This window comes from Dulcicalothrix desertica PCC 7102, from assembly GCF_003991905.1.
Classification (GTDB): Bacteria; Cyanobacteriota; Cyanobacteriia; order Cyanobacteriales; family Nostocaceae; genus Dulcicalothrix; species Dulcicalothrix desertica.
Genome location: NZ_RSCL01000007.1, coordinates 334,817 through 392,487, shown reverse-complemented (window position 1 = coordinate 392,487; position 57,671 = coordinate 334,817). Strand labels below are relative to the sequence as shown.

The window sequence follows — 57,671 nt, the reverse complement described above, 5'->3', positions numbered from 1 at the left end:
TTGCTATTAATGGGTTTGACGCAATTTATAAAATTACATCCATCTTAATAATAATTAATAATCACATAAATAGTTTAAGTGTTTATACGGTAATAGCCACCACATTACCAACAATAACCAATATAGTTGAAGGTTTTATTAGAACTGGGTGAGATTAAGCTGAAATTAGAAGTATAAAACTTAAGCAAATTCTCAACTTATATTTGTTCCGTCATCTCCTAAAAGGTTTAAATTTTAGTTATGGGACAAAATCAAGCGGAATATGAAATATAAATTGGCTATTCTTGGCGCCGTTGCAGTATTAATGGCAAGTTGTACGACTTCCGTTAGTACTAACCAGACCGATACAGAAAAGGCGCCTTCGAGTGAAACAACATCAAAAACTGCGAGTGCGGCAATTGGAAGTTTTAGAGCAGCAGAACATCCAACTCAAGGAAATGCACGTATTGTGAATCAAAATGGAAAACGCTTTGTTGAATTTAACGAAGAGTTTAAAACTGATAATGGTCCAGATTTGTACGTTATTTTGCATCGGAATGCAACAGTACCCGACGGTATCAAAGAAAAAGATTATGTGCAGCTTGCTCGTTTACAAAGAACAAATGGTGTTCAGCGCTACGCAATACCCGAAAATGTTAAGTTAGCAGATTTTAAATCGGTTGCTATTTGGTGTCGTCAGTTTAATAAGACATTTGGATATGCTCCTTTAGGTAGTAGTAATTCCAGGCGCCAATAATTTATTTTTCTATGATTTCCACCCTAAAATCTCAGATACTTCTTTGTATAAAGTCATTGGGTCAAAGGGTTTGGCAATCACACCTGCAACACCAAGCTGAGAAAAAATTGCTTTGTCACTAGGCTGTACCTTAGCAGTTAAAAAAATCACAGGAATTGTTTGTGTAGCGGAATCATCCTGTAACTTTTTGAATGTTTCAATTCCGTCCATAATTGGCATTGAGACATCAAGCAAAATTACATCAGGAGATTGAGAAGCAGCAACAGTTAACCCTTCAGCACCTGAACTTGCTAGTAATACTTCCCAACCAACGATGTCTTCCAAACTGGCTTGGATAACTTCTTGTATCAACTCCTCGTCGTCAATTACTAAAACTCGTTTTGGCACCATAAATTAATGTATTGTTATATACTTTTTGGCTTATGTAATATCACGTTTCCTTAGCTAATGATAATGTAAAATAAAAGGTACTGCCTTCACCTAAAATACTTTCTGCCCAAATTTGACATCCATGTTGTTGGATAATACTGCGGCAAATGGCTAAACCCAAACCAGTTCCTCCCTTTTGACGAGAATCTGATGCATCGACTTGTTGAAACTGTCCAAATATCGTTTCTAGTTTATCAGGTGGAATGCCACGTCCTGTGTCTTTGACTGAAAAGAGGACATATTCTCCTTGCAGTTTTGCATCGACCCAAACTGTTGTTCCGGGTTCAGAAAATTTTACAGCATTACTTAACAAGTTTGTTATGATTTGGACGATGGCATCACAGGCAGCGTAAACTTCAACTTCTAGGGGAGTAACATTAAGGGTAATATTGTTTTGCTCGGCATCTCCCCGCATTAGTTCTACTGATTGCTGCATAATTGTTGCGGCATTGCAGCGTTCTTTAGTTAGTTCATATTTACCAGATTCTAAGCGCTCTAAGTCAAGGATATCACTAACAAGTCGCACTAAACGCGCAGCACTATCGGCGGCAACTTGTAACATTCGTTTAGCTTTTTCTGGCTTTTTGTCGTAAATGCCACTTTTAAGTAATTCCAAAGAACCACGTAGTGAAGTTAATGGTGTGCGAAGTTCATGGCTAACAATAGAAATAAATTGGTTTTTCATGATTGCTATTGCCCGACTTTCGGTAATGTCTTCTAATGTACCAACATGTCCCAGTAATTTTTCGTGACTATCAAAAACAGGAGCAGCTTGTACTTGACAGTAGCGAACAGAACCATCTTTCCGGACGTAGCGAATTTCGCTCTTTACATGTTTATACTTAGATACAGCATTTGTCCATTTCGCGATAACAGCAGCTTTATCTTCTAGATGTAAAAGGTTTAACCAACCATTTCCCAAGGTTTCTTCAAAAGTACAGTCACAAATATCGTGATAACGTGGATTTGTATAAGTGTATTCTCCATTTGCGTTGGTTCTAAAAATACCAACAGGAGAACTTTCGCTTAAAGACCGAAATTCTTGTTCGCTATGACGTAATGCTTCTTGGATATTTTTAATTGCGGTGATATCTTGAGTAACGACGAGAACAGATTCAACGCTACCATCGCGACCAAATTCTGGAACATAACGTGCCTGGTAGTATTTTTGTCCTTGAGGACTTTGATAGCGGTACTCAAGACGTCTTTCTTTGCCAGTTGCAAAAGTTTTGCGTAACTCAGCCTCAATACTAATATCAGTTTCAACAATTTTTATTTCCTCTCGATAAATTGTACCAATAATAGCCTGTGCTGGAATACCATGTTCCTTTTCGACGGCAGGGTTTATATAGAGATAGCGTAAATATTTATCAAAACGTGCAATTATATCTGGAGCATTTTCAACCAAGGCAATAAATTCTTGTTGACGTTGATAGAGAAGATTTTCTGCGCGTTTACGTTCGGTAATTTCAAACACAACGGTTCCAAGTCCGCTAACAGAACCATCTTCTAAAAATGTGGGAAAAAAGTTGATTAACCAATCTCGTGGTATACCAGGTTGACTAGCAGTTTCACCTTTAACTTCTAAGTTCAATATTGGTTGCCCTGTTGTTATTACTTGGTCAAAAAGTGAATCCACATTAGATGCTAACATTGATGGTAAGACATCGTATATCGTTTTACCTAAATGTTCATTAATCGCGGCGCCGTTAATATCAGCTAAAGCGTGGTTAACTGCTAAAAAACGTTTATGATGGTCGTGAATGCCTATACCAATACCAGCTGCTGCTGCTGCGTTTAAAAAATCGCTCAATATTTTTTCTTTGACAGTTAATTCAGCGGTTCGTTGTGCTACACGTTGTTCAAGTTCTGCTTTTGCTTGTTTTAGTTGTTCTTCTCTTTGCCGCAAGACATTTTCAGTTCGCTTACGCTCTATTAAGTCAATTTGTACTTGTTGAAACAAATTAGATTGTTGAATTGCAATTCCGACTTGTGTGGCTAGCTGTTGCAATAATTCGATTTCTGTATTTTGCCATAATCTCGGCGCCGTGCAGTGGTGAGCAATTAGTAATCCCCATAAATTATCAGCTTGTAAAATTGGAACTACAAGATTTGCACGGACTTGAAAGTTAGCTAGTAACTCTAGGTGACAAAAGTCAATATTAGCAGTATAAATATCAGATTTTGCTGCAACGAAACCCTGTTTAAAAGCTTCGACATTGGCGCCAAAACAAGAGTCATGAATTTGCTTATCTAATATAGATTTCCACTGTGGTGCTACAGATTCTACAACAACAGTTCCATTGCAGTTTTGATTAAACTCAAAAATTATTACACGATCAGTTTGAAGAAATTGCCGTACCTCTTCTACCGTGGTGTTAAGAATATCGTTTAATAAAAGTGATTTTTGAATGCGCTCTTGCATTTTTATTACCAAGCGCTGTTGTTCAAATTGCTGTTGGAGAGCAATTTCAGCTTGGTTCACTTGAGTAATATGATGATTTTGCCGTAAACAATTCACTTCCACTCTCAAAGCTTGTAATTCAGCAAGGAGTTCTTCTTTAGTTTTATCGCTGTCTAATTTGTGGCGAGCGTGGTTGTTCATGCACTTTTCTTATTTTCCTTTCCTCGTCACTAAATGCCTCAATATGCTGTGTGCTGTACAGTCTGGTTTCCGCTTCAGCACCCAAATTACTAAGATGATATTATAACTATTTTAGTACAAAAGTATTATCCACGAGTTGGAGACGGGCACCATAAGTAAATTGCTTTTTATTCAATGTGTTAATTATAGCGCCAAAAAGTAAATTGATGGTCTGTCGAAGTTAGTCTTGGAAAGATTATTGCCAGTACTTGTACCAAAGGGTATGAAATCAGGATTTAAAGCTTCTTCTAAATCTTCACCCTCAGTATAGTAAGAAGGACTATAGCTATTGATATACGTCAAACCAATTCTAGAATTATCGCTCGGACTAATAATTACTTGAGCCAAAGCAGCATAAACACCGTTAAATAAACCGTGCTTGGGTGTCGGTTTTCCAGCATTGTTTCCTAAACTCAAATAGCCCCAATTCAGTTCCAGATTATCATTAAACACGTGCCTTAATCCGGCGCTGGCGCCACCACTGTAATTGTCAATGGGGTTACGTAGGGCAAAAAGTGATACCGCTCCACTATCAAAGTTGGGATTTAATTGAGCTGAAGCATCAAGGTCAACAAAACCATTACCTGTTCCAGCGAGGTAAAAATTAGTGTTAGGACTAAGAGGAAAACGATAACGTAGTCAGGGCAAACGCATCTAAATTCTGTAAGCCTTACGTAGCGAGAGTTTCAGATTTTAGTTACAAAACTAAATAATGGCTAATAAAGATAATTTATATGTAAATTGTAAAACATTGTAAACTTTACAAAATATTTTAACCCTAGCGAATAAAACTGAGTCAATATTAAAAAAATCTAATTTTATATACCTTTAGATAGAGCAAGTAAATATCATTTATCCTTAAAACCAAAAGAAGTAGCAGTCGAATAATCTTTTTGATACTGAAATTATGCTAAAATCTAATGATACAAAAATTGATAAATCAGCTAACAGTCAGTATCCCATTCATGAGTTTGTTTTTTCTGGTAGTTGGAATCAAGCTTCATCATTAGTAGAACAATAAATTAAGTAGAAAAGTATTATGCAGTATAGACGACTTGGTAATAGTGATCTTAATGTTTCGGAAATCAGTTTAGGGTCATGGTTGACTTATGGGGGTGGTGTTGAGCGGCAACAGGCAGAAGCTTGCATTCACAAAGCCTTTGATGTTGGTATTAATTTTATTGATACTGCTAATGTATACGGTCGAGGCGCCGCAGAATCATTTTTGGGTGAAGTTTTACAGGGTATTGACCGCAAATCCTATGTACTAGCCACTAAAGTATATTTCCCCATGTCTCCTACTGACCAAGGATTATCTGGCGCCCAAATACATAAACAAATCGATGCATCATTACAAAGATTACGCACAGATTACGTAGATTTGTATCAGTGTCATCGCTATGACGCAAATACCCCGTTAGAAGAAACAATGGAAGCGTTGACCAATGTTGTAAGACAAGGTAAAGCTCGCTACATTGGGTTTAGTGAGTGGAATCCGTCACAGATTCAAGCGGCATTGAATATGAATAATGTGGAGCGATTTGTATCAAGTCAACCGCAGTACTCAATGTTATGGCGCAAACCTGAAGCTGAAGTATTTCCATTATGTGCAGCGAATGGTATTGGTCAAATAGTTTGGTCTCCACTTGCTCAAGGTGTTCTCACCGGAAAATATAAACCAGGAGAAGTTCCACCTCAAGATTCCCGCGCGGCAAATAGCCAAATGAATGCTTTTATGGGTGATATTACTAGTGAGCGCGTACTTAGTGCAGTTCAAAGTCTTAAGCCAATTGCTCAGGGTTTAAATATTTCGATGGCTCAACTTGCTTTGGCATGGGTGTTAAGAGATTCGCGCGTATCTTGTGCTATTATTGGCGCCAGTCGTCCTGAACAAGTTGCAGATAACGCGGTTGCATCAGGTGTAAAGTTGAACGATGATGTGTTGCGAAAAATTGACGAAGTGCTGGCGCCTGCCTTACTTCATGCAACAGCAGCTTGATTGGTTGTCTTGTGGGGTGGGCATCCTTGCCCGCCTCAAATAATGAGAGTTCAATTAAACACCCACTAAGTCTAAGTATTTACTCGATATATAGCACAAAGACGGCTAGGCTTAGATATTTTTGCCTTGAACATAAAATTGGGTGGCACATTAATAATAAAATGATTATCAGAATTATGATACTTTTCAAATTCCGCAGGCATTCCCTTGGGTGTAGCTGTGGTATAGGGAACTGGTTGGAATAATAGTTCTGTAAATTCGACGCGATTGCCATTTAATTTATCTGCAATTGCACTAGATATTTGACTCAAAAAGCTTTCATTTTTTAGTAGTTCAAATAATACTAGCTTTGCATCTGGTTCTAATGAAAAGCTGCTGTCAAAGTTATCAATAATTTTTAGCGTCATTGTAATCTTACATAAACAATATACTCATAAAATATTACAACAAACTCTCCAACTCATTTAGATACTTTTGATTGTTTCCGTAATTACCAGGCGCACGCTGTAGATAATAGTATCAAATTCAACCACACTCTCCGTAATAAATATTACTTTAATATTGCACCTTATAAGGGGATGTATATCATACAACCCCCTTTTTACTGTCAACCAAGCAAATTTAATGACATGAACTACTAGTGACATCTCCTACACCAACCTTGCGGTATGGAGTAGGCTTCATTGAGTCTTTTTCAAGATATCAATGATTTCCTTCCTAAATATGTTATTCAGGGGGCAAATTATTGGGGTCAATGCCTTGAGATAACAAATAAGCCATCAGTCGTTCTTTTTGCTGACGTTCCTGTTCGGCACGTAAACGTTCCTGTTCGGCACGCTGGCTTTCTTGTTCAGCACGTAAACGTTCCTGTTCGGCACGTTGGCTTTCTTGTTCGGCACGTAAACGTTCTTGTTCAGCACGCTGATTTTCGAGTTCAACTCGTTCAACAGCCCACAGTAATAAATTACCGTCTGCGTCCCACCAGCGTAACCAGTAACCTGTTCTCTGTTCTTTTGTTCCTTGCCAAGTTCCCAAAAATAGATTTAATGAGTCAATCCAATGGCGCCCATTTTCATCGGGTTGTTTTAGCTCATAGTGTCCATTTTCAAGTTGGTAAAATTCTAACAAACCCCCATCTTGGTCAAAAATCACATAAATAGGGACTTGTAAAATTTGTTCGTAAAAGAACCATTTACCTGGTGGGTGAGTTCGTTTAAAAGAATATTGTTCGTCATCTTTGTCTGATAAAAATTCCATTACAATCGCAGGAACATCACCTTCCAAGTTAGGTGTGTAGCTTTTGCGGTCGCTTAGAATCTCGTTAACTGATGGAACGTATAGCCAGTCAGGCGCCTTTATAACTAGTTGCCCGTTTACATTTGCACACAAAGCAAAGTTAGAGGCTATTAGCATCTGTGCTAAAATTAAACCATAAATTTCTAAACTCTCACGTAAGGCACCAGCCACAAGTGGGTGACCTGTACTCTCCACTGGTTCATCCTCCAACTGATAATCGTCGGGCAACGCTTCCCAAGTTATTACCAGTCCAGTTGAAGATTTGGCTTCACGAAGTTGGGTTGCCATAGGTAGTGTATATAAACTAGTTTTTATTATTCTAATCTTAATTGCAAATTTTACTTTATATTTATAAAACAGTTCGTATGCCTGTTCCACATTATTATTCCACATTGTGATTTAATGTGCGACGGCGCCACCTGTTGCTTTAACTTTTTTAAAGAATAAAATAGCAATACCGCTAACTAATAAAGCGATACCAATAAAATAGAAGCAGTCATTGAAAGCCATTACAAACGCTTCGCGACGAACTAGATTGTCGATGGCTTTGATTGCTTGGTCTTGGGCTGTACTTAAATCGGCGCCGCGACTAGTAAAATATTGTGTAAGTTGATTGATTCTTTCTTGGGTTTGTGAATCATATAATGAGATAGAATCACTAAGTCTATTTGAATGAAATTGTTCGCGGGTTGTTAATAAAGTTGCTAATGCGGCAATTCCAATTGAACCACCTAAGTTACGCATCATATTAAATAAACCACTCGCAGAACCTGCATCTTTTGGGGTTAAACCTGCTGTGGCAATTGAAGTTAATGGTACTATAATTAATGGTTGTCCCATTGCTCTAACTATCTGTAACCAGATTAATTGCTCGTACCCTGTTTGATAAGTTAAGCGCGCGTTCATAAAAGCGCTGACTGAAAATAAAGCAACTCCAAGCGCAACCATAAAGCGTACATCGATACGCTGCATGAGTTTGGGAAGAAATGGAATAATAAATAATTGTGGTACACCTGCCCAAATTAAGACTTGACCGATTTGTAGAGCATTATATTTCTGGATTTGAGCAAGATATAAAGATAATATATATATAGAACCGTATAAGCCAACGCCAAGAAAAAGATTAACGATACTTGCTAAACCAAAGTTTCTATTCTTCAATAATCGCAGGTTAATAAATGGTTGTTTGCGCGTTAACTCAATGACAAAAAATAATGCTAAGAATATAACAGCAACTATTGTTAAATATACAATCAACTGCGAACTAAACCAATCTTTACGACTACCTTCTTCTAAAACAATTTGTAAACAACCTAAACCAATTGCCATTGAAGCAATTCCAAACCAGTCACCTTGTTTTAATAATTCATACTGAGGTTTTTGCTGATAAATTCCATACCAAACCCCAGCAAGCATTAAGGCGCCAGGAAAGATATTAATATAAAAACTACAGTGCCAACTCAGATTTTCAGTTAACCAACCTCCTAAAGCTGGACTAATTGAAGGTGCAAATACGGCTGTTATCCCGAATGCTGCTAATCCAACAGATTGCTTAGAAGCTGGTAAAGTAGTTAGTACAACTGTCATGGCACTAGGTATTAACACACCTCCGGTAAGACCCTGCAAAGCGCGGAATAATATCATTGAATTTAAATCCCACGCAAAAGCACAGCATACAGAGAATAGTATAAATAAAGCTGTGTTAACTAATAAATATCTTCGCAATGTAAAAATGCGCGATAACCACCCAGTTAAAGGAATAACAACAATTGCGGCAACTAAATATGATGTGGAAATCCAAGAATGTTCGTCTAATGATGCTCCTAAACTAGCTTGTATTTCTTGTAGGGATGCGTAGGTAATTTGGATATCGAGTACTGCCATGAATGCTCCCAACATGCTCGCTAAGACACCTATCCAGGTTCGTAGGGGTACTTCGGAAGGGGAATTAGGTTTGCTTGCCACACTCATGTTTGCCACTGAAGGACTCCTTTTTATGAGACGCGATTAATCGCGTCTCTACATTGTTTTGATAATTCCTTTTTTTTCGTAGATAGGGATGACTAGGCGCCTGAGTGATGGTAACTGTTTGGCTAAGAATATTGAGGCTATAATACAAATAATACCGTCGATAACCAATGTAGTCGGCGCCCCAATTCGTTCTGCTAATGCTCCTCCTAATAAGTTACCAAATGGTGTCATTCCTAAAAAGGACATTGTAAATAAACTCATGACTCGACCCCGCTTGTCTTCATCTACAATTGTTTGTAGTACCGTATTACTAGAGGCAACTTGTAAAATTGTGCCGAGTCCAACGAATAACATTGTGAGCAATGATAGCGGTAAATGGCGAGAAATAGAAAATGCTATTAGTCCTAGTCCAAGAATACTTGCTGCTAAAACAATTACTTTACCTAGTCCAGCTACGGTTTTTCTTGTAGCTAAATATATACCACCTGCTAAGGCGCCTATTCCCGATGCAGCCATTAAAAAGCCTAGAGTTTCGGCGCCACCTCCAAGAATTTTCTCAGCATAAATAGGTACAAGCACGGTATATTGAATACCAAATAAACTAATTATGGCAGCATGTAATAATATAGTCCGAATAGGTGGAAAACCAAAGGCGTAAATAAAACCTTCTTTGATTCTTTGTATTGGGCTAACATCAGATTTGGGAATCCGTTTTTCTTGAATTCGCATTGCCAGTAACCCAATAATCACAGCAATGTAGCTAACACCATCTATCAAAAAGCAATAACCAGCACCAACGCGCGCCAATATTAAACCACCAATTGCAGGCCCTATCAAGCGGGCGCCGTTGAACATGGTGGAATTAACAGCAATAGCATTTGCTAAATCTTCCCGCTTTTCAATTAATTCGGGTACAAACGCTTGACGTGCGGGAGCATCAAAAGCATTAATAAAACCTTGAACCAAGCTCAAAGCAATTATTTGCCAAATTTGAATTGCTCCCGTCAATGCTAGTGCAGCTAATGCTAGCGACTGCAACATTGCTAAAACTTGAGTACCAATTAAAGTTTTGTGACGAGAAAATCTATCAGCAAATACACCACCAAAAGGTGATAGAAAAAAACTAGGTATCTGGCTTGTAAATGCGACGACTCCCAGCATTAAAGGGGAATCAGTCAGACTATAAACTAACCAAACAGTCGCAAGTTGAGTCATCCACGACCCAATCAGCGAGATACCTTGTCCGGTAAAAAATAAGCGGTAGTTACGTGAACGAAAAGCTGGTAATAGCACCATAGTTAAGTTGAAAGTGCTGAGTGCTGAGTGCTGAGTAAGAGGTAGGAGTTAGGAGTTGGGAGTTGGGAGTTGGGAGTTAGGAGTTGGGAGTTAGGAGTTATAAGTTATTTCCTCCACTCAGCACTCATTACTCAGCATTTATTACACTAAATACATTTTAATTTATCTAAAAACAAATATACGTCAATTCATTTCGTATACGTAATATTTTTACAAAAGACTTATAGGGTTTACATCACCCAATTAGTAGAAGTTACCGTATATACATTTCGGTTTAACAGCAGTCAATGGATTTACGCACAACCACACTAAGATAGATTAGCTATAGCTTTATTGAGGATTTGGGAAAACATTTCGCGCTCCGATGGAGAAATACCTTGCATGACTTGTTCGCGCAGTTCGACTCCAAGGGGAGGTAAAATCGTCTCAAACTCGCGTCCAGCGTCGGTTAGCCAAATGCGCCAAATGCGACGGTCTTTTGGGTCACGTTCGCGTCGCACTAAACCGCGCTCCTCCATCCGGTCGAGTACACCAGTTAAAGTCCCACCGACCTGCTGTAACTTATCACCAATACTAGAAGTCGGCAAACCATCCTCTTGCCATAAACAACATAAAACTAACCAGTGAAAAGGAGTAAGCCCATACGGCTCCAACTTTTCGGTAAACTTCCGCGTTAGTAATTGTGAAAGCAGCTTAATACGATAACCGAGACCATGCGGCGCCAGTACAGAAAGCCACGATGCAATTGCTTGCCCACTACCTGATGTCATTACCATGTGTGATTACTTAGCATACGTAATATCATCATAGCATAGTCTTCATTATTGAAGCGAAAGAGTATCTTCTGCTATCAATTTAGTACTAAATAATACATTCGCCTTGACAGGTAAATAAAATCTAATCCGTAAATTTGAAGACAGGAGATTGATGACATAGAATAAGTATTCCAATAACTGAAATTAAAAGCTTTGTATTAAACTTCATTTTTGTTATTATTTTAACTATTGTATTATCTATAGATATATCATTATCAGATATCTTCTAGCTAACTCTCGAATCGTAAGCAGACTTTGCAGTAATCAAACTCTGCTTATTCATTACTTATTCAATTTCGTCAATCCAACTTTGAATGACACTAAGTAAATTGTGCTGATTAGACGGAAAAGCTCTTAATGGCGCCTCTAAAGACTGGTCAGCGATAAAGGCAATATAAATTCCTAAAGTGATTTTTTCACTCAACTTCAAAGCAATGAGAAGAAAAAAGGGATAAAAGCTAGAGGCAAAGGTCATGGTTTGACTACTTTTACTGAAATACTTATGAGTGACTGGTAAAAAATATCTTTAAAAATTTAATTTTAATATATCCTGGTACCAAGCCAGATTTTTTTTTTAATTAATTTTGAGAAGTTGATATTCTCTTACTCTCCTCTCTTTGTGTACTCTGTGTCTCTGTGGTAAGTTAACCATTAAGACACATCTGGGACTTTGTGCCACAACCTCTTAAAATTAGCGATATAGACTAGTAGGACTTATATCAAAGAGTGAGATGAACATGTATCTCTTGTGGGATGAGCATCCCGGAGCGTCCCAGAAATTCTATAGAAATTATTTTTAGATTGACAGCTATAAGGCGCCAATGACTCGCTTAATTAATGCATTTTGCTTCTCGGTTTTGTCATCGAACGTCTGAAACTAACACACTTTTACAGAAATTAGCCAAACGCTTCCAATTTATGTAGTACATTAATAATTAATTTACCCGAGGTCAGACTAAGAGCATTTATGCTGACACAACGCCACTATACAATCCTCATTGTTGATGATTCGCAAGATAATCAGGAAATGTATCGGTGCTATCTAACGACCGATTCAGATATCGCTTATACGCTCTTGGAAGCAAAATCGACAAAGGATGCATTAACGCTGTGTCGTACTATGGTAACTGGAAGCGACCGAAGTACACTTGACGCAATTCTGTTAAAATCTAATCTTAGCGATGGAGATGGATTAGAAATTTTAACGACGCTTAAAGCACAACTAGAAGAAAGCTGTCCTCCTGTAATAATTATTGATGGTGATAATATTGCACTGGCAGTGAAAGCAATCAAAGAAGGCGCCGAAGATTATTTGGTTCATGCTCAAATTACACCTGAGCAGTTGCAGTTTGCAATAAAAAGCGCTATCGAGAATGGCGAACGGCGGAGGATACTGCACAACGAAGAACGCACGGCTGAACTAGAAGCAACGTTACAGAGTTACTACGACAACGCGCCGATGATGATGGGCGTAGTGGAGTTAACTGAGAATGATATTATTCACATTTATGATAACGGCGCCACCTGTCGCTTCTTTGGAACTGCACTTAATAGTACCACCGGGAAACTAGCGAGCGAGTTAGGAGTGGCGCCTGCTGTTATCCAAAAGTGGCTAGGTTACTATCGAGAATCTCAAGAAAGGCAAAAACCCGTGCAATTTGAGTATGTTCATAGCGATGGAAGCAAAAATTTACGTTCTTTATGGGTGACAGTATTTCCCATCGAGCCAGTCTTATTTGCGTCTCCCCGATTTTGCTATGTCGCAGAAGATATTACTGAACGTAAACTAACTGAGGAAGATTTACTACAAAGCAAGGCACAACTTCAACAACAACTAGCTGAGATTGAGTTAATTTACCAATCAGCTCCCATTGGACTAAATATAATCGACACCGACCTACGCTTTGTGCGAATTAACGAACGGTTGGCAGAAATCAATGGATTTTCTGTGGAAGAGCATATAGGTCGCACGGTACGAGAGTTACTGCCACATATAGCCTCAGAAACCGAACCTCTGTTACGGCGAGTATTGGCAGGGGAGTCACTTTTAAATGTGGAAATTGTTGGAGAAACTCCGGCTCAACCTGGTGTGCAACGCACTTGGTTAGAGCATTTTTTGCCGTTAAAGATTGGTGATAACATTATTGGCATTAATACAGTTTGCGAAGAAATTACCACTCGTAAGCAGCATGAAGCCGAGTTACGGCATTTGCTGCAAAAGCTGAACTTCCACGTCGAAAACTCTCCCCTAGCAGTAATTGAGTGGGATAGCAACTTGCGCGTCATGCGTTGGTCAAAAGAAGCTGAACGCATTTTCGGTTGGCAAGCTTCGGAAATAATGGGCAAGGGACTAGATGAATGGAACCTCGTTTTTAAGGAAGATGCCGGACGAGTGGCAAATATGGTAATGCGATTAATCAACGGCTTAGAACCACGAGTAGTAATGCATAACCGGAATTACGCTAAAGACGGGACGGTTATTGATTGTGAGTGGTATAACTCTGCTTTAATAGATGAGTCTGGTAAATTAGTTTCGGTACTGTCGCTAGTGCTGAACGTGAGCGAGCGTGTACGGTTATTATCAGACCGCGAGCGTGCTTTGCAACAAGAGCAAGTTGCGCGCGAGCAAGCAGAACGTGCTAACCGCGTTAAAGATGAATTTTTGGCCATTCTCTCCCACGAACTGCGTACTCCACTTAACCCCATCCTTGGTTGGATTAGATTATTGAAAGGCGGTAAGTTAAGCCCAGTAAAGGTGACTGAAGCCGTAGGCATTATTGAGCGCAATGCTAAATTACAGGTTAACCTAATTGAGGATTTGCTGGATGTATCCCGTATTCTTCGAGGTAAGCTCACCCTAAATGTTTCTACGGTTAATTTAGAATCCATAATAGAGGCAGCTATAGAAACAGTGCGTTTAGCGGCTCAAACTAAAGCAATTCAAATTCAAACGATACTTGAACCAAATATTGGGCAAGTTTTAGGTGATTCTACACGTTTACAACAAATTGTTTGGAATCTTCTCTCCAATGCTGTCAAATTTACTCCCCAAGGTGGGCAAGTAGAACTCAGACTTTTGAGCGTTAATTCCTATGCTCAAATCTCCGTCACTGACACGGGTAAAGGCATAAACTCCACATTTTTACCACACATATTTGAACACTTTCGTCAAGAGGATACCTCAATTACAAGAGAATTTGGCGGACTAGGGCTGGGACTAGCGATAGTTAGTAAATTAGTAGAACTGCATGGTGGCACTATCGAAGCTAATAGTCCAGGCTTAGGGCAGGGAGCTACTTTTATTGTTAAGCTGCCGTTAATAACTTCTAACTCAGAGTAGACTTAGACGCTATCTTTTGGCGCCGTTATTCCTGAACGTTCTAAATCAGTATTAAATCGCTGATTGTAATAATTATGTAATCATTAATACAGGATTTATATACATTTAAATTAAAGAGTATATTACTTAAGTCTGACTGCAAATACTCTTAAAGAATGAAGGTTTCGTTTCTATAACCCTAGATAATAAAGTCGTGCGTATGCTTTTATTTATTAATATCTTGATATTAAGTAAGTTGAGAAAAAATGATAAGAGACAAGCAACAATAAAATTATAACTTTGCATATGAAGAAGGACGGTTGTCAGTACGACCCTCGCAACCAAAAAAATTACCAGTATCGTATGGTTTACAACCTCTGGGAATGGATGCTGAACGTGACGCACTTCTTTACATACCCAAAAGCTACAAGCTTAACAAACCTGCGCCGTTAGTACTAATGCTACATGGTGCTGGTGGTGATGCATATTCCGGTTTGGCGCCATTTCTACAATTTGCAGATGCTGCTAGAATAGTTTTACTGGCAACTTCTTCACGCCAAAAAACCTGGGATATGCTTTACAGTGAGTATGGCGCCGATATCGCATTTATCGATGAAGCATTAGCACAAACATTTAACCGTGTAGCAATTGACCCCACACGTATTGCAGTTGAAGGCTTTTCTGATGGCGCCTCTTATGCACTTAGTATTGGTATTACAAATGGTGACTCGTTTAACCATATTATGGCATTTTCACCTGGATTTATGGCGCCAGCTTCACAGCATGGGCAACCGCGCATTTTTATCACTAAAGATTAAACAAGTTATAGTTTTGTGCATATTCTTATACTTACTCGTAACTATCACTGTGATTGTAGTTAAATTGGAAATACCGCTAGAGTCAGATTTTATCAATTTGAGCAACAAAAGCGCTCCGGAGGTAATTATGCGAGAAATGAGCTTTACAACGTTAACTGAAGAAGACCGGAAGAGTTAATCCTAGAAGTTACAAAACAAGGACATAGTAGTAAAAAGCAGTACATATCATAATATAGTGAGATGTAGTTAATTTTTATGGAAATGTCCAAATATGTACCACCAAGAGTGGCTGCTACCCAATTGGGAGTTTGCACCAAAACGCTCGAACGCTGGGAAAAAGAGGGAAAAATCAAAGCCTACCGAACTCAAGGGGGTCAAAGAAGATACGATGTCAATTCAGTTGTCGCTACTAGACCTATTGACAAACCCACCATCCTCTACGCTAGAGTTTCCAGCCATAGTCAAAAAGCTGACTTGCTTCGACAAATTGAGTTTCTTATCTCTCGTTACCCCAGTTGTGAAGTTGTCCGAGACATCGGCAGTGGACTCAACTTCAAAAGAAAAGGTTTACTTGCCTTACTGGAACGAATTTTGTCAGGCGATGTCGGAATGGTTGTCGTTGCCAACAAAGACAGACTTTGTAGATTCGGGTTCGACCTTATCTCATGGCTCGCAGACCGCAGCGGGTGTAAAATTTTGGTTCTCAACAACAACTTACTTAGCCCAGAGCGAGAGATGCTGGAAGATGTTCTTGCCATCATCCATGTCTTCTCTTGCAAATTATATGGACTCAGAAAATACAAGCAAAAAATTAAAGAAGACCCTGACTTACCGAGTTTATCCAAAGGGGAAAACAAAGAGAATTTGGATGCTGAGGATACATGCATACCGCAAAGTTTATAACAACGCAATTGCATATTTGAATAAGCATCAAGGTTTTGAATATTTTAATAAGGAGGGTAAGAAAACGGGAGGTAAAACAGCGTTTAGAAGTTTTTGTAAAACACTGGGAGAGGAAATCATTCCTGCTTGGTGTAAAGAATTAAAAGTTGCTCATGCTTTGGACAACGCATTGTTTGAAGCGTATACAGCATGGTCAAAAACCAAGCGGATGCCGAAATTCATTTTTCAGGGCAACAACAAAAAGCCTAATCCTCAAGGTGGATTAAAAATTGCTAAGTTCCGCAGTACACGCGACCAAAAACAAACAATTCAATTTGACCCAGGTAATTATGACGATGGTCATTTTATGTCTGTTGCGTCAAAAGGGTTGTCCAAGCCAGATTATTGGGGTCAAGATTATTGTCTGATTAATTTTGAGGGAGCGACTGAACTGACTTACAACAAGGGAAGATGGTATGTAAATTTTCCTGTTGATGTTGAAAGAGAACTAATAGATAAGGGACAAAAAATAATCGCTCTTGACCCAGGTTTACGTTGTTTTATGACTGGTTTTGATGGTAACAACTTTAAAGAGTTTGCGAGTGGGGATTTTGCTAGAATAGTTAAACTGTGCCAGCATTTAGACAAGTTAAAGTCAAAGCACGATAAATCCAAGGGAGGTAAATTTAAACGCTTTCGACATCAATTAAAAGCAGCAATGGAACGGGTAAGAACAAAGATTAAAAACCTTCGTACTGAAGTGCATAAACAAGTTGCTTCGTACCTTGCTCGCAACTACGACACAATCTATCTACCGACATTTGAAACCTCGCAAATGGTTGCTAAGAAAAAGCGCAAACTTAAAAGTAAGTCTGCGCGTGCCATGATGACTTGGGCTTTTTATGAATTTAGTCAAACGCTTCAACATCTCTGTAATCGTTACGGTTCGAGATTAGTTCGAGTGACTGAAGAGTACACATCGAAAACATGCACTTCGTGCGGGCAAGTCCATCACAAATTAGGTGGAAACAAAAAATTCAAATGCCCGAACTGTGGCTATGAAATTAAACGAGATTTTAATGGAGCCTTGGGGATTTTCCTTAAGGCGTTGTGGGATACCACCTTTATTCACGACTTGTTCGAGAATAATGTTGTATTCAGGCTGTCCGAGGATGTCTTAAATGTTCAAGGTTGTCTGGATTAAAAGTATCAGAAACGAGTATTTAGATAAAATCAATCATGCTCCTTACTTTACAATTGTAATGATAGGTATGGGAATAGTGTCGTTATTTACCATGTTTGTATTGCTAGGCGCCTTTTGAAATATGTCTGTAATATTACAATTTTAATTTTTGAAGCTCTCTTCTAAATGCTAGGAGAGAGTTTTATGTTTTTAGTATTGTAGTGTTGGTTGCCACAAGTGTTTACGCAAGTTGATTTTTCCTTTGGGACTAAATTCTACTCCTTCTTGTTCTAAAAGGACTTTTTGCGTGTGGTCTCCACCTTGACGCAGTGGGGAGTAAGATATTTCACCTTTGGCGTTTACTACTCGATGCCAAGGAATGTCAGATGATATGTCTACGCGGTAAAGTGCGTATCCGACTAAACGAGGTTTACCACAAAGGTTTGCTAGTTCTGCGACTTGCCCGTATGTGGCTACTTTTCCTTGGGGTATTTGTCGTACTACTTTATATATGTTTTCGTAACTCGACATTTGAGAATTTTGTTATTGGGTTAGGGTGTTGGGTTACGGCTGGCGCCTAACCCAACCTACAATTATCTCATCCGTTACATCCGTTACATCCGTTGCAAAGCTTTCCACCCGTTTAACAAATGTGGATACTTCATTGGTGTAGAAAACATACTTTGAAAACCAGCTTGACGCTGTTGCGTTGGTTCATTACTCATATTCCATAGGGTTTCGTAGAAAAAGAATGAAACTCCTGCAAATTTACGCGCGCGCACGTTTTGCACTTGGGTTTGAATTTGTTGCATTGGAACATATTTATTTTTCAAGCCGCTAATAATGCCAATGCTGACGGGGATATGGCTTCTTGCTGCTTTGACTTCTGGACGGTCTAATTCGCTGTTAAATACTTTTAAGTCATTGCGATATATCTGTATAATTAATTCTTCGATTAGTCCCATGCGTTCCCAACGTTGCCAGTCTGCGAGGAAGAAGTCATAAGAAAAGCGCTGTGGGTTTGGAGATACTGATACCAGGCAATTTTTGTTGGCTGCTTTTATGGCTGTAAATACCCGTTTCATATAGTTTGTAATTTTATTGGCACGCCAACGTAACCATTCTGGGTCTTGGGGATTTTTTGGAGGTAGTTTTCCGCGATTTTCTTTTTTATACAACGCTACTGTGTAGGAATCATAGCCTAGTTCGGCAGGTAATCCAAAATGGTCGTCAAATTGAATACCATCTACATCGTAGTTTTTAACTATTTCTACAATTAAATCCAACATAAATTGCTGGACATCTGGGCGAAATGGATTTAACCATACTCTCTCGTGTGTGCCTTCTTTGACAATTTTAGTACCGTCTCGACGACTAGTCAGCCATTGCGGGCGCCGTTTTGCTAGTTCTGAGTCAGCAGGCGCCATAAAGCCAAACTCAAACCAGGGTATTACCTTCAAACCTTTAGCATGTCCTAATTCTACGGCTTCTTTGAGCATATCGCGTCCTTGTAGTCCTGGTTCGGGGTCAAGGTTACGTCCAATGACTCTTTGGGCAACTTTACTTGGATATAATGTCCACCCCCAGTTCCATACGGTCGGATATACGATATTAAAATTTAATTCTTTGAGACGGTTTAGAGCATTATCTAAACGCTGTTTATTGAACAGGACGTTACTATCTATATTAGTTAGCCAAACTCCCCGTAACTCACTTGCTGGTGAGCGCGAAGGTATTTGTGCGGTAGTTGGTAAAGATACGAACATTGTTACCGCTAAACTCAAAGCCACCAGTGCAGCAAAGTAACGCTGTTTAATGGGGCGCCTCACACTCCACTTCAAATTTATCATTGTGTATTCGTGTAACTCTTTGAACGCATGATACAGGTATGACCACCAATTTTGCTGATAAGTTGCTTGCAACGGATAAAACGGATGCAACGGATAGATAAGTATGAAATAGTATACTTTTATTAAAAAATAATTTAGTCTTCTCTAAAACTCGATTTTTGACCGTTGTTGATGGATTATTAAGAATGATTAAGAAAAAAAAAGAGATATACTTAGCACGATATGGAGATTTTAACTCGTTTGGACGTAATAGAAGCAATTCAGGAAAACTGGGCACCTGTAGTAGTCACTTGCATTCAATTTACAATTTGGGCTTTGCTATCGCTGTTGCTTGCTGAGGTGTTGAGAGACAGCTATCACGCTTTGTGCCACCAAGTTAGTTGGTTAGCGAAATGGCATAACAAGCACCATATGGCGTATAAACGAGATTTTTCGGTGGTTTCGCTCAAAGCTTATCAAGATTCGCAGTTATACCATGATATTTTAGAATCGGGTTTACTTGTGGCAGTCGTTACACCACTTGCTTTTGTTGTGCATCAAGCGGGGTTTTGGTTGGGAGTCGTTTATGCTTGGGGTTTTCTGTATGGTGCGGGTTTAAGGTATTTTCAGGGAAGTATTGAGACTGACTATACACATTTACCTGGACCATTGGAAGAAGTTCCTTCTGTATGGCTGGTAAATAGAACCTACCACTGGCGCCATCATTTTGATAATGTAAATGCATACTATAGTGGTGTTTTTCCTCTGGTGGATAAAGTGCTTGGAACAGGATTATCGCTTCAAGGTAAAACAGTAGCTATAACTGGAGCATCTGGTGCTTTAGGACAAGCGTTAACAGCAGAGCTTGTACTGCACAGAGCTAAGGTTGTTGCTCTCACAACTCGTCCAGACCAAATATCGCTTCCGGGGATAAAAGTACTTACCTGGCAGATGGGTGACGAAGCTGCACTTAAAGACAGTTTACAGAAAGTCGATATTTTAATTATCAACCACGGAATTAACGTATATGGCGCCCGCACAACAGAAGCAATAAATTCTTCTTATGAAGTAAATACTTTTAGTGCGTTGCGGTTAATGGATATATTTATGACTACTATAACTGGGGTTTCGGACAAAGCCACAAAGGAAATTTGGGTTAACACCTCCGAAGCAGAAGTATCTCCAGCACTTAGTCCGCTTTACGAACTTAGCAAACGTGCTCTAGGAGAAATTATCACCCTCAAACGCTTAGATAAGGTTTGCACCATACGCAAATTAATTCTTGGCCCGTTTAAAAGCCAGCTTAATCCTTATGGTGTTATGTCGGCGCCTTTTGTAGCTAAAGGAATATTATTTTTAGCAAAGCGAGATTTTCGTAACATCATCGTCACCGTCAACCCTTTGACCTATATATTGTTTCCCATCAAGGAATTTAGCACATTTTTGTACTACCTCCTTTTTAGTAAACAGTTGTAAAGACGTGACATGTCACGTCTCTACATTAAATGTGGGGTCAACCACCCCACCCTCGATTTGAAAACCGTGAATAAAATCGATTCAAGGTTATCCCAATAGATGTCAACAAAATTACTCAATAACCTGCTTTTAGGAAGATTTTTCTGGGTAATTTTGCTGATATTTTCTTTATTGTGCATCAAATTATAGTCAGGGCGTGAAATGATAGGTCTACTTAAAACACAACGAGAACCAAAACGAGATACAGCTAGCTCAACTGCTGCCATAAAAACACTAGCAAGGTCAATAATGGTAGCAAGCGGTGATTTTTCGTTACTTTTAGCTTGCTGCAATTCTCCACAGCGACAACAGGATATAGTTAGTTTGCTGTATGAGTTTTCATCTGTGGATATTAAAGAGATAGTTTTACCTCCAACGGCTGATACACTGTATACGACTATTGCAACTACATTGGGTTCTACTCAACCTGAAGCTTTGATGGTTAGGGGTTTGGAGTCAGTCATTTCTATTAATCAATTAATTGTTTCTACGAACCTCATGCGCGATGAGTTACGTAAACAGTTTCATTTCCCTTTGGTACTTTGGGTCAATGATGATATTGTACGCCGTTTGGTATGGCTGGCGCCTGATTTAAAAGACTGGGCTGCATGTACAATTCGTTTTGATGCTACAGCGTCGTTTAATCAACGGTCTTTGTCAGCGTAAAGACGCTCCGGTTCCTCGCGTCTCTACACTAATCTACATATCTACATATAAATACATAGCCTCACTCGCCCTTTTTAAAGTTTCTGTGAAAACAAAGGAACAAAGGGCGAGTAAGTTTGCGTCTATTTTTGTATATCAGGGCAACAATACTATATTTATTTTGTTTAATATTTCGTCCCGAACAGTATAAGTTTAGGATGAAGAATTTGTTGTCGTTGACAATTAATCATCTACCAGAAATTAATGACTAACGATTAATTACTGCTCCTCCAGGTTTGACTATGAAAAGCAATATCACTAAAAATTCTATCATGAATCAGCGGCAAAAAGTTACTGCTTTGGTATTAAGCGGTATTTTGTCAGTTAGTAGCAGCGTCACATTAATTAAGACTGCTACAGCGGCACCTATAAATTCTGCATCAAACGTTACTAAAGAAGCTATAAAAGTCAGCGCTACTCGTAATTTACCTCGTTCGGTCAGAAATGCCGTTATTAGAGACTTATCTCGGCGCCAAGGTATTTTACCAGCAAATATAAGTATAGTTGAATCTACTGAAAGAACTTGGCGTAATGGTTGTTTAGAGATAGCAGGTCCCGGTGAACTTTGTACACAAGCGCTGGTTCCAGGATGGCAAGTTTTAGCATCTGACGGTCGCAACAATTTTGTTTATCATACTAATAACAATGGTCGTGTTTTACGTGTTACTAATCGAAATATTGCTGATAATCGCAATAACACTCGTTTACCCAATAGAGTTCGTGATGCTGTAATTAGAGATGCATCATCTCGTTTAAGAGTGCTACCCAGACAGCTTAACATTACTCAAGCACAATCACGAGATTGGAGAGATGGATGTTTGGAACTCGCTGAACCTAACCGAGCATGTAGTCAAGTAATAGTTTCTGGTTGGCGTGTTGTTGTTGGTATTAAAAACGTAAGTTTGGTTTACCATACTAATGAAAGTGGTTCTACTGTTAGATTAAATAGAACTGAAAGCGATGTTAATAACAAAGGTTTATCTGATAAAGCTGAACGCGCAGTTTTAAGAGCTGCTGTTAGCAATACAGGTTTACCAGTTTCTCAATTAGAAATTGCAAGTGTTCAACAAATAACCGTTGATGGTTGTTTGGGTTTAGCAAGACCAAATGAAGCTTGCACTAAAATAGCACAACCTGCATTTCGTGTCACAGTAGAAGCAGGTCAACGGCGCCTGGTGTACCATGTTTTACCAGATGGTTCACAAGTAAGATTAAACTTAGCTGCAAGTAATATCAAGCTGCCCCAAGTTGCCAGTGATAGAATATTACGGCGCGTTTCTGAAGGTACAGGAATACCTGTAGCAGCATTATCGGTTGTTAATATCGAAAGTGGAAAATGGGAACAAGGACGTAATTCATCATATATATGGAAAGTAACTGTAGGTAACGAGCAAGACCGTTGGGTTTATTTGAGTAATGAGAACGGTGAGTCTTTACAGTTATTGGCAGAAGGTTTACCAAAAGCTGCAAGAAATGCAGTTTTATCTAAAGCTGCCCAAACTGCGGAGTTACCACAAAAAGATTTTGAGCTTGTTTCGTATAAGCGCAAGCAGTGGTTCTTTGGTTGTGAAGACCCAGGAACTTTACCTGCTTGTACACCGATACCAGTATCTGGTTGGGAAGTTAGCGTTAAACCAAACAACGTTCGTGATGCATGGGTTTATTTGGTTAGTGATAATGGGTCACAACTCAAACTAGTGCAAGGTGGTAGACAAGACCAGGTAGGTAGTAATGTAAATATACCGATAAATATTGCTGATGCTGTATTGCGTGATGCTTCTAAATGGTCGGGACGTTCAGAAGATACATTCAGAATTACTTCTTCACAAAAAGTAACTTTCCCTAACCCTTGTAATTTAACTTTCAACCCCATATGCGACAGGTCATATCGTCCTACTCCAGGTTGGAATGTTACAGTTGATAGTGGACTTGGCGCCTGGACTTATTTAGTAAGTGCAGATGCTAAGATTGTAAATCAAGACCAGACACCAGCTTTGGCGCCAAGGCTTGCAGAAGTAATTAAACGCGATGCGTTAAGACGTTCTTCGGGTAATGAACTAGCAGACCTTCGTGTAACAAACATCAAGTTAGGAAATTCTGAGAGATTTGATGCAGAAGTAACTGTATCGGATGGAATGCAAAATTGGGTATACGCTGTTGATAAAGAAAGTACTCGTTTTGAATATCTACCTGTAGCTAGCATACCAAGAGCGATAGTAAATAGCGTATTAGCAGATGCTCAAAAACGCGCAGTTGCGAAAGTTAATGTATCGACTAAAAACATTACAGGCGCCGAACAAGTAACTTGGAAGAATGGTAATCTTGGTTTGAATGGAAGCTCAACTACCTCTTCATCAGTAAAAGGATGGCGTATCACCGTAGCAGTTGGTAGAGAACGTTTTGTTTACCACACCAATAATTTTGTTGGCAGTGCAAATAATAAAATTGCATTTCAATTAAATGAAGATGCTAGCAGAATTGCAGATGGAGTAGCAAACGGTGGTGTACCAATACCTACACGTGAATTACCACCAGCATTAACAAATGGTGTAATATTCCGATATGCAACAACAGGTGGTATTGTTGGCAGAACCTACGAAACAGTTTTACTCGAAGATGGGCGCCTTATTCAAACCCGTTTAGATGATACAAATGATTCGGAGCGCAGAGTCTTCCGACTTTCTATTGAAGAAACAAAACGCTTTGAACAGTTATTAAAACGGCAGGCAGAACTATTCCAAAATGTTACTTACCCTGCACCAAGCGGCGCCGCAGATTATATCACTTATACTCTTACCAGTGAAGATGGCACAGTTCAGTATAATGATACATCGAGCCAAAAAGTACCAGACAACTTAAAGGTTGTATTAAAAGCTTGGAATGACTTAACAGCAACAACACTCAGCAATAGATAACCTCATCTTAAATCAAATTATCTTGTGGGATAGGCATCCTTGCCTGTCCCATTATTTATGCTATTCACAAAAAAACATTCAGGATACTTAAAACGATGTTAAAATAATACCAGTAGTCGCATTTATATAGAAATAGGTGAATAATTTGGGTAGCTTGGAATCACAGCATAGTGAAGAATCAACATTTTACTATTTTGCATATGGTTCGTGTATGTGTCCAGTGGACTTAAAACGGTCACTAGGTGAAAAAACTCATCTTTACGTTGTAGGTACTGGAACACTAAAAGGTTATCGACTAGGTTTTTATCGCTATTCACAAACTCGTAAATGTGGTGTATTGGATGTAGTACCAGACCCAAAAGCGAGTGTTAAAGGTGTATTGTACAAGTTACCTTGGCGCCTGAGCGAACAGTTAGACAAACGTGAAGATGTACCAAGAGGTGGTTATCGTCAAGAAATAATTGAAGTTCGCGCTCACGGTAAAATTTATAAAAATGTGCGAACTTATGTAGTTGTTAATAAACTTGCTACTGAAGTGGCGCCGAACGATTGGTATTTTGATATAGTTTTACGAGGCGCCGTTACTTGTGGGTTGCCAGAAGAATACTGTTGGAAATTGTTTAACCATATGCACCAGTTACAGCAACAGCAGCAAAGGCAAGTAATAGAGTCCAGATTGATCCCTCCAACAGAGCTTGATAAGGGGGGCTTTAACTTTTCTTGTTCCCCCCTTATTAAGGGGGGTTAGGGGGGATTTTAATTTAAATACTATCTACCAACTCTTCAATCCTTGCACATACTCCTTCAAAACTCTTCAAAACTTCATCATTTGTAAACCTTATAACTTTCAACCCATACCCTTCTAAAATTTGTGTTCTTTCTAAATCATAAGCTATGGCATCGTCTGTAAAGTGGCTATCACCATCAACTTCTATTACTAATTTTAAAGCTGCACAGTAGAAATCAACGATAAAATAATCAATTGGTCGTTGTCTGACCACTCTATATTTAAATGTTTTTAAGTAATTGTTCCATAGTTTCTTTTCTGCTGGTGTCTGGTTTTTTCTTAGCTCTCTTGCTGTTTGTTTTAATTCTGGGTTATATGGTAAGTAATAACGTGTTTCAAGTAGATGTTTTTGCTTTGGCATTTTTAAGTAAAGCGCTCGTTGTATGTTGAGTCTATGTTGGGAAGGATATGGTTAGTAACTGTGGTTATATCTAATTTTGTTTGAAGTTAATGTTTACTTTGTTTAGCTTTTGATAAAAAGATGGGAGAATTTTACTAGGTTTGTAGCTGATGTCAGTAGATTTATGAAAGTTGATTTGATTATTATTATCTTTTTATTTGCCTTTTTATCGTTAAAATCCCCCCTAGCCCCCCTTAATAAGGGGGGGACAAGAGGGGTTGTTTATTGATATTGGTAGGGATAAATACGACAATTTGCAAAAAAAGCCCCCCCTTATTAAGGGGGGGTTGGGGGGGATCATTAACGATAATCAGGGCTTTGAATTTGGCGTAAGCGTGCGGCGTCTCGCATTCCATATTCAGGACGGCAGAAGCGACCTATTTGCATTTCAAAGAATTCGCGGTTTGCTTGTAAGTGTTTGGGGTTGGGGTCGTCTAATGGGTATAACAAGGCTGTTCGCAATGCTTGAATTACTGCTGACGTTACGTTATACATTGACCGTTGGAAGGTAATACCTAATTGAATTAAGATGTCCTCGTCACCACGGCAATGTTCTAGGTAATAGTCTTTAAGATATTTGGGTAAGAAATGCAACATGTCTTGCATTAATAATGTTGGTGGAATACCAGCGGTACCTACTGGGAATACATCGGCGTAAAGGATTCCGTAGTGGAAGTCTGTTTGTTTGTCGGGTACTTGTCCGGCTTGGGCGTTGTATGATTTTGTACCACGGAATGGTGCAGTACGATAGAATACGGCTTCTACGTAAGGTAGTGCTGCTTCGTATAGCCAGGTAAAACCTTTTGATTTGGGAATGACTTCGTAGCATTCACCGTCTACGTATACGTGGTGATAAATTGGGCGCCCAGCAATAGCGAAAATTCCATTTACCAAGAAGTTCATTGCGTCGGGTACACCTTTGAAACCACCTTCATCATAAATATCTGACATTTCAAAGAACACAGGCGCCATTACTTCCCAGAATAAACCTAGGTTCGAGTAATATGACATTTGGCGGCATTGTTCAATGAACATTTCTGGGAATAATTTGTACATTCCCATCATTAAAGGATTGCGTTTGAAGTATGCTTTAATAGCACGGTCAGCGTTAGCGCGGTATTCGTCAGAGTCTAGATACGCATCAAATTGGTTGACAGGAGCGTACATGTGACGATGCCATAACATCGCACGCATACAAGCTTCGGCAAACTCCATATTTACCCGGTCATGCAAAAGGTGATGGAGTAGCTTTGGCATTTTGGTTGTTTCACCTTTTTCCATGAACTCTAAAAGTTCAGGGTGCGCTGTTGCAGGACCACGCCAAATTCTTAAGTCAGCATCATCACCAGCATAATGGTTGTGACGCTGTAAGTATTCATCTGAAATAAAGTATTTGAAAAATGGGAATGGGTCTAAGAATACTTGTTCGGCAATATAAAGTAAGTCACGCCAGTAAAAATCCATTGGCACAGCGTAAGCTTTATATATACCAATGATTTGCATCAAGTTTTCTGGTGTATCTGGCAGCATTGAACCACCCGCTTCTAAACGATGAATGACATCGGCAAACTCGTGAGTTGAAGGTGGTAGTTTAGTAGTTTGTTTTTCAGGAGTTAATACCATCGAGATTCCTTTATTTTAGATTTTAATGGGGGCGGGTTTACGATATCCTCGTTATAAAAGAAAGATATTGGTTGACCCGCCCTTACTTTACGTAGTTTCTAAGTATGAAAAGTCTCTACAATTTTTTATTTCATTGCTACTTGTGGGGTGACTGTTTTTTCTATGGCTGGAATTGCAGCAACCATTGCGGTGGTGGTTGGTTCACTCCAACGTACTAGGTTATTGGGCTGGAAACCTAGGTATATAATTAATCCTGCCAAGATTAAACCGGGAATTTTCTCTGACCACAATGTGCGAGGGTAATATGCTAAGTTGTTGTCTAATTTACCGAAGCAGGTGCGGTTGAGCAAAATTACAAAATATACTGCTGTTAAACCTGTGGCTACTACACACATTAGTGTGGGGATGGGGAACACAGCAAAACTACCTTGGAAAACAATAAACTCTGCTACAAACCCTGTCATTCCAGGAATACCCGCGCTTGCCATTCCACCAAGTACTAATAAAGCACTTGTTAAAGGTAAACCACGAATTGGACTCATTAAACCGTTGAGTTGGTCTAGTTCTCGTGTACCAGCTTTAGCTTCAACGACTCCAACAAGGTGGAATAGCATTGCTAAAATTAAACCGTGACTTACCATTTGGGCAACGGCGCCAACGAGTGCAAGAGGTGTACTAGCAGCAGCAGCGAGTAAAATGTAACCCATGTGACCAACCGAACTGTAAGCGACCATGCGCTTAATGTCCTTTTGAGCAACAGCTGTGACTGTTCCGTAAACGGCACTAGCGGCGCCCCAAATTGCTAAAGTTGGTGCAATAACGCTCCATGCCGAAGGGAACAGACCTAAACCAAATCTTAGTAAACCGTAAGTTCCAAGTTTTGCTAATACACCACCAAGAAGAATTGCTATTGGTGCAGATGCTTCAACATAAGCATCTGGCAACCAAGTATGGAATGGAACTAAAGGTATTTTTATACCAAAACCAATTACAACTCCAACCAAAAGGAGCAATTGTAGTCCACTTGACAAACCTTGAACCGAAATAGTGTCCATTGCAAAGCTTTTAGCGCCTGTCAACCATACTATTCCTAAGAAGCTTGCCAAAATCAAGGCGCCTGAAACCGCAGTATAAATTAAGAATTTAATTCCTGCGTAAGCACGTCTTTCACCACCCCAAATTGAAATTAGCAGGTAGAAAGGAATTAATTCAAATTCGTAGAACAAGAAGAATAGTAGTAGATTTTGTGCAGCAAACGCTCCTGCAACACCACCACTAATAAGTAGAATTAGTGAGTAAAAAAGTCTGGGACGCTCTGTTTGTTTACTACTGCTGTAAATGGCAATCCAAGTAAGAAAGCTATTTAATACCAACATCAGAATAGATAAACCATCTGCTCCCAGTTGATAGTTCAAACCAAGAGTTTCATTCCAAGGTAGATACTCAGTTAACTGCATCCCTGGATTGGTAACATCAAATTTGAGTAAAATAAACAGGTTCCAAAGACAAACTAGTCCTGCAATAAACAAGCTTACAAACCGAACATTACCCGCAGGTAGCTTTTTCGGAAGTAAGGCTACTACTAACGCACCTAAAATTGGTGCCCAAATTAAAACACTTAACATAAATTCATTTATTGATGGTCTATGGTAGAGACGTTACATGTAACGTCTCTACATGGTTTATTGAGGAAGTAAAGAAACAGAAGCGGACATTAAATGCATAAATTCGTCTCCCCAGAATTGCCAGGTAACGAAGGCGCCTAAAAGACTAACTCCAAGCAAAATGGTTAATGCGTAGAATTGTGTTTGCCCAGAGTTACTGTATTTGAGTCCTTCACCACCACCAAGGGAAATTAAACCAAATAGATTGACGATACCATCAACGACGAAGCGGTCAACAATATCGGTAAGTTTTGATATTAAATCGACACCCAACACTATGCTCGCACGGTACAGCTTGGGAGTGTAAAAATCGTAAGCTAGCAAGTTTTGTAGAGGTTGCAGCGGAAGTTTAACTGGTTTGGGAATGAAGTCACCTAAGTAAATCACACCACCAATGCTCACACCAAATATACTCGACCATATCAGCAATAAAGCTACATCTTTATTGAGTACTGCCCAAGAAGGTAGTAAAGAGAAGCTTTCTAGTATCAATGGTAAGTGCAATACAAATCCAGCTAAAATAACCATTGGTAATATCATTGGCCAGAAAACTTCAGGAGAGCGTTCACTCATTTGTTTAGCTTTACCACCCCAAATTAAACCAAATTCACGGGTTAAGCTAAATGCCGTCAAAGCATTAACTAAAATAATGACTCCAACTAAAAGAGGATTCGTTGTCCAAAGTGCGTCTGCGAGTTTGAGTAGTGCCCAAAAAGAACCCAATGGTGGGAAACCAATCAATCCGAGGGCGCCTACAATAAAAGCTAGACCAGAAATTGGACGACGCGACCACAAACCACCGAGTTGGGTGACATCTTGAGTAATGCTATTCCAAACAATTCCACCAGTAGACATTACTAACAATGCTGCTGATAAAGCATGGCTAAGTACCAGTAACAATGCAGCTTCATTTTGTTGAGTTCCTACAGCAATGAATATTAAACCCATGTAAGCACTTACTGAATATGACTGACAGCGCTTAACATCGATTTGTGCTATGGCAATAAGTGAAGCTCCTATTGCTGTTACAGAACCAACAGCTACCATTGCACTTGATACAAATGGCGATAAGCTAAATACTGGTTGTAACTCTACTAAAACCCAGGCGCCGGAAGCAACAACAACCGAGTTCCGCAAAATCGTACTGGGTACGGGTCCTTCCATCGCTTCATCTAACCATAAGTGCAATGGAAATTGCGCGCACTTACCCATTGGACCTGCGATTAATGCTAAACAAACTAAAGAAATTATTGTAGGGTTAACATTAGCAGTTTGTACCCACTGCGCTAAATCTGTATAGTTCCAAGTTTGTGCTAGAGGATATATACCCAATACACCCATTAACAAAATTAAATCACCTATCCGTTTTGTCAGGAATGCATCGCGCGCTCCTGTCACCACTAGAGGTTGGCTAAACCATAGTCCAACTAATAAATAAGTTCCTAGCGTTAATATTTCTAACACTACATAACTACAGAACAAACTATTAGAAAGAGCTAAACAACATAACCCCCCTTCAAACAAACCCAACAAAGAGAAGAAACGTCCCCAACCCCAGTCCATTTCCATGTAGCCGATGGCGTAAATCTGTGCTAAGAAATTTAATCCACACACTACAGTCATCGCAGCAACGTTGACGGATGTTACCTCTATATCTATTGATATATTTAACCCAGCCGTTGAAAGCCAAGGAATAAATATTTCTTGCGGTGGATGGTTCCAAGTCCCAGTTAGTGCTAAAGCGCTATGAATAAACGACGTAAACGTCATAACTAGGTTGGCATAACCAGCTGGTCTTGGGCCTGTGAGACGATTCACCCCAGGCGACCAAAGTAAGGCTATAAGCCCGCCCAGAAGGGCATAGCATGGCACCAACCAAATGGTGTCAAGCAAGTACTGTATCATTAACTTACCTCTAGAGAAAGCAGCATTAACTTAGGGGCACATCCCATCAACCTAAATTCAGGCACCCCAAAAATTGCAACTTATGCAAATTTATATTTAATTAATCTTATTAGTTATAGGGTAACTTTATATCGCTCAAAATGGAATTATTATTTGAAAAAAATCAACGATAGATGCTCTAACTTTTTCTTATATCAAGCATCATCAGTATATCTAATATTTACTATCGTATCTCGTCTATGGATTTATTTAACTCTATCCATCATGGTTCGCGCGTCAATCCAGCGTATTCGTTATCTATATCCTGACTATTAGGCTTTATTTATCATTTAGAAACACATTTTCTCTAGAAAAAGTATTTAGTTGTTTTAAACGCTTAATCGGAGATTTTTGTAAATAAGCAAATGTACTTTTATTAATATAACTTAACTTTTTCTAAAATCATATAAATAAAAATTAAATTTAATTATCATTATCATTATCATTAGTAACCTTGTGGAGTGGGCATCCTTGCCCGCTCTAATATAAAAACGTTAGGACAGGCAAGATGCCTATCCTACAAGATATAACAAGATATAAAAATTTATAGCTTGATGAATGAAGGTGTAAACTTTAAACCAGTGGTCTGAGTATATGTTACTAGTGGCTGATTGAGCATACCGACAGGCGCCGGTTTCATTTCTCCTCTATAATCAAGAAACTGGACGATGATTAAATAAGCGACAGCTAAAATAATAGAGATGGCGCCAGTAAGTACAGCAACTATTTTTGAGCGGTTCATTTCGATTTCCAATTTGAGCAATGATATTAATTTTACGTTGCATCCCCTAAGTTGGTGCTTTTGAGTCCTGCAAGTGTATCTATAATTGAATTTAGATGTTTTTTGGCAATTAGCAGACAGCAAACTATTTGTTCAGTACGTCGGAAACCGATAATAGCTCTCAGACGCCGATAAATACCATTTTTGCTGTTACCTTGAAAATCTGGGCAACGTTTGAGTGCAGCATCTAATAATTTTAAATATAGCGAGTAGTCTTCAAACAGCGAGTATCGTGCCATATCGAAGTAACCAGCAGCTAACGCACGTCGGTAATTACTCGAAAGTCGTTTATTTTGTATTAGTTTACGTTCTGCTTTTTCTAAGACAACACAGTGACCCATTACCCAGTGTGGTCGAGAAACTGTTGAGACAGTGACATTACCATAACGTCTATATATAGAATAGCAGCCAGGTTGATACATAACTTTGGCGCCACGCATGACAACAGAGATCAAAAAGTCCCTATCTTGTGCAGTGCTAAGTGTTTCATCCCATCCATCGCTACGTTCAATAGTTTTACGTGTGTAAAGTAAAGCTGCTACAGCAACCCACCATGTACCAAGTAAAGATTCAAGAATATCAGTTTGCTGTCCAGTAATTTTGATATCTCCAAGTGTGTAGCTACCGTTATTGTAATGATATTGATGGCGCCAATCTCCGTAAACAACATCGGCGCCTGTTGATTTTAAGAAATCAACTTGATGTTGTATTTTTTCTGGTAGAATACAATCATCCGCGTCTAAAAATTGTATGTATTCGCCTTTTGATAAAGAGAGACCAACGTTGCGAGCGTGGTTTCCTCCTGTGTGGGGAATACGGCGCCAGATAATGTTTTTATATTGTTTAGCGTAACTTTTGATTATTTCTAGAGAATTGTCTTTAGAACCATCATCGATAATGATAATCTCAATATTTGGATAAGTTTGCCATAAACAACTTACGATGGCTTCGGCTATCCAGTGACTGGCGTTGTAACAAGGTATGATAATTGAAACAAGTTTAGACATAATAATATAGTTGTATAATGAGTTGTAAGCACTGTAAGCACTGAAGTGCTTATTACGATGAGGTGTTTGTCACTTTCCAGGTGTGGGGTTGGTAGAATAGAGATTGACTAATAACTTGATTTGCTTTTACCGCAAATCTAAATGATTGGACGATATCTAATGATTGCACCCCCTGTTTAATATAAAGTTTGGCGTTGTATAAACCTGGCAGCAAGCAACAATATGGCATTTGCATTTGAATTTCAACGGCGCCACGATTAATTTGAATTAAGTTGTTATCACTCGCAGATGTAATATATAAAATACGTTCGTTTTGTCCAGATAAAGCCGAAATTATTACACCAATATTTAAATTATCGATATTTTGATTAGCTTGGCAATTAATAGCTAAGTTTGCAGGTTGACCGGATATTAATATTGGAATTATTTCACCTTGATTATCTTTAAAGCATAATGAAGTAATATCAACACCCATACTTTCGGATTCAGGTTTAGCTGGTAAATACATAATGCTCTCTGACTCAGAGTAAGTTACCATGTTTAAATCGTCTTCATATGCGCGAATTACATCAACGGTGTTACCAGATGTGATAATATTACCCTTTGCTAAATAAATCGAAGATTCACATACATTTAGTACAACATGTGGATTGTGAGCTACTAAAATAAAAGCTGTTCCCTGTTCCCGTAGCTGTGCTAACTTTTGATAGCACTTCATGCGAAATTTTATATCACCAACAGCTAATACTTCGTCGATCAATAGTACATCTGGTTCGATATGAACAGCGCAAGCAAACCCTAAACGTGCTGCCATTCCTGAACTATAAGTTTGTACAGGTGCATCAATGGCAGTATCAATTTCGGCAAAATCAATTACGTCTTTTAAGCGTTTGGTTATTTGTTGTGTCGATAATCCTAATATCGACATATTGGCATAAATATTTTCACGTCCTGTAAGGATGGGATTAAAGCCGGCGCCTAATGCAATGAGTGGCGCCACTCTACCACGCACTTTAATACATCCGGTGTCAGGTTTCATTAAACCGCTAATCAAACGTAATAAAGTAGTTTTACCCGCTCCATTGGCGCCTACTAAACCAAGTGCTTCACCTGGTCGTAGTTGTAAACTAATATTTTGTAATGCCCAAAATTCTCCATTACGTAGTTTATCGCTGTTTCTATTCGTACCTGTTATTTCTGTAATAATATCTTGAACACCATATTTTAAAGACTGTTTGAGATTACGACAGAATTTTTTGGATACATTCTCAACAATTAAATACGTCATATTTGCTAACCTACCCGCTCAACAACAAATGGCATCGCAAGACGAAAGGCAATCCATGTTAGAATTAACCCAATAAAAGTAATAATACTAACAATCCAAAATGCTGTAGATTGCGATAAGTTCCCGGTAGTGGCTAACTCGCGCGCTGTAACTAATAATGGTGTGACAGGGTTAAAATTTACTAAAGCTGCAAAAATACCTGTTTTGGGAACTGGATATATAACAGGTGTGAGAAATAACCAAAACCCTGTTATTAAACTTAGTCCTCTGGAAATATCTTGGTATAATAGACCGAGTGGCGCCAGTAATACACCAATTAATGTACCAAGTAAGATTAAATGAATAATTGCGACTGGGGCTAATATAATTGTCCAGGTGACTGGTATTTGAAACCAAATAAATAAGGCAATAATTAGAATAATTTTTATAGCGAAATTAAATAAGGTTTCTCCGAGTTTGGCTATAATTAAAGCCTCGCGCGGAAAGTTGACTTTTGCGAGTATTGGTCTTGCTTGTGTTACTGCTTGTAATGGTGCATTTAACGCTTCGACGAATGTTTGCCACAGTGCAGTGCTGAAGGTGACGTATGCTGGGTAGGGTATATCTGTTTTTCCTACTTGAATAACGTTTGCTTGGTTTGCTAGGGTAAATCCTGTTGCCATGACTATGGGTGGTAGAAATGCCCAAGTTATGCCAAGTAAAGATTGACGGTATTGTGAGTTGATATCACGTACCATTAGTCTCCATGCTAGTTCACGTGATGCGAGGAGGTCTTGCCACATTTCGCGAAGTAGTTTTTTAGGATGTCGGAGACTGCTTTGTGGTGTGTAAATAATTTCTTTCATTTTTGGAAGAGGTTATGTGTGTTGATATTTTTTTGTGTAATAGTTCGTTAGGAGTTTGTTTATTGGTTTGTCGAGGAGACGTAAGAGTTTGTTGGTGATTCTTCTGCCGATACGTGAGGGTATTTTACTGGTGATTGGGTTGATAATGGTCATGTGACGGCGCCATCCTAAGCTAACAAGTTAATTTAATCCGCTCGAATTCGCATTCTTGTTTGAGGATCAATTTTTGATATATTTCAACAAGTTCATCGTTGAGCTTGTTAATTTCATAATGTTCTTCTACAAAGCTTCTTGCTGCTTTTCCGATTTCTAACCAAGCATCCTGCTGTTCGATAAGATACATTATTTTTTCTGCAATAGCATCTGCATCTCGTTCAGGTACAAGAAAACCCGAAATACCATCTTGAACTAATTCGGGAATACCTCCGTGGTGGGTTGCGATAACTGGTAGTCCCATTGCCATTGCCTCTTTCAAGGTGTTTACAGGTGCGTCTTGGTTGCCATCTTTTGCAGTAACGCTAGGTGCTATAAATATGTGGGAGTTATTTAAAATTTCAATAATTTCTTGCTGGTTTTTTCTTCCGAGCAATTTAATCTTACCACTCATATTGAGCGAGTGTATCAATTCTTGTAGATAATTTTGTAAACATCCGGCGCCTATAATGTTATATTCAATATCTACATGTGGGTATTGTTCTATCACTTTGGCAACACCGCGTATTCCGTACTCAATACCTTTTTTCTCAATCAAACGACCTGTAGTAACAATTTTGATTTGACCGTTGTCATTTGTATAACGTGGTTCAAAAGCAAATCGGTTACAATCAATTCCAGAACCATGCACAACTATTTTATTTGGATCACAGCCTAGTTTTATCGCGCGGTTGCGAAAGAATTGGCAGTTACTTAGAAAAAAGTCACCTTCACGGAACAATTTTTTATAAACATCGTCTCCATATTCTTTAACATACCAGCTAATATCATACCCACGGAGCGAAGTAATTAACTTACCTTGAATGGCGCCTATCTCACATAATATGACACCTTCAATACCGAACATTCCAAATTGACAGTGAATAATATCGTATGCTCGTGATGGTAGTAGGGGTATAACTAAATAGAATAACCTCAACGAAGCTGCACGCCTACCGTATTTCAATAAATTCAGCGACCGCAATATTATTTTATATGAGGAGCGGAACTCAAACGCCAATTTTATCGCCAATAGCAGGCGCCATACATAATTCTTAGGAACAGACGGAGCATAATATGTATGTTCTAATAAGTTGTAATTTAGAACATCAGGATGAATTTTGGGTGTATCATCCGTTTCACGTGCGTAAATATCAACTTGATGTCCACGCATGATTAAACCAACAGCTTGATTTAAAACAAAAGTTTCGGTTAATACAGGAAATTTTTCAACTATAAAAGCAATTTTCATAGCTTAACTAACAGCTTACTTGCTGTTTATATGCTGTTTATTAAGGCATGTATCGCGGTCATTAATAGGGGTACTCAGTAAATATTGGCTCCGAGAGAATATTTACATATAGTATATCTTTGTCGTTTCTTTATACTAGCTTAAAAGAAACTAAAAATTTAGTCAGTGATTTTACTCACACGTAGGCACCATATTGTAATTGTAGAGACGTGATATATCACATCTGGTTTCGCGTCTGGTTTCACGTTTCTACATTGTTCCCCGCGCGCAAAGACGTGATATATCACATCTCTACAGGTATTAATCCTTGTTACGATTACTAGTACTAGTTGTAATACTTTATTTACCATGTCTCTAACAGAAAAAGTTTTTGCGCGTCTACCAGGTAACGTATGGGGTGGTTTGCAACGTGCTGACGCATTACTTGAAAAATTGCGTGAAGGTAATATTCCTATACCCACAGTAGTTACAGAAAATTCCGAGTGTATTGGTGATATTGAATCGGATGTGGTAATTTGTGGCGGTACACTAGGAATATTGATAGGCGCCGCTTTGGCACTTCGAGGCGCCTCAGTCGTACTATTAGAAAGAGGTATTTTAAAGGGAAGAGAACAAGAGTGGAATATCTCACGCCATGAGTTACAGGTATTTGTAGAGTTAGGACTGCTTACAGAACAAGAATTACAAAAAGCAATAGTTACAGAATATAATCCCGCACGAGTAGCGTTTCACGAGGGTGTCGAAGTTTGGGTCAAAGACGTACTCAATATAGGAGTAGACCCAGTATACCTACTAGAGACACTCAAACAAAAATTTCTAGAGAAAGGCGGTAAGTTATATGAAAATACCCCATTCCAAGAAGCCGTCGTACATCCCGACGGTGTAATTATCAATAAGCAATATAAAACCAGACTTTTGATAGATGCTATGGGACACTTTTCACCCATTGTCCAACAAGCGCGCCAAGGAAAAAAACCCGATGCACTTTGTTTAGTAGTTGGAACATGTGCCCAAGGTTTTCCGGAAAACCGAACCGGCGACTTGTTGTTATCTAACACACCCTTGCACAACCAGTGTCAGTACTTTTGGGAAGCATTCCCAGCTAGAGACGGAAGAACAACATACATGTTCACTTACATGGATGCAAATTTGCGGCGCCTTAATTTAGCAGCACTCTTTGAGGACTATCTCCAATTAATGCCTCAATACCAAGGTGTGGAATTAAAACAGCTTGATATTAAGCGTGCATTATTCGGTTATTTTCCCTCTTATCGTGAAAGTCCTCTGCAAACTCCTTTCCATCGCATCTTACCAGTTGGAGACAGTAGTGGCAGTCAATCGCCGTTAAGTTTTGGTGGTTTCGGGGCAATGGTGCGACATCTACGCAGGTTGACACAAGGTGTAGAAGAAGCACTTGCAAGTGATGAGTTATCAAAGCAAGCTTTATCATTACTTCAACCATATCAACCGAACTTAACAGTTACATGGTTATTTCAGAAAGCCATGAGTGTAGGTATAGAGCAAAAAATAGGCGCCAACCAAATAAATAATTTGTTATCAGCAGTATTTATAGAAATGCAAAAACTAGGAGAACCAATACTCAAACCATTTTTGCAAGATGTAATTGAATTCTCAGGGTTAACGCAAACGCTATTAAAAACAGGTTTACTGCATCCCCTACTAGTAATGAAAATAATACCTCAAGTAGGAATTATGGCATTGCTTGATTGGACAGTGCATTATATCAACCTTGGCATTTACTCAATCTTATATTCATTAAATCAACACATAGAACCGTGGGTAAAAAGATTATCATTACAACAACAATATTATTGGCGCCGTCGCATAGACGCATGGAAATATGGTTCAGGAGGAGATTATTTTGATTGAAAAGTACGCTCGTTGTAAGCACTTTAGTGCTTTCCTATACAAGCACTAAAGTGCTTACAACAAATCTTTATAAAACCCTTTTATAAAAACATGCTTGAAAAAAGAACCACAGGAAACAAAAACTTTACAACCCTAATAACCCTCCTAAGAGAACGACAATCATTCCTAGAAGAAATTCGGCAAGGAACAAAACTACCAAGTAAAATCATCTCATTACTAGTGTGCAGTTCCATATTCCTAGCAATATACGGAGGAATAATAGGCGCCTATCACAGTTGGATGCAAGCAATATCATCAGCAGTTAAATTACCCGCATTATACTTAATCACCCTACTAATATGCTTACCAACACTGTATTTTGCCAACATCATATTTGGTTCCAAACGCTCATTTCCTCAGTACTTTACCTTAGTCCTAACAGCAGTCTCAGTAATCAGCGTCTTATTATTTAGCTTCGCACCAATAACACTCTTCTTCCTAATAACCACCAACAACTACCAATTCTTAATCCTATTAAACGTCATCATTTTTTCTCTAACGGGATTTATTGGTATATCCTCACTACACCAAGCAGCAAAAATAGTATTAGAACAAGACGGAGAAGGAAGCGACGTGCGACGTAAAATCATCCGCTCCTGGTTACTACTATACGCATTCGTAGGAAGCCAACTAGGATGGACATTACGACCATTCTTTGGCACACCCGACTCAGCATTTCAACTCTTTAGAGAACGAGAAGGTAACTTCTACCTAAGCGTACTTCAATCAATCATGTACCTCCTAGGTGTTCGCTAATTATATTCCTAGGGTTTCAACCCTAGGCTACACGTAAAAAAATCATGCTTCAAAAAAAGACAAACAACATCCAACACTTCACAGTACTACTTAGCTTACTAAGAGACCGTCAAAACTTCCTAGAAGAAATCAAACAAAGCATACGTTTACAAAGCAAAGCAACATCATTATTCGTATCCAGTTCCCTATTCTTTGCAATATACGGCGCCATTATCGGTTCATCGCACAGCTTTGCCCAAGCATTATCAGGCGCCATCAAACTACCAGCATTCTACCTACTCACATTAATAATCTGTTTCCCCACCTTATTCTTCTTCAACGTACTGTTTGGTTCCCGCAGCAGCGTTCAACAGCACTTTGTAGTACTAATGACAGCAATCTCAGTAATCAGCGTCTTATTATTCAGCTTCGCACCAGTAACACTATTCTTTTTAATTACCGCTCCCAAAGCATACCAATTTTTCAAACTACTAAACGTCGCCATCTTTGGCATCACAGGCTTCTTCGGCGTCAAATTTCTATACGAAGGGATGCAGCTATTATCAGAGCTAGATGAAGTCGGCAAAAAAACCCGCACCACTATATTAAGGTCATGGTTATTATTATATGGCTTCATTGGAATGCAACTAGGTTGGTTCCTACGACCATTCTTTGGTTCACCAGATACTAAATTTGAGATGTTTAGAGCCGTACAAGGTAACTTCTACCTCGACATAATATCAGCCATATCCGAAATTCTAGGCTACCGCTAACATTTAAGAAGTTGTGGCACAGGCATCCCTGCCTGTGCAGTAATATATTTTTATTTACCACAGAGACTTCTAGGGCACAGAGGTAAGAGAAATGAACCACAAAGACACAAAGGTCACAAAGGAAGAATGAAGAAGAGACCTTACCTTACATCTTGCACCAGCCTAGATAGTTGTAACAATCAAAACTTGTATATTTGTAGATTATTAGCTTTGTTTCTACCCGCATAGGGTTGAAAACCCATATGCTAATAGCTCAAGTCCTCTAAAAGAGGACTAATAAATCATTGTTATTTTAGCTACTATTATATTATTTATACTGCTGTTTTTACGGTTCTATCGTACATAGCGTGCTAAATTTTAATTAATATCTATAAATATGCTTTATTTACAAGGCTTACAGACGCTTATAGTTTTAATTTTAGACAATAATAATATTCTGAAGGTAATAATGACTGTAATCTAACTATAGTAAGGGTTTTAAGCTGATTTTTTCACTAAATTAGCACGCTAAATACGCAAGAGCCGTAATTGCACTGCTTGAAGAATCAGAAAAACTTACTTATGCAACTGCGAACTACTATTCTCCAGCTATCCAACGTACATAAGGACGAAAACCACCTATTCCTTTATATGTAATTTCTGTCTTTAGTGTTTCTTTACTTAAATCTAGGCGAAAGTAAACTTTTCCATTTCGGAACTGGAAGTTATACACGTCAGGTCTTTCCGATTTAGCACTGCCAACACACGATTTATAAGATTGTCGTAATTCTGCTTCGTATTCTACAAATTTATTGCCTGATGCTACAACGCGCGTATTTATTGGAATATCAGCAACAGCAGTATGTTCGGCGCCTCCTTCAAAAGGTAGCATAAAAGTCCAAATTCCTACTGTTTGAGGACAAACTCCTGACTGACGTTTAACATTGATTATAATATTTGGTTTTTCTGGGGATGAATTACTATTAATGCTTGTGATTCGCGCTTCTGCTACGGTTTCACTTTTATTTTTAACACAGCCAGTAAATATAGATAAACTTACTATTGGTAAAATTAAAGTTAAATACTTAAGATTTGTTAAAAACACGTTTCTAGCTCCATTGGTTAATTTACCTTTTGAGTAGCAGGAATTTATATAACTGTTGCTCAAAAACGATTTTTTATGATATATATCCTTGATGACTAATTTGAGTATTAAAAAGTTGCAAGCCTTTTAAATTATCTTGTTAAATGATATTTTGTTGTGTTTATCACAAAGTTGGGTATCTTTATATATGGCAAATTAATGAGAGCAGGTGCAGGTTGGCAAGAATTAGAAATTTTACTTTCCGTGGAGACTCAAGACCTCCTGAAGAAATCTTTAATACAGGTTTTCAACCGTGGAACCCAAGCGGAAACCTAACATTACAACAACATGTAGACTTATTCGATGAAACAACTGGCGCCCCGATAGATATACGAGACAGCCAATGGATATCAACAAGCTATAGTGCAAGTGTAGCTAAAGGGTTTGCAAATCAAAATTTTGAAGGAGGGTATGTTTACAGTTTACGCCCAGAAGTCGGATTAGATGTTAATCTAACTTTGGTTAGAAATTCCCCAGAAAGCGAGTTTGCTGTACTTGGTGGTATACAGTCAAAAAATATTCTTGGTGCAAGGAAAGTAGATGAGTATGATAAGTTCGTAGGAGATTTTATTCTCAATCCTAATTTTGTAAGATAAGAAGTAATATGTAAGTAATAACCTAAACACTAAATAGTCATAAATTATGTTAACTCAACCTTTACAAAGCTTAACATTAGAGCAAGAAACAATAATTAAAAAATATGAAGCAAAATGGTTAAAGTTGATAGCTGCTAATAACGCATTTGATAAAAATGCGGCGGCAGAAGCAATTAACACAGCATATACTATTTTTGAAAAACCAAAACCTACTATAATCTTCTGCGACAGTCAATATCATGCTTTTAAAATTGTTCTTGAGCAAGGTATATGCAATCTAGAATCTGGCGTAGAATACGACTTAATCAATAAACTATGGAATGGCATAAAGAATCAACTTAATCCACAAATAGCACGATTAATTTGTCAAAGCAATGAACCAATTAAACAGATAATTAGTCAATACAAAAGTAACACTATCAATCAAATTAGGAGACAGTTAGATAGTGAAGCTAACGAGCAGCAAAAAAAGATATTAATACGTTCCAATACTTACATTCAACCAGAAATATTGGCAAGTTATGGAAGCCAGTGTGACTTCTGCATATCAGAACTTAGTTGTGAATATGATGACAAAATTTGGCTAGTGTTTCAATCAATACTACAAAATTGTGGTTGGATTATTACTCTAGAAAAATTAGTAAATAGTGAGAATGGTTCTCTGAATAGAGAAAAGATAGTAATTATTTGCGAAAAACCTATAGCAGTATTATCTGATTAAAAAAAATTATCCACGTAGAGACGCGATTTAATCGCGTCTATAAGTATGAATATTGCGATTGTATCGTTACGGTTTGCAGCAAAATGGCATTACTCAGTTCTTTCCTATTTTGCGTCTTCCTGTACCTGTTAACCCGCAACCGCAACCTGTCACCTATACAGATGCTCGAAATATTTTGCAAAACTTGTTGAATGATTTAACTGAGGTCAAAAACACTCTTGAGCCTATTAAAGATAATAAAGTTAAGCTGCCATTGCGGATTGGGTTGACGCGAATGGATTTTAATGCAAATGGAAAATTAGAGCCTAATGAATCTTTTTGGAAGACTTTAAGCTTGTTGACGGGTATACAAGCTACAGAGAAAGCAGCACAAACGGCATCTTCGTGATGAAATTATTCCTCCGAATTGGCGTGAATTTATGTGGGAAGGTTAATCAATCTGAATCGCGGTATTCCTTACCGTGCCAAATTCGTAGTATAAAAATTTCTTCGTCGCTACGTGAATACCTAACTACATAATTTCCTGCAACCAGTTCGCGTACACCTTCAGGTTCTTCTACTCTTACCCCGATATCAGGAAACAGCGCAAGTTTTCCAATCGCTTGTTGCAATCGAAGCGACATTCGCTCTGCGGCTAATGGATTATTAACAGCAATAAATTTCCGTAAGCGAATTAAATCTCGAACGGCACTAGCTGAAAATTTAATCTCCATATTGAGGTGCCTTACTTTCTGCTTCGGTTCCCCAAGTCTTTAACCAGTTCAACACCTCTTCTCCAGAGACAACACGCCCAGCTTCAATATCAGCGATAGCTTCTTCTGTTTCAGACAGCATCTTAGCTCTGAGTTCTTCGCGCTCGATATACTGACGTACTGCTTCATTAATTAACCATCCTTTGGTTCGTTTAAGCCGCACAGCAGTGCTATCCAACTTCTCTTGTAGGTCTTCATCCAGCCGAAAGCTTGTAGTACTCATGTTTAACATTAATAATGCAAATTAATACAATGCATTATTTAAGATAACTCATTATCATCCATCAAGCAACGAAGGCGCCTCAAAAAACTCCAATTTGTTAGTAGGTGTTTCAGGCGCCTTTTATAATCTTGCTTTTACAACTGACTGAAAGCCATTACAAACTTGACTTGATAGAAAAATTAGCTGCTTTAACGCACCTTACCACAGACGCTCTCTGTGCCCTAATAGTCTCTGTGGTAAATATATATCAAGTTTATTTAATGAGAGAGCGCAAGGAACTTGCGCTCCACAAGAGTCAATACAAGAGTTAGGCAGCTTTTTTGGTGGCTGCTCCTAGTTTTGCAAGCTGGTCTGCAAGTAGTGTTTCTAAAGTTTCTAGGGCTTTGGTGAAACCTTTGATACCTTCGTCGAGTTTTTCGGAAGCCATGCGGTCTTCTGCGTGCATTTTGTCGTAGGTTGCTTTGTCAATGGTGATTTTTTCTATTGACATTGCTGCAGCTTTGTCTGCATCTAGTTTGCGGGGTAGTTCGCCAATTGTTGATTGCAGTTCTGATAATAGTTGGGGTGAAATGGTTAACAAATCGCTACCTGCAAGTTCGGTGATTTCGCCAAGGTTACGGAAACTGGCGCCCATAACTTCAGTTTTGTAGCCAAATTTCTTGTAGTAGTTGTAGATGCTGGTGACTGAAACTACACCTGGGTCTTCAGCGGGTGCATAGCTATCGCGTCCGGTTTCTTTTTTGTACCAGTCGAGGATGCGTCCAACGAAGGGAGAAATAAGGGTGATGCCAGCTTCAGCGCAGGCAATTGCTTGGTGGATACCAAATAGTAAGGTGAGGTTACAGTGAATTCCTTCTTTTTCAAGAATTTCTGCCGCGCGAATTCCTTCCCAAGTACTCGCAATTTTAATTAATACTCGTTCTTTGCCAACACCCGCAGCTTCGTACTGAGCAATTAAGTTACGTGCTTTGTTCAGGGTTGCTTCGGTATCGTAAGACAAACGCGCGTCAACTTCGGTGGAAACGCGACCAGGAATAATTTCTAGAATCTTTAAACCGAAAGCAACTGCTAAACGGTCGAAAGCTAAAGATAAAATATCTGCTTCTTTGGCGCCTGCTCCTAAATCTTGTTTTGCTTTTAAGAGAGTTTCGTTGACAATTTCCTGATACTCAGGCATTTGTGCCGCAGCGGTGATAAGAGAGGGGTTGGTGGTTGCATCTCTTGGTGTGAACTTAGCAATGGCGCCTATATCACCTGTATCAGCTACCACTACAGTCATTTTCTTGAGTTGTTCGAGTAAATTACTAGACATAAAATTCCTCTTGAAGTTTGTTTATCAGGACTTATATCAATTGCGTTTTGCGTCGGCAGGAGTACTGTGGTATAAAAGCGCGTGTTTATGTAATAGGCAATTAACAATGCCACTACGCTTGTCCTGAGTTATCCCCCTCAGCCCTATTCTAGGCAGGTCGAATTAGATTTTACAGTGTGTTTTTATGCAGTTTTGTTAAATCATCTTGATCTTTTTAGTGCAAAGTGCTGAGTAATGAGTGCTGAGTAATGAGTGCTGAGTTTTGAGTGATAACTCCTAACTCCTAACTCCTAACTCCTAACTCCTAACTCAAGCACCCGACTCAAGCACCCGACTCAGCACTCAGCACTCAGCACTTTCTACTTAATTCCTTCTTTTTGTGCCATTGATAACATTAGGTCGATGACGCGGTTGGAGTAGCCCCATTCGTTGTCATACCATGACACGACTTTGAAGAAGTTGGAATTTAATTCTATTCCGGCGCCTGCATCGAAGATACTAGAACGCAAATCTCCCTGAAAGTCGGTAGATACTACTTCGTCTCCCGTATATCCCAAAATACCTTTGAGTCCATTTTCTGAAGCGGCTTTCATTGCTTCGCAAATTTCTTTATAGCTAGTAGATTTACTTGTTTTGAAGGTTAAATCTACTACTGATACGTCTGGGGTGGGGACGCGGAATGCCATACCTGTTAATTTACCTTTCAATTCGGGTAATACTAACGCAACAGCTTTGGCTGCACCCGTTGATGAAGGGATAATATTCTGTGCGGCGCCGCGACCTCCTCGCCAATCTTTTTTACTAGGTCCATCTACAGTCGGTTGAGTAGCTGTCATTGCGTGGACTGTCGTCATTAGTCCTTCGGCTAACCCAAAGTTATCGTGAATAACTTTAGCTATAGGCGCCAGACAGTTTGTTGTGCAGCTAGCATTCGATACTACTGTATGCTTCGCTGGGTCAAATAAGTCATGGTTTACACCAACCACGAAAGTTTGAACTCTTTCGGGTTCTTTGGTGGGAGCAGATATTATTACCCGCTTTGCACCTGCTTTAATATGGTTTGCAGCACCTTCGTAGTCGGTGAATAAACCTGTGGCTTCTACGACATAATCGGCGCCTAATTTACCCCAAGGTAGTTCAGCAGGGTTACGAACCGAAACGCATGGTATGAAGTGACCATCGACTACGATACCATCGGGTTTTGCTTCGACTGTACCCTTATACATCCCGTGCGTTGAATCGTATTTTAATAAATATGCCAGGTTATCGGGTGGTACTAGGTCATTAATACCCACAAATTCGATGTTGGGGTTACTAATGCCCGCGCGGAATACCAACCTTCCAATCCGCCCAAATCCGTTAATACCAACTTTCAACTTAGCCAAGCGTTATCCTCCTTTTGCTGCATTTCGCTTTCAGGTTACAAGATTAAGGATGCAGCTAATTTATTTTTAGTTCAGTCTCGGTTAAGTCAGACTGACTTTAATTAATGGTGACAGTAACGCTGGGTTAAACCGATTTTGATGGATTTGTTTTAAGATTTGTTGGGGAATGGGCGATGGATGTAACGGATAATTCGTTACATCCGGGAAGAAAGCACTAAATCCGGGAAGAAAGCACTAAATCCGGGAAGAAAGCACTAAAGTGCTTATTACTAGCTTCCCTCGTGTCCAATGTCAGTTTTGGCGCCTATGTCTTCCCATGTCCAGTCTCTAACTTCGGGCATGTCCTCTCCGTGTTCGGTTATGTAAAGTTTGTGTTCGATGAGTTTGTCTTGCAGCATTTGCTTGATATATGCTGCGTTACTACCTAAGTGAGGTACGCGGTTGATAACGTCTATTGCTAAATGGAAGCGGTCTAAGTCGTTTAACACTACCATGTCGAATGGTGTTGTTGTAGTTCCTTCTTCTTTGTAACCACGAACGTGTAAGTTATTGTGGTTGGTGCGACGGTAGGTTAGACGGTGAATTAACCAGGGATAGCCGTGATATGCAAAGATAATTGGTTTGTTGGTGGTAAATATTGAGTCAAAGTCTTTGTCAGATAGTCCATGTGGGTGTTCGCTAGCTGGTTGAAGTTTCATTAAGTCAACTATATTTACTACCCGCACTTTTAATTCTGGTATTTCCCGACGCAATATGTCTACTGCTGCTAATGTTTCTAATGTTGGCACATCTCCCGCACATGCCATTACAACATCAGGTTCGCTACCTTTATCGTTACTTGCCCATTCCCAAATTCCAATTCCTTTGGTGCAATGTTTAATTGCTGCCTCCATATCTAGGTATTGTAAGGCGGGTTGTTTACCTGCCACAATCACATTTATATAATGGCGCGAACGTAAGCAGTGGTCTGTAACTGATAATAAAGTGTTGGCATCTGGTGGTAGATATACGCGAATTACTTCGGGTTTTTTGTTAACTACATGGTCGATAAAACCTGGGTCTTGGTGCGAAAACCCGTTATGGTCTTGGCGCCATACGTGTGAGGTGAGAAGATAATTGAGTGAAGGTACTGGTCGGCGCCAGGGAATATCTAAAGTTGTTTTTAACCACTTCGCATGTTGGTTAAACATGGAGTCAATAATATGGATAAACGCTTCGTAACAAGAGAAAAACCCGTGACGACCTGTAAGCAAATATCCTTCTAACCATCCCTGACAAGTATGCTCACTCAAGATTTCCATAACACGACCATCTGGAGAAAGATGTTCGTCTTCAGGGATACGGGGAGCGTTCCAAGTTCTATCAGTAACCTCAAATACTGCGTCTAGACGATTTGATTGCGTTTCGTCGGGACCAAATACTCTAAAATTACGGCTTTCTTGATTCAATTTCATGATATCTCTGAGGAATTTACCAGTTACTTTGGTAGCCTCAGCAACAACTGAACCAGGTTTTGGAACATCAACTGCGTAGTCATCAAATTCAGGCATTCGCAACGCGCGCATCAAGACACCACCATTAGCATGTGGGTTATCACCCATGCGTCGCTGTCCTGTTGGCGCCAGTTGTGCAAGTTCGGGAATAAATTTACCGTTCTCGTCGAAGAGTTCTTCTGGTTTATAACTCTTCATCCACTGTTCGAGAAGCTGAATATGTTCGGGTTTGCTTTTTAATTCACCAAATGGTACTTGGTGCGAACGCCAAAAATCTTCTGTTTTCTTACCGTCAACTTCTTTTGGTCCCGTCCATCCCTTGGGACTTCGCAGAATAATCATTGGATATTGAGGACGCTTGGTAAACCCATGTACGCGCGCTTCTCTTTGAATACCTTTAATTTCTTCCACCACAGTTTCTAAAGTCGCAGCCATTTGTTGGTGCATTAGTACTGGGTCAGAACCTTCGACAAAGTAAGGTTTATACCCATAACCAATAAACAAACTTTCTAATTCGTTATGTTCAAGACGCGCTAATACTGTTGGGTTAGCAATTTTGTACCCGTTGAGATGCAGTATAGGTAATACGGCGCCATCGTTTACAGGGTTAAGAAACTTATTCGAGTGCCAACTAGCTGCAAGTGGGCCAGTTTCAGCTTCACCATCACCAACAACACAGGCAACTAATAAATCAGGATTATCAAATGCGGCGCCGTAAGCATGAGATAATGCATAACCAAGTTCCCCACCTTCGTGTATTGAACCAGGAGTTTCTGGCGCCACATGACTAGGAATACCACCAGGAAACGAAAACTGCTTAAATAAACGTTTCATTCCTTCAGTATCTTGGGAAATATTTGGATAATACTCGCTATAAGTACCTTCCAAATAAGTATTCGCCACTAACCCAGGTCCACCATGTCCTGGCCCAGCTATATAAATAGCGCTTTGGTCGTATTTTTTGATGATTCTATTTAGATGAACATAAATGAAATTCAAACCAGGAGTAGTGCCCCAATGCCCTAAAAGCCTTGGTTTAACATGTTCAATTGTTAAAGGTTCTTTAAGAAGCGGATTATCTAAAAGATATATTTGTCCTACAGAAAGATAATTAGCCGCGCGCCAATAAGCGTTAATTAAATGTAGTTCTTCGTCAGTTAAAGGCTTCTGTTCGGTCGAAATTGCTAAAGTCATGATTACACCTGGTAGCAAACCGATTGGGACTAATATGTTCTGACTTACAAGTACAATCATTCTATTACTTGTAATTCTTACTAAAAACCAATTATAAGCAAGAATAATTATAGTTGCTAGCCTCTACCAACACTAGCAAAGCATTCAATAACAAAACTCATACTTAATTATGATTTCACACGAGTATAAGTTTATAAATAATAATTGAACCTATCTATAAGAATTTACTTATCTATATATCTTAATAAATATATCTTTAGACAGAGGTTACAGAAACCGGGTTTCTCAATGTAACGAATCAACATGAAAAAACAATACCCACAATGTATAATATACAACCAGTTAAAACGAATAAAATAAATTGGTAGTTATGAATAATAATTTATATATAACAGATAGTTATAACATAAGTATAAAATATGCTATTTTGTACGAGAATTGGGAAATTAGTAGATTAATGTCCCTTTGCTGAGATTACTATCAATTCCTAAAGCTGTTTTTAAATTAACTTCTTTAAAAATAGTTCTGTGAAATGAGGCGCCTGTTAAATTAGCTCCTGTTAAATCAACATTGATAAATACAGCTTTATCTAGACAAGCTCCTGCTAAGTTAGCTCCTGAAAGATTAACGTCTTTGAAAATCGCATGTTCTAAATTTGCTCCTTGTAAATGGGCGCCTTTAAAATTAGTTTGATTAAATACTGCCCTCCGAAAATAAACTCCTTCTAGCAAAGCATTTTCAAAGTTAGTTTGCCAAAAACTTGTTTTCTTCAGTAATGACTTTTTCAAATTTGCCGAGCGTAAATTGGCACGGTTAAGGTTAACTTGCAAAAAGTATGTATCGGTTAAATCAGTTTCACTTAGGTCTGCACACCAAAGGTTTGTTTCTTGAAATATTGCTCTTGCCAAATCTGCTCTTCTTAAAACTGTCCCAGTTAGTATAGATTTCCAGAAAATTGTTTCTGAAAGTGTTGCTGCCGTTAAATTAGCACGAACGAATCTTGCAGTTTGAAGGTCTGCATTTTGAAGACAAGCACCGAGTAAATTCGCTTGGTTGAGATTAGCTTTAAATAAAACTGCATTTTCTAAATTTGCCTGTAATAAACAAGCTCGACTCAAAGAAGCTTGTTCAAGATTTGCTTTGCTGAGGTTCGCACAATTAAGGTTAGCACGACTGAGATTAGCGCCACTAAGATTGGCGCCACTAAGATTGGCGCCACTAAGGTACACTCCACTAAGATTCGCAGCTTCTAATTGCGCGTAACTCAGGTCTATTTGAGTTGAAAATCCCTCTTCCTTGTACCGATTCCAGATATTTGTACCTTGTAATAATAAGGATATGTGCTTTTGATTTGCCATCTAGAAACTGCTAGTAAATTCTATTCATTTGTATCTTACAATACTTGAAACAAATATTTTATGATTAGTCATTAAGTTCTAACAATCCTTCTGGAGGTGTAATTTCCGCACGTTTATTTTCTATATCTACAACAGGAACTATCTCTTTAACAAAAGGGATTAAAACAGTTTTTTTTGTATCTTTTGCTTTATTGTCGAGTTCAACTTCTAACAAATCGTTTCCAGCGGCAATAAGATTAGTAACGGTACCAACAAATTCGCCTGACATAAAAACTTGTAATCCAACCAAATCCAAAATATGATATTCATCTTCACCTAATTCGGGACGGTCGTCTTCTGTGACTAATAACTTGCAACCGCGCATTTCTTCGGCTTGATTACGATTTTCTACACCTTCTAATTCAATGACATATAAATTTTTACCTTCTAAATATCGTCCTGATAGTAATTCAATAGGTTCTGGCACTATAGTACCAGGACGTAATAACCAACGGGCGCCAGGTATTTCAAAGCGTTCAGGAAAATCGGTATCAGGATATACGCGCATTTCTCCGTCTAGTCCTTGAGCAGCGACAATAGTGCCTATTTCTAGCCAACCATCAGGAATATAATTTTCCAGTGAAGGAAGAGGAGATGATTTATTTTGATTTTCTTGTTTTCCTTGTCTCTTTTTCGGCTTCTCCATATTTCTTTACTTTGCGTCCTTTGCGGTTCGTTGATATAACATGTTGGGTTACGCTTAAGCGAAGCCAGCCTACGTTCACTATTAAACACTGACAGCGGCGCCACTATAAACTTTTGTAGCAACTTCAGCCAAACGTTCCATAGCTGTAGCTATTTCTTCATCGCTACCAGTTAAACTAATGCGTAAACACTCTTGTTTGTGTTTCCACTCCGAACGTAAACCAGGGAAAAAGCTGCTACCAGGAACGGCAATTACACCAACTTGCTTCAATTGCTGGTAAAATTCCCAATCAGTTATCGGTAAATCTTTCAACCATAACCAAGCAAAAATGGCGCCTTCACCACGGTGCAAGAACCAAGGTAATGAGTCTGGCATTGCAGCATCCAAAGCAGTTTCCAACACTGTAAACTTATTTTGATAGAAAGAACGAATTACAGTTTCTGAAATCTCAACTAAGGCACCAGAATTAATAGCACGTGCAGCAATCGCTTGTCCATAGCGTGAAGCGTGAATACAAGCATTCGTTTGAAAACATTCTAATACTTCTATTACTTCTGCGTCACCAATAGCAATACCAAGACGTTCTCCAGGCAGTCCAGCTTTTGACAAACTCATACAGTGGATGACATTACCCCCAAACAAAGGTGTCATTTCGGTAAAATTCAATGCTGGGAATGGGGGAGCATATGCAGAATCTACCATAACTGGGACATTATATGGCGCCGCTAGTGCTGCGATTTTACTAACTTCTTCATCGGTAAGTACATTACCTGTGGGGTTACAGGGACGTGAGAAAATAACACAACCTGTATTTTCGTCGATTGAAAGTTGGCTAAAGTCAGGACGGTATTTAAATCTATGTGCTGATGCGTCTATATCTAATGTTGGTTTGTAGGCTATTAATGATTCTGGAGTTAGTGCGACACCACCATAACCTGTGTAGTCAGGACTGAGAGGAAGAACAATGTGTTTTAAATCCCCCCCTTCTCTCCCTTGATCAGCTACGGTGTAACCACCAAATGCGTTTGCTGCGTAGAAATATAGAGATTGACTACCGGGAGTTATTAAAATATTACGGTCGCTGAGGTTTAGGTTGTAGCGTTTATTAAAGTCGTTGACAACAGCTTCGATAAATGGAGCGTAACCTTGACTAGAACCATAGCGACAAACAACTTCGCCATATTCGGAGCTTGCGAGTAAATCTGCTGTACAATCACGCCATAATTTCTCAACTTCTGGCAATATTAACGGATTTCCAGCACTTAAGTTAATAAATTGCTGTCCTGCACCCGCGCGCAATGTTTCGATAATATCCTTCATAATAGCTCGAACGCCTGTAAGATTGGACATTTGGGCGCCGATTTTGGTAAGTGCAGGAGTCATAAGCTGCGAAAGGTTAGAATAATTGATAGATTGAATAATTCTATATAAATGTAACGATAGATGGACGTGATTAGCAAACGATTTTAGAGAATATTAAACTCAGTAAAAGTCCAAAACGCAACAATAGGGGACATCAAGATATGAAAGTTAAAGCAGCGGTAGCACAAGAAGCAGGTAAGGCGCTAATTATTGAAACTGTTGATTTAGAAGGTCCTCATCTGGGTGAAGTTTTAGTTGAAATCAAAGCTAGTGGGGTTTGCCATACCGATGCGTACACTCTCTCTGGTAAAGACCCCGAAGGATTATTCCCCGCTATTTTAGGACATGAAGGCGCCGGGGTTGTCGTTGAAGTTGGCAAAGATGTTAAAAGTGTCAAACCTGGAGACCATGTAATTCCCTTATATACTCCTGAATGTCGTCAGTGTGAATATTGCCTCAGTCAGAAAACTAATTTATGTCAAGCTATTCGAGTTACTCAAGGTCAGGGTTTGATGCCAGATGGTACAAGTCGCTTTTCTCTTGATGGCAAAAAAATACACCATTATATGGGTACTTCTACGTTTTCTAATTACACAGTGTTACCAGAAATAGCAGTAGCTAAAATTCGTGAAGATGCTCCTTTTGACAAGGTTTGCTATATTGGTTGTGGTGTTACTACTGGTATTGGAGCGGTAATAAATACTGCCAAAGTAGAACCCGGCGCCAATGTGGTTGTATTTGGTTTAGGAGGTATAGGTTTAAATGTCATTCAAGCCGCGCGTATGGTTGGCGCCAATATGATAATTGGGGTAGATATTAACCCTAGTAAAAAGTCCCTTGCTGAAAAATTTGGGATGACGCACTTTGTTAACCCCCAGGAAATTGATAGCGATATTGTTCCATACTTAGTGAATTTAACTAAAGGTGGCGCCGATTATACCTTCGAGTGTATCGGTAATGTTAATGTTATGCGTCAAGCGTTAGAGTGCTGTCATAAAGGTTGGGGAGTTAGTGTAATTATTGGTGTTGCTGCTGCTGGTCAAGAAATTAGCACTCGTCCGTTTCAACTCGTTACAGGTCGAGTCTGGAAAGGAAGTGCGTTTGGTGGCGCCAGAGGTCGTACTGATGTACCAAAAATTGTTGATTGGTATATGGACGGCAAAATAAATATAGACGATTTAATTACTCACGTTATGCCAATTGAGAAAATAAACGATGCATTTGACTTAATGCACAAAGGTGAATCTATTCGCAGCGTAGTCACCTTTTAATATAAAGTCGGTTGGTGTACGCTCGCGCGTAACCCAACGTCTATACAGTTAGGCGCCAATATTAAAAATGTTACAAATTAATATGAAGTGTAAATATTGCTACTAAAATTTTAATTATTTATGTATTATTCTCCTCCGGAGACACTCCGTGAACGCAAAAAAAGCGCTATTTTATCGGATGAATATTATAATTGGTGTAATATTTATACATTGTTATCACAGGCAAGATGCCTGTGCTACAAGATTATTATGAATAAACTTACTATCATTGCCTCAATCATATCGTTAAGCTTGGCGCCACTAGTTCAAGAAAATCTATCCCAGGCATCCGTCCAAATGTCCGAATTTAATTTAACATCACATAAATGGAAGAACCGTATCTTGCTAGTATTCGCACCAACTGCTCAAAATGTAAACTACCAGCGACAGGTACAGTTATTCCAACAGCAGCAACAAGGTTTAAATGAGAGGGATTTACTTTTAGTTACAGTTTTAGATAAAGGCACAAGCTATATTAATCAACAACCCATAGATATAGCATCTGCGGCAAAATTACGTCAAAAGTTCAATATAAATGATAATGATTTTCGTGTAATCTTAGTCGGCAAGGATGGTGGTGCAAAACGTCAAGACTCTAAAGTCGTTCAAGCTAAGACTATTTTTCGTGAAATAGACGCAATGCCAATGCGACAACAGGAGATGCAACGAAAACGCGAATGATAATAATTATTGGGTGACTACATGTTTGACACCTTTCCTCAACTTGAAACAGAAAACTTAATATTAAGACAAATTAAGTCATCTGATGCCGGAGCAATATTTGGCTTTTTTTCAGACCCAGAAGTTTTGCGGTACCATGATGCAGAACCGTTTAAAAATATTGAGCGTGCAACCCGCTTAATAAATACTTGGGAAGACCGTTTTTTAACTAGACAAGGTATTCGCTGGGGTATAGCGAAGAAAAACGAAAACATTATTATTGGTACCTGTGGTTATCGTCTCTGGGGTAAACCGATGTTTTGCGCTGAGTTAGGATACGAGCTTTCAAAACCAGAATGGCGCCAAGGTATAATGACAGAAGCACTTTTAAGTATAATTCGATTTGCGTTTGAACGGATGGAGTTAAACCGTATTGAAGCTACTGTAATGCTCGATAATACAGCTTCGATAAATTTGCTCTCAAAACTGGGTTTTACAGAAGAGGGTATTTTAAGAGACTTTGGTTACTGGAAGTTTGAATTTCATGATTTGAAGCTATTCTCGCTTCTAAGAAGAGATTTAATAAAATGAGGTAAAAATTCATACTGCTGGTAGTGCAAGAATACTGGCAAATTAGAAACCAGGTTTCTTGGGATTTAGCTTGAAAAATCAGTTTTGAAGAACTATAATACCAAAACTACATACTTAAATTAGTATGAAAGTAATTCTCATCAGGTGTCGCTACGGAATTTGTCTAAGGGGGAATTTTGAACAAGCGGAGTGTTTAAGCACCTAGATTTCAGTAGCGACATTGGTATAAAAACCTAAAAGATATTGAAATTTGAAGATAAATGCTATACTCTTGTTCCGAATTGCCTACGTAAAAATTCTGTGTTTTGAGGAATACGGACGCCTATGTCTGCAAGTAAGACAGACGTTTTAAAAAATAAGTTAACAGCGCTTGCGGTAGTCTTCACTGCTGCACCGATGTTGTTTTTCCTGGTTTTTTCGGCAAATCGACACCTGTCAGAACGCCAAAAAATCGAATCAATGAACCAAGCATTTACAGCTTCTGCAACCTATTTTTTGGGGTTAGCGGTGTTTGTCAATGCTTATTATGTATCTAAGCGTGGGGAAGCGGAGCAAAGAAATGCAATAGCTGCTGAGAAAAGTAACCAACTTAACGTTAGTAATGCTCAATTAGCACAAGAACGTTTAGTTGCAGACCGTTTTATGACAGCGATTACGCAGCTTGGGCACGATAGCGTTGCTACACGTACAGGCGCCATTTATGCTTTAGAGGGGGTTGCCAACGAATGTTCTAAGTCGTATTGGACGATTATGGAGATTTTGACGGCATTTGTACGCGAAAATGCGCCTATCAATTACCAACTTGAAGATGAAAGTCATGAATCACTTCGTGTACGTACTGATATTCAAGCTGCTTTGAATGTAATTGCCAGACGTGACGCACAGAAAGACCGCGAAAACTGTAAACTCGACCTTCGCAATACGGATATTCGACGTGCGGACTTGCGTAAAGCGAATTTACAGCACCTTGACTTGCGTGGTTCCTATTTGTGTCATGCCGATTTGCGAGGTGCCGATTTAGCTTTGGCAGACCTTGACAATTGTAACTTTGTTGGTTCCGTTTTGTTTGAAGCGAACCTGCACAAAGCCAATTTACGTGCAGCCAACTTGCAAACGGCAAATTTAAATCGGGCTTGGATTTGCGGCGCCAATTTGCAAGCTGCGAACTTAGAGCGGGCATCTTTACGGGGAGCAAATTTATCGGGTGCGAATTTATATAAAGCGAATTTGCAGTTTGCCAACTTGAAGGTTGCGAACTTGTCGAGGGCAAAATTATTTTTAGCGAATTTACAGGGTGCAAAGCTTGGCAAAGCTAATTTACATAATACTGGATTGATTGGCGCCAATTTGTACGGGGCAAATTTAAATGGTGCCAATTTGAAGGAAGCGAACCTAAATGCGGCGAAATTGCAGTCTTGCGAAGCTTATTTTGCAAACTTTACTGCTGCTAGCTTGCAAGAAACCAACTTGTGCGGAGCAAATTTAATGGGTAGCAACTTTCAAAGAGCCATTCTCCATGAAACTAACCTTTGCGGTGCAAACCTGATGGGAGTAGATTTATCTGGCACAAACGTTAATAATGTCAGATGGGATGGAGCAAATTTAAGCGGCGCCAAAAATGTGGAATTTGAACCACACAAGGCTTATGTTGCTGTAGCCGAGTAAAACGCGCGCTGTTTTAGCACAGGGTATCTACCAACCCTTATAAAAGTGCAATCTTAAATTGAATTTATAATTACATTTAAATAAAATTTGGCAAACTTATTCATATAAATAGTACTGAAATCAGTGATAAAAAATCAAATATATTAGCTAAAAGATACATAGAATACTTTTAAATATAAAATATTCAACTACGTAATTGCACGTACACACTTAATATAGAAACTTCTTAGAATATTTATAGTAATACTTTTTAACCGATTTATATATAGGTAAATTACCCTATGTTTTATGTGAATATTCCTACCAGCGCTGCAAAAGTGAATTTGTCATGGCAACTAATAACAGGCTTATTTATGTTCATATTAACTTTGATTGTGTTGTTAATACTTGACAATCAAAATTTTGTAATAGAACAAAAAATAGAATATATAACACATATTTTAACAGCAGTAGCAGCAATTTCCGGTTTAGGGATAATCACTTATAACGTCCATAGTACAAGAATGCTCGTTAAAGAAATACAAGAAAAACAAAATAATGGTAGTACAATATCATCAGCAAAACTGCTGCTATTAGAAAAACTGCTCGAAAATCAAGATATTCAAATCGAAGTCAGTTATACAAACCCAAGTAATGAAATACCAGAAGACTTTTATCAAGCATTAGGGCAACTTGGAAACGACAAACCAGAAGCGCGGTTAGGAGCAATATATACGCTTGAACAAATAGCTAAAGATTCTCCTAGTAAACAGTGGACAATTATTGAAACTTTAGCAGCATTCATTCGAGAAAACACACCTTTTATGAGGGACGAAGAAGATTTAGATGATGATGATGAATTAGGACAAGAAGAATTAATTTTATTGCCAACCGATATACAAGCAGCTTTGACCGTCATTGGACGACGCGATATTACTAAAGAACCAGCAAATAAAAAGTTAGATTTACGCAATGTTGATATAACAGGTGCTGACTTAACTGGCGCCAACTTTCAGAATACTGATTTCACAGGTTCTTGTTTACAAGGTTGTTTATTTACACAAGCAAACCTACAAGCAGTAGATTTTTCAGAGGTTGATATGCAATATGCTGTACTGTACGAAGCAAACTTAATCGAAGCACTATTTTACGAAGCTAACCTACAGTCAGCAGTCTTACCAAAAGCCAACCTTACCAAAGCCGTCTTTTATCAAGCCAACCTGCATCTTGCAACATTATACGACGCTAACCTAACAGAAGCAGTTTTTTATCAAGCAAACTTAGAAGGCGCCAACCTAAGTGATGCTAACTTAAAACTCGCCAACCTAGAAGCATGTAACATCTCGCAAGCAAACCTAATAGGAGCAAATTTAACAGGTGCCAACCTTATTGGCGCCAACTTAGAAAACGCTTCTCTCAGCACAGCTTGTTTAACCGAAGCAATACTATTTGAAGCAGCATTATCGTCTTCAAACCTAAGTAACACAACCTTAACCCACGCCAACCTAATAGGCGCCAATCTCACAAACACAATTCTACAAGATGCCGACCTCAGCGGCGCCGACCTTAGTCGAGTCATAAACTTAGAACAACAACAACTCGAACAAGCACAAGGCAACACCAACACTACCTTGCCGCAACACCTAACACTTCCTGTAAGTTGGTCTTAAGAAACCAGGTTTCTTCTCCA

Annotated in this window: 50 protein-coding genes; 21 read left to right on the top strand and 29 right to left on the bottom strand. The window is 38.9% G+C overall.

The window, feature by feature from the left end:
* Nucleotides 1-262: 262 nt before the first annotated feature.
* Nucleotides 263-736, top strand: a complete 474-nt coding sequence (locus DSM106972_RS17375; RefSeq protein ID WP_127081861.1) for a DM13 domain-containing protein — start codon at nucleotides 263-265, stop codon at nucleotides 734-736.
* A 9-nt stretch (nucleotides 737-745) separates the two neighbouring features.
* On the opposite strand, the gene DSM106972_RS17370 is transcribed toward DSM106972_RS17375, so the two are convergent.
* The 3 genes from DSM106972_RS17370 to DSM106972_RS55365 all read right to left on the bottom strand — a co-directional run bounded on the left by DSM106972_RS17370 (nucleotide 746) and on the right by DSM106972_RS55365 (nucleotide 4,262).
* Entirely contained in the window at nucleotides 746-1,126 is a 381-nt protein-coding gene (locus DSM106972_RS17370) for a response regulator (protein WP_127081860.1), read from the bottom strand.
* 40 nt (nucleotides 1,127-1,166) lie between these two features.
* Nucleotides 1,167-3,770, bottom strand: coding sequence for a PAS domain-containing protein (locus tag DSM106972_RS17365; protein WP_127081859.1), 2,604 nt, complete (start codon nucleotides 3,768-3,770; stop codon nucleotides 1,167-1,169).
* A 183-nt stretch (nucleotides 3,771-3,953) separates the two neighbouring features.
* Nucleotides 3,954-4,262, bottom strand: a complete 309-nt coding sequence (locus tag DSM106972_RS55365; RefSeq protein ID WP_325052191.1) for a hypothetical protein — start codon at nucleotides 4,260-4,262, stop codon at nucleotides 3,954-3,956.
* 586 nt (nucleotides 4,263-4,848) lie between these two features.
* Between DSM106972_RS55365 and DSM106972_RS17355 the strand changes: the two genes are divergently transcribed.
* Nucleotides 4,849-5,808, top strand: coding sequence for an aldo/keto reductase family protein (locus DSM106972_RS17355; RefSeq protein WP_127081858.1), 960 nt, complete (start codon nucleotides 4,849-4,851; stop codon nucleotides 5,806-5,808).
* 71 nt (nucleotides 5,809-5,879) lie between these two features.
* Here DSM106972_RS17355 and DSM106972_RS17350 read toward each other — a convergent pair whose 3' ends face one another.
* From DSM106972_RS17350 to DSM106972_RS17325, 6 genes are all read right to left on the bottom strand, one after another.
* Nucleotides 5,880-6,215 (bottom strand): hypothetical protein, encoded by a 336-nt coding sequence (locus tag DSM106972_RS17350; RefSeq protein ID WP_127081857.1) that lies wholly within the window; start codon nucleotides 6,213-6,215, stop codon nucleotides 5,880-5,882.
* Between the two features lie 319 nt (nucleotides 6,216-6,534).
* The gene (locus DSM106972_RS17345; protein ID WP_127081856.1) at nucleotides 6,535-7,392 is read right to left on the bottom strand and encodes a Uma2 family endonuclease; all 858 of its coding nucleotides are present in this window, start codon (nucleotides 7,390-7,392) and stop codon (nucleotides 6,535-6,537) included.
* Between the two features lie 111 nt (nucleotides 7,393-7,503).
* Complete coding sequence (locus tag DSM106972_RS17340; RefSeq protein ID WP_127081928.1) at nucleotides 7,504-9,075, bottom strand: DHA2 family efflux MFS transporter permease subunit; 1,572 nt, start codon at nucleotides 9,073-9,075, stop codon at nucleotides 7,504-7,506.
* 48 nt (nucleotides 9,076-9,123) lie between these two features.
* A complete protein-coding gene (locus DSM106972_RS17335) occupies nucleotides 9,124-10,371 on the bottom strand; it encodes an MFS transporter (protein WP_127081855.1) in 1,248 nt (415 codons plus the stop codon).
* A 308-nt stretch (nucleotides 10,372-10,679) separates the two neighbouring features.
* The gene (locus DSM106972_RS17330) at nucleotides 10,680-11,147 is read right to left on the bottom strand and encodes a MarR family winged helix-turn-helix transcriptional regulator (protein WP_127081854.1); all 468 of its coding nucleotides are present in this window, start codon (nucleotides 11,145-11,147) and stop codon (nucleotides 10,680-10,682) included.
* 325 nt (nucleotides 11,148-11,472) lie between these two features.
* On the bottom strand, nucleotides 11,473-11,661 hold the full coding sequence (locus DSM106972_RS17325) for an NACHT C-terminal alpha/beta 1 domain-containing protein (protein WP_127081853.1): 189 nt from the start codon (nucleotides 11,659-11,661) through the stop codon (nucleotides 11,473-11,475).
* A gap of 492 nt (nucleotides 11,662-12,153) precedes the next feature.
* Between DSM106972_RS17325 and DSM106972_RS17320 the strand changes: the two genes are divergently transcribed.
* The 4 genes from DSM106972_RS17320 (at nucleotide 12,154) to DSM106972_RS17305 (ending at nucleotide 17,409) form a co-directional block, all read left to right on the top strand.
* The gene (locus DSM106972_RS17320; protein ID WP_127081852.1) at nucleotides 12,154-14,526 is read left to right on the top strand and encodes a hybrid sensor histidine kinase/response regulator; all 2,373 of its coding nucleotides are present in this window, start codon (nucleotides 12,154-12,156) and stop codon (nucleotides 14,524-14,526) included.
* Nucleotides 14,527-14,825: 299 nt separating this feature from the next.
* Nucleotides 14,826-15,323: an alpha/beta hydrolase gene (locus tag DSM106972_RS17315; protein ID WP_201800742.1), complete on the top strand. Its 498-nt coding sequence runs from the start codon at nucleotides 14,826-14,828 to the stop codon at nucleotides 15,321-15,323.
* A gap of 261 nt (nucleotides 15,324-15,584) precedes the next feature.
* Nucleotides 15,585-16,226: an IS607 family transposase gene (locus DSM106972_RS17310; RefSeq protein WP_127081851.1), complete on the top strand. Its 642-nt coding sequence runs from the start codon at nucleotides 15,585-15,587 to the stop codon at nucleotides 16,224-16,226.
* Nucleotides 16,192-17,409, top strand: coding sequence for an RNA-guided endonuclease InsQ/TnpB family protein (locus DSM106972_RS17305; protein WP_127081850.1), 1,218 nt, complete (start codon nucleotides 16,192-16,194; stop codon nucleotides 17,407-17,409). Before DSM106972_RS17310 ends, DSM106972_RS17305 begins: the two co-directional genes overlap by 35 nt.
* 189 nt (nucleotides 17,410-17,598) lie before the next feature.
* Here DSM106972_RS17305 and DSM106972_RS17300 read toward each other — a convergent pair whose 3' ends face one another.
* Together DSM106972_RS17300 and DSM106972_RS17295 are read right to left on the bottom strand one after the other, a co-directional pair.
* Complete coding sequence (locus DSM106972_RS17300) at nucleotides 17,599-17,919, bottom strand: MGMT family protein (protein WP_127081849.1); 321 nt, start codon at nucleotides 17,917-17,919, stop codon at nucleotides 17,599-17,601.
* An 83-nt stretch (nucleotides 17,920-18,002) separates the two neighbouring features.
* Entirely contained in the window at nucleotides 18,003-19,238 is a 1,236-nt protein-coding gene (locus tag DSM106972_RS17295) for a glycoside hydrolase family 10-like protein (protein WP_127081848.1), read from the bottom strand.
* 222 nt (nucleotides 19,239-19,460) lie between these two features.
* Here DSM106972_RS17295 and DSM106972_RS17290 point away from each other — a divergent pair, with 222 nt between their 5' ends.
* The 4 genes from DSM106972_RS17290 (at nucleotide 19,461) to DSM106972_RS17275 (ending at nucleotide 25,100) form a co-directional block, all read left to right on the top strand.
* Complete coding sequence (locus DSM106972_RS17290) at nucleotides 19,461-20,693, top strand: bifunctional sterol desaturase/short chain dehydrogenase (RefSeq protein WP_127081847.1); 1,233 nt, start codon at nucleotides 19,461-19,463, stop codon at nucleotides 20,691-20,693.
* A gap of 201 nt (nucleotides 20,694-20,894) precedes the next feature.
* Nucleotides 20,895-21,398 (top strand): hypothetical protein, encoded by a 504-nt coding sequence (locus DSM106972_RS17285; protein WP_127081846.1) that lies wholly within the window; start codon nucleotides 20,895-20,897, stop codon nucleotides 21,396-21,398.
* A 281-nt stretch (nucleotides 21,399-21,679) separates the two neighbouring features.
* A complete protein-coding gene (locus DSM106972_RS17280; RefSeq protein ID WP_127081845.1) occupies nucleotides 21,680-24,352 on the top strand; it encodes a DUF8738 domain-containing protein in 2,673 nt (890 codons plus the stop codon).
* Nucleotides 24,353-24,488: 136 nt separating this feature from the next.
* Nucleotides 24,489-25,100, top strand: a complete 612-nt coding sequence (locus DSM106972_RS17275; protein WP_233787070.1) for a gamma-glutamylcyclotransferase — start codon at nucleotides 24,489-24,491, stop codon at nucleotides 25,098-25,100.
* A gap of 13 nt (nucleotides 25,101-25,113) precedes the next feature.
* Here the strand turns inward: DSM106972_RS17275 and DSM106972_RS17270 are convergent, their stop codons facing one another.
* The 9 genes from DSM106972_RS17270 to DSM106972_RS17230 all read right to left on the bottom strand — a co-directional run bounded on the left by DSM106972_RS17270 (nucleotide 25,114) and on the right by DSM106972_RS17230 (nucleotide 36,135).
* A complete protein-coding gene (locus tag DSM106972_RS17270) occupies nucleotides 25,114-25,500 on the bottom strand; it encodes an endonuclease domain-containing protein (RefSeq protein WP_127081844.1) in 387 nt (128 codons plus the stop codon).
* A 339-nt stretch (nucleotides 25,501-25,839) separates the two neighbouring features.
* Nucleotides 25,840-27,162 carry a CO2 hydration protein CupA gene (gene cupA / locus DSM106972_RS17265; protein ID WP_127081843.1) on the bottom strand — a complete coding sequence of 441 codons (1,323 nt, stop codon included), beginning with the start codon at nucleotides 27,160-27,162 and terminating at the stop codon, nucleotides 25,840-25,842.
* Between the two features lie 125 nt (nucleotides 27,163-27,287).
* Nucleotides 27,288-28,787 carry an NADH-quinone oxidoreductase subunit M gene (locus DSM106972_RS17260; RefSeq protein ID WP_127081842.1) on the bottom strand — a complete coding sequence of 500 codons (1,500 nt, stop codon included), beginning with the start codon at nucleotides 28,785-28,787 and terminating at the stop codon, nucleotides 27,288-27,290.
* 57 nt (nucleotides 28,788-28,844) lie between these two features.
* Nucleotides 28,845-30,731, bottom strand: coding sequence for an NAD(P)H-quinone oxidoreductase subunit F (locus tag DSM106972_RS17255; protein WP_127081841.1), 1,887 nt, complete (start codon nucleotides 30,729-30,731; stop codon nucleotides 28,845-28,847).
* A 583-nt stretch (nucleotides 30,732-31,314) separates the two neighbouring features.
* Complete coding sequence (locus DSM106972_RS17250; RefSeq protein WP_127081840.1) at nucleotides 31,315-31,512, bottom strand: hypothetical protein; 198 nt, start codon at nucleotides 31,510-31,512, stop codon at nucleotides 31,315-31,317.
* A gap of 32 nt (nucleotides 31,513-31,544) precedes the next feature.
* Nucleotides 31,545-32,558 carry a glycosyltransferase family 2 protein gene (locus DSM106972_RS17245; protein ID WP_186538407.1) on the bottom strand — a complete coding sequence of 338 codons (1,014 nt, stop codon included), beginning with the start codon at nucleotides 32,556-32,558 and terminating at the stop codon, nucleotides 31,545-31,547.
* Nucleotides 32,559-32,610: 52 nt separating this feature from the next.
* Nucleotides 32,611-33,846: an ABC transporter ATP-binding protein gene (locus tag DSM106972_RS17240; RefSeq protein WP_127081838.1), complete on the bottom strand. Its 1,236-nt coding sequence runs from the start codon at nucleotides 33,844-33,846 to the stop codon at nucleotides 32,611-32,613.
* Between the two features lie 5 nt (nucleotides 33,847-33,851).
* Nucleotides 33,852-34,691, bottom strand: coding sequence for an ABC transporter permease (locus tag DSM106972_RS17235; protein ID WP_127081837.1), 840 nt, complete (start codon nucleotides 34,689-34,691; stop codon nucleotides 33,852-33,854).
* Nucleotides 34,692-34,863: 172 nt separating this feature from the next.
* On the bottom strand, nucleotides 34,864-36,135 hold the full coding sequence (locus DSM106972_RS17230) for a glycosyltransferase (RefSeq protein ID WP_127081836.1): 1,272 nt from the start codon (nucleotides 36,133-36,135) through the stop codon (nucleotides 34,864-34,866).
* A gap of 348 nt (nucleotides 36,136-36,483) precedes the next feature.
* Here DSM106972_RS17230 and DSM106972_RS17225 point away from each other — a divergent pair, with 348 nt between their 5' ends.
* The 3 genes from DSM106972_RS17225 to DSM106972_RS17215 all read left to right on the top strand — a co-directional run bounded on the left by DSM106972_RS17225 (nucleotide 36,484) and on the right by DSM106972_RS17215 (nucleotide 39,572).
* Entirely contained in the window at nucleotides 36,484-38,025 is a 1,542-nt protein-coding gene (locus DSM106972_RS17225) for an FAD-dependent oxidoreductase (RefSeq protein WP_127081835.1), read from the top strand.
* Between the two features lie 90 nt (nucleotides 38,026-38,115).
* Entirely contained in the window at nucleotides 38,116-38,820 is a 705-nt protein-coding gene (locus tag DSM106972_RS17220) for an actin-binding WH2 domain-containing protein (protein ID WP_127081834.1), read from the top strand.
* A 44-nt stretch (nucleotides 38,821-38,864) separates the two neighbouring features.
* Nucleotides 38,865-39,572, top strand: a complete 708-nt coding sequence (locus tag DSM106972_RS17215) for an actin-binding WH2 domain-containing protein (protein WP_127081833.1) — start codon at nucleotides 38,865-38,867, stop codon at nucleotides 39,570-39,572.
* Nucleotides 39,573-40,149: 577 nt separating this feature from the next.
* On the opposite strand, the gene DSM106972_RS17210 is transcribed toward DSM106972_RS17215, so the two are convergent.
* Entirely contained in the window at nucleotides 40,150-40,656 is a 507-nt protein-coding gene (locus tag DSM106972_RS17210) for a hypothetical protein (protein ID WP_127081832.1), read from the bottom strand.
* Between the two features lie 215 nt (nucleotides 40,657-40,871).
* On the opposite strand from DSM106972_RS17210, the gene DSM106972_RS17205 reads away from it, so the two are divergent.
* From DSM106972_RS17205 to DSM106972_RS17195, 3 genes are read left to right on the top strand one after another with little or no spacing between them, the layout of a single operon-like run.
* Nucleotides 40,872-41,291, top strand: coding sequence for a scabin-related ADP-ribosyltransferase (locus DSM106972_RS17205; protein WP_158632836.1), 420 nt, complete (start codon nucleotides 40,872-40,874; stop codon nucleotides 41,289-41,291).
* 46 nt (nucleotides 41,292-41,337) lie between these two features.
* Nucleotides 41,338-42,012, top strand: coding sequence for a hypothetical protein (locus DSM106972_RS17200; protein WP_127081830.1), 675 nt, complete (start codon nucleotides 41,338-41,340; stop codon nucleotides 42,010-42,012).
* Nucleotides 42,013-42,064: 52 nt separating this feature from the next.
* Nucleotides 42,065-42,400 carry a hypothetical protein gene (locus DSM106972_RS17195; protein ID WP_233787071.1) on the top strand — a complete coding sequence of 112 codons (336 nt, stop codon included), beginning with the start codon at nucleotides 42,065-42,067 and terminating at the stop codon, nucleotides 42,398-42,400.
* A 46-nt stretch (nucleotides 42,401-42,446) separates the two neighbouring features.
* Here the strand turns inward: DSM106972_RS17195 and DSM106972_RS17190 are convergent, their stop codons facing one another.
* The 8 genes from DSM106972_RS17190 to DSM106972_RS17155 all read right to left on the bottom strand — a co-directional run bounded on the left by DSM106972_RS17190 (nucleotide 42,447) and on the right by DSM106972_RS17155 (nucleotide 51,797).
* Nucleotides 42,447-42,725 carry a type II toxin-antitoxin system RelE/ParE family toxin gene (locus tag DSM106972_RS17190; protein ID WP_127081829.1) on the bottom strand — a complete coding sequence of 93 codons (279 nt, stop codon included), beginning with the start codon at nucleotides 42,723-42,725 and terminating at the stop codon, nucleotides 42,447-42,449.
* Nucleotides 42,715-42,987, bottom strand: a complete 273-nt coding sequence (locus DSM106972_RS17185; RefSeq protein WP_127081828.1) for a CopG family ribbon-helix-helix protein — start codon at nucleotides 42,985-42,987, stop codon at nucleotides 42,715-42,717. The genes DSM106972_RS17190 and DSM106972_RS17185 overlap by 11 nt, the downstream gene beginning before the upstream one ends.
* A 307-nt stretch (nucleotides 42,988-43,294) precedes the next feature.
* Nucleotides 43,295-44,299 carry a transaldolase gene (locus DSM106972_RS17180; protein ID WP_127081827.1) on the bottom strand — a complete coding sequence of 335 codons (1,005 nt, stop codon included), beginning with the start codon at nucleotides 44,297-44,299 and terminating at the stop codon, nucleotides 43,295-43,297.
* Nucleotides 44,300-44,658: 359 nt separating this feature from the next.
* Complete coding sequence (gene gap, locus DSM106972_RS17175; protein ID WP_127081826.1) at nucleotides 44,659-45,684, bottom strand: type I glyceraldehyde-3-phosphate dehydrogenase; 1,026 nt, start codon at nucleotides 45,682-45,684, stop codon at nucleotides 44,659-44,661.
* Nucleotides 45,685-45,953: 269 nt separating this feature from the next.
* Nucleotides 45,954-48,371 (bottom strand): phosphoketolase family protein, encoded by a 2,418-nt coding sequence (locus DSM106972_RS17170; protein WP_127081825.1) that lies wholly within the window; start codon nucleotides 48,369-48,371, stop codon nucleotides 45,954-45,956.
* Nucleotides 48,372-48,817: 446 nt separating this feature from the next.
* Nucleotides 48,818-49,729 (bottom strand): pentapeptide repeat-containing protein, encoded by a 912-nt coding sequence (locus DSM106972_RS17165; protein ID WP_127081824.1) that lies wholly within the window; start codon nucleotides 49,727-49,729, stop codon nucleotides 48,818-48,820.
* Between the two features lie 64 nt (nucleotides 49,730-49,793).
* On the bottom strand, nucleotides 49,794-50,414 hold the full coding sequence (rimM, locus tag DSM106972_RS17160) for a ribosome maturation factor RimM (RefSeq protein WP_127081823.1): 621 nt from the start codon (nucleotides 50,412-50,414) through the stop codon (nucleotides 49,794-49,796).
* 81 nt (nucleotides 50,415-50,495) lie between these two features.
* Nucleotides 50,496-51,797, bottom strand: a complete 1,302-nt coding sequence (locus tag DSM106972_RS17155) for a valine--pyruvate transaminase (RefSeq protein WP_127081822.1) — start codon at nucleotides 51,795-51,797, stop codon at nucleotides 50,496-50,498.
* Between the two features lie 140 nt (nucleotides 51,798-51,937).
* Here DSM106972_RS17155 and DSM106972_RS17150 point away from each other — a divergent pair, with 140 nt between their 5' ends.
* The 5 genes from DSM106972_RS17150 (at nucleotide 51,938) to DSM106972_RS17130 (ending at nucleotide 57,651) form a co-directional block, all read left to right on the top strand.
* On the top strand, nucleotides 51,938-53,047 hold the full coding sequence (locus DSM106972_RS17150; protein ID WP_127081821.1) for an S-(hydroxymethyl)glutathione dehydrogenase/class III alcohol dehydrogenase: 1,110 nt from the start codon (nucleotides 51,938-51,940) through the stop codon (nucleotides 53,045-53,047).
* A gap of 249 nt (nucleotides 53,048-53,296) precedes the next feature.
* On the top strand, nucleotides 53,297-53,767 hold the full coding sequence (locus tag DSM106972_RS17145; protein WP_127081820.1) for a DUF4174 domain-containing protein: 471 nt from the start codon (nucleotides 53,297-53,299) through the stop codon (nucleotides 53,765-53,767).
* Nucleotides 53,768-53,788: 21 nt separating this feature from the next.
* Nucleotides 53,789-54,337: a GNAT family N-acetyltransferase gene (locus DSM106972_RS17140; RefSeq protein WP_127081819.1), complete on the top strand. Its 549-nt coding sequence runs from the start codon at nucleotides 53,789-53,791 to the stop codon at nucleotides 54,335-54,337.
* A 324-nt stretch (nucleotides 54,338-54,661) separates the two neighbouring features.
* A complete protein-coding gene (locus DSM106972_RS17135; protein ID WP_127081818.1) occupies nucleotides 54,662-56,002 on the top strand; it encodes a pentapeptide repeat-containing protein in 1,341 nt (446 codons plus the stop codon).
* A gap of 353 nt (nucleotides 56,003-56,355) precedes the next feature.
* Nucleotides 56,356-57,651, top strand: a complete 1,296-nt coding sequence (locus DSM106972_RS17130) for a pentapeptide repeat-containing protein (protein WP_158632835.1) — start codon at nucleotides 56,356-56,358, stop codon at nucleotides 57,649-57,651.
* Nucleotides 57,652-57,671: the final 20 nt, after the last annotated feature.

What these genes read in the sequence shown, in the direction of transcription:
- DSM106972_RS17375 (WP_127081861.1), top strand. Translation starts at nt 263, where the DNA reads ATGAAATATAAATTGGCTATTCTTGGCGCCGTTGCAGTATTAATGGCA.
- DSM106972_RS17370 (WP_127081860.1), bottom strand. Translation starts at nt 1,126, where the DNA reads ATGGTGCCAAAACGAGTTTTAGTAATTGACGACGAGGAGTTGATACAA.
- DSM106972_RS17365 (WP_127081859.1), bottom strand. Translation starts at nt 3,770, where the DNA reads ATGAACAACCACGCTCGCCACAAATTAGACAGCGATAAAACTAAAGAA.
- DSM106972_RS17355 (WP_127081858.1), top strand. Translation starts at nt 4,849, where the DNA reads ATGCAGTATAGACGACTTGGTAATAGTGATCTTAATGTTTCGGAAATC.
- DSM106972_RS17350 (WP_127081857.1), bottom strand. Translation starts at nt 6,215, where the DNA reads ATGACGCTAAAAATTATTGATAACTTTGACAGCAGCTTTTCATTAGAA.
- DSM106972_RS17345 (WP_127081856.1), bottom strand. Translation starts at nt 7,392, where the DNA reads ATGGCAACCCAACTTCGTGAAGCCAAATCTTCAACTGGACTGGTAATA.
- DSM106972_RS17340 (WP_127081928.1), bottom strand. Translation starts at nt 9,075, where the DNA reads ATGAGTGTGGCAAGCAAACCTAATTCCCCTTCCGAAGTACCCCTACGA.
- DSM106972_RS17335 (WP_127081855.1), bottom strand. Translation starts at nt 10,371, where the DNA reads ATGGTGCTATTACCAGCTTTTCGTTCACGTAACTACCGCTTATTTTTT.
- DSM106972_RS17330 (WP_127081854.1), bottom strand. Translation starts at nt 11,147, where the DNA reads ATGGTAATGACATCAGGTAGTGGGCAAGCAATTGCATCGTGGCTTTCT.
- DSM106972_RS17325 (WP_127081853.1), bottom strand. Translation starts at nt 11,661, where the DNA reads ATGACCTTTGCCTCTAGCTTTTATCCCTTTTTTCTTCTCATTGCTTTG.
- DSM106972_RS17320 (WP_127081852.1), top strand. Translation starts at nt 12,154, where the DNA reads ATGCTGACACAACGCCACTATACAATCCTCATTGTTGATGATTCGCAA.
- DSM106972_RS17310 (WP_127081851.1), top strand. Translation starts at nt 15,585, where the DNA reads ATGTCCAAATATGTACCACCAAGAGTGGCTGCTACCCAATTGGGAGTT.
- DSM106972_RS17305 (WP_127081850.1), top strand. Translation starts at nt 16,192, where the DNA reads ATGCTGAGGATACATGCATACCGCAAAGTTTATAACAACGCAATTGCA.
- DSM106972_RS17300 (WP_127081849.1), bottom strand. Translation starts at nt 17,919, where the DNA reads ATGTCGAGTTACGAAAACATATATAAAGTAGTACGACAAATACCCCAA.
- DSM106972_RS17295 (WP_127081848.1), bottom strand. Translation starts at nt 19,238, where the DNA reads ATGATAAATTTGAAGTGGAGTGTGAGGCGCCCCATTAAACAGCGTTAC.
- DSM106972_RS17290 (WP_127081847.1), top strand. Translation starts at nt 19,461, where the DNA reads ATGGAGATTTTAACTCGTTTGGACGTAATAGAAGCAATTCAGGAAAAC.
- DSM106972_RS17285 (WP_127081846.1), top strand. Translation starts at nt 20,895, where the DNA reads ATGATAGGTCTACTTAAAACACAACGAGAACCAAAACGAGATACAGCT.
- DSM106972_RS17280 (WP_127081845.1), top strand. Translation starts at nt 21,680, where the DNA reads ATGAAAAGCAATATCACTAAAAATTCTATCATGAATCAGCGGCAAAAA.
- DSM106972_RS17270 (WP_127081844.1), bottom strand. Translation starts at nt 25,500, where the DNA reads ATGCCAAAGCAAAAACATCTACTTGAAACACGTTATTACTTACCATAT.
- cupA (WP_127081843.1), bottom strand. Translation starts at nt 27,162, where the DNA reads ATGGTATTAACTCCTGAAAAACAAACTACTAAACTACCACCTTCAACT.
- DSM106972_RS17260 (WP_127081842.1), bottom strand. Translation starts at nt 28,787, where the DNA reads ATGTTAAGTGTTTTAATTTGGGCACCAATTTTAGGTGCGTTAGTAGTA.
- DSM106972_RS17255 (WP_127081841.1), bottom strand. Translation starts at nt 30,731, where the DNA reads ATGATACAGTACTTGCTTGACACCATTTGGTTGGTGCCATGCTATGCC.
- DSM106972_RS17250 (WP_127081840.1), bottom strand. Translation starts at nt 31,512, where the DNA reads ATGAACCGCTCAAAAATAGTTGCTGTACTTACTGGCGCCATCTCTATT.
- DSM106972_RS17245 (WP_186538407.1), bottom strand. Translation starts at nt 32,558, where the DNA reads ATGTCTAAACTTGTTTCAATTATCATACCTTGTTACAACGCCAGTCAC.
- DSM106972_RS17240 (WP_127081838.1), bottom strand. Translation starts at nt 33,846, where the DNA reads ATGACGTATTTAATTGTTGAGAATGTATCCAAAAAATTCTGTCGTAAT.
- DSM106972_RS17235 (WP_127081837.1), bottom strand. Translation starts at nt 34,691, where the DNA reads ATGAAAGAAATTATTTACACACCACAAAGCAGTCTCCGACATCCTAAA.
- DSM106972_RS17230 (WP_127081836.1), bottom strand. Translation starts at nt 36,135, where the DNA reads ATGAAAATTGCTTTTATAGTTGAAAAATTTCCTGTATTAACCGAAACT.
- DSM106972_RS17225 (WP_127081835.1), top strand. Translation starts at nt 36,484, where the DNA reads ATGTCTCTAACAGAAAAAGTTTTTGCGCGTCTACCAGGTAACGTATGG.
- DSM106972_RS17220 (WP_127081834.1), top strand. Translation starts at nt 38,116, where the DNA reads ATGCTTGAAAAAAGAACCACAGGAAACAAAAACTTTACAACCCTAATA.
- DSM106972_RS17215 (WP_127081833.1), top strand. Translation starts at nt 38,865, where the DNA reads ATGCTTCAAAAAAAGACAAACAACATCCAACACTTCACAGTACTACTT.
- DSM106972_RS17200 (WP_127081830.1), top strand. Translation starts at nt 41,338, where the DNA reads ATGTTAACTCAACCTTTACAAAGCTTAACATTAGAGCAAGAAACAATA.
- DSM106972_RS17190 (WP_127081829.1), bottom strand. Translation starts at nt 42,725, where the DNA reads ATGGAGATTAAATTTTCAGCTAGTGCCGTTCGAGATTTAATTCGCTTA.
- DSM106972_RS17185 (WP_127081828.1), bottom strand. Translation starts at nt 42,987, where the DNA reads ATGAGTACTACAAGCTTTCGGCTGGATGAAGACCTACAAGAGAAGTTG.
- DSM106972_RS17180 (WP_127081827.1), bottom strand. Translation starts at nt 44,299, where the DNA reads ATGTCTAGTAATTTACTCGAACAACTCAAGAAAATGACTGTAGTGGTA.
- DSM106972_RS17170 (WP_127081825.1), bottom strand. Translation starts at nt 48,371, where the DNA reads ATGACTTTAGCAATTTCGACCGAACAGAAGCCTTTAACTGACGAAGAA.
- DSM106972_RS17165 (WP_127081824.1), bottom strand. Translation starts at nt 49,729, where the DNA reads ATGGCAAATCAAAAGCACATATCCTTATTATTACAAGGTACAAATATC.
- rimM (WP_127081823.1), bottom strand. Translation starts at nt 50,414, where the DNA reads ATGGAGAAGCCGAAAAAGAGACAAGGAAAACAAGAAAATCAAAATAAA.
- DSM106972_RS17155 (WP_127081822.1), bottom strand. Translation starts at nt 51,797, where the DNA reads ATGACTCCTGCACTTACCAAAATCGGCGCCCAAATGTCCAATCTTACA.
- DSM106972_RS17150 (WP_127081821.1), top strand. Translation starts at nt 51,938, where the DNA reads ATGAAAGTTAAAGCAGCGGTAGCACAAGAAGCAGGTAAGGCGCTAATT.
- DSM106972_RS17145 (WP_127081820.1), top strand. Translation starts at nt 53,297, where the DNA reads ATGAATAAACTTACTATCATTGCCTCAATCATATCGTTAAGCTTGGCG.
- DSM106972_RS17140 (WP_127081819.1), top strand. Translation starts at nt 53,789, where the DNA reads ATGTTTGACACCTTTCCTCAACTTGAAACAGAAAACTTAATATTAAGA.
- DSM106972_RS17135 (WP_127081818.1), top strand. Translation starts at nt 54,662, where the DNA reads ATGTCTGCAAGTAAGACAGACGTTTTAAAAAATAAGTTAACAGCGCTT.
- DSM106972_RS17130 (WP_158632835.1), top strand. Translation starts at nt 56,356, where the DNA reads ATGTTCATATTAACTTTGATTGTGTTGTTAATACTTGACAATCAAAAT.